Source organism: Bacillus crepusculi (assembly GCF_014764715.1).
Classification (GTDB): Bacteria; Bacillota; Bacilli; order Bacillales; family Bacillaceae; genus Bacillus.
This window is the reverse complement of sequence record NZ_JACXXE010000010.1, coordinates 1-57,671: the sequence shown is the minus strand read 5'-3', so window position 1 is coordinate 57,671 and position 57,671 is coordinate 1. Positions and strand designations below refer to the sequence as shown.

Here is a 57,671-nt window from a genome sequence, read left to right as displayed (position 1 = left end):
GACCTGTTCACTCTGACTCGCTTTGTTGCCGAGAATGTAGTTTGGACGCTTGTAACTCAAGATGTCATCATTCGCCCATTGTACTTCAAGAGAGGTCATACCGAATGGATGCTTTGTGCTGTTGACAATCGGCAGACCATCCATAAACATATTAAAGGACAGCTGCTGGTTGCTGTTGATGCCAAAGTATTGATAGTCATCGGTAAAGCTACCCGTATCGTTAAAATACTTCACGCTTCGCTTGATCAAATCCCCCGTTTGGAAGACGGTACTGGAATTGATATTGCGATGCTGATATTGGATGCGGTGGTCTTTTTGATTGGCTTCAAGACGACTTGTCCCATCTGTATACACCGTCCGGTTTAAATTAGACTCTTCCCCGACAAGACTTGGGTCGGTAAACAAAGCGTCCTTGAACTTACTTGTCTTAATCGTTTCGATAAAGAACATTTTCGATTCAAGCTGCTTTTGCTTTCTCGGCAGGAGGAAATCTCTTTTAGAATTCGCAGAGAATGTATAGAGATCATAGCGCGGCATCTCGTCTTGAGCGGCTGCGATACTGTCCATCAGATTACGATAGTTGGCGGACTCAATTGTCAGCTCAAGCACCGTTTCCTTGCTGTATGAGACCAAATAGACTTTCTTATTGGCCTTATCCTGCTGGGCAAACGGCACAATCATCCGGTCAAACGAGTTGTACTCAATGGATTTGTTCGGCCATTTAAACAGCGCCTGGAAAATATCAATTGGAATCGGGTCATTGAACACAAGATCCAATGTCTTCCCTTGTCCCCCGCGTCCATAGAAGAAATTTTTAAACCTCTGCTCGGAATATTGATCCGACACATCCTTCATCTCTTTGACATCCCAAAGGCTCACATCATTCCAAAAGTTTTGAAAGAGTTCCTTTTGATCCACTTTAAAATGCTCCCCATTTGAATGGATGAACATCTCCCGCGGCTTGACGACATCAATGAGACTTCGGGGCTCATCGCTTGAGATCTTCTTCGTTTCCACGACCGTTGTGCCGGCATCTGCCTGATCCTGCATGACGGGCTGGAACATCCAAATATTCCACGTAAACACAAGACTGATCGCAATTAGGATTGTCAATATTATGGTTTTAAAGGTCTCACGCTTCATCCCAATCATCCTCTTGTTCTTCATTGTACGGAAGGGTAAAGGTTACCGTTGTTCCTTTTCCTTCGATGCTGTCAGCCCAAATATCTCCGCCATGAGCCTGTACCATTTCTTTTGCAATCGCAAGACCTAGGCCGGTACCGCCAAGCTTTCTTGTTCTTGCTTTATCTACTCGATAAAAACGTTCAAAGATTTTATCCATATCCTTCTTCGGAATACCGATTCCTTCATCTTTGACGCTGAATAACACAAGCCCTTCATCCTCATCCAGATCGACTGTAAACGTGATATGTCCACCCTCTGGAGAATATTTCATGGCATTGGAAATGATGTTATCGAGCACCTGTGTGATTTTATCCTGATCAATTTCCACATATATTTCACGCTGCGGCAGATTGCGGATAAAATCGACATGCTGCTCCTTCGTCATTTCAAAACGATCAATGACGAGCGAGATAAACCTGATAAAGTTCGTCCACTCACGGTTGAATTGATAGTCCTTGCTGTCGAATTTGGACAGCTGGAGCAGGTCGTTGACAAGCCTGATCATACGCTCTGTTTCATTTTGCGTAACACTGAGGAACCTTGGCGCAAGCTCCTTATCGCCAATTGCACCTTCAGCTAGTGCCTCAAGATAGCTTCGCATCGTCGTCAGCGGTGTACGTAGCTCATGCGATACGTTCGCTACGAATTCACGGCGTTCAGCATCAATTTTCTCCTGCTCTGTGACGTCATAAATAACCGCAATTAAACCATCAATCTTCCCATGCTCTTTTTGAATGACTGAGAAATTTACGCGCAAAACAGACAGCTGATCTTCGCGTTCAATTTCTATCAGCATGGAGTCTTGATTTTCAACTAAATCTTCAAATGTATGGGTTTCCTCTAGGCCAAGTAACGATGTAATCGGCATCTCTAATGCTGTTTCACGTGAAACATTTAACAGCTCTAATGCCGGGCTGTTTAATAGAATAATGGCACCGTTTTGATTCGTTGCAATGACACCATCTGTCATATAGGCAATGACAGAAGAAAGCTTTTTCCGCTCACCCTCTGTCATCAGCTGAGCCTCCTCCAGCTCTCTCGTCAGATGGTTAAAGGTCGTCGCAAGCTGACCGATCTCATCGTGTCCGTACTTTCGGACCTTTCTGGAAAAGTTCCCTTTGGCGAGCTCGATCGCTTGCTTTCTCATATCCGAAATCGGATGTGTAATCGTTCTAAAGATGAAGATACCAAGTAGAGCAGTCGTCCCAAGTGCGATCAGTGTACCAGTGGCTAAAATGGTGTTGATGGTTCGCATTTGGTTAAACACACTTTCCATAGAGGAGACAACATAAATCACACCAACGGTCTCTTGGTTCTCATTCTTCACGGCTGTCGCTGAAATACGCACCCGTTTATTCGATTCAGGGTCATAGAACTTTTTCTCATAGTCTTTGCCCACCGCGAAAATACGGCTAATGATTTGATCTGTGATTTTCTTGCCGGCAATCTCTTGACTGCCATTGTTCACAGAGGCAATGACCTCTCTGCTTTCGTCAATATAGCTGACTTCAGAAATTTCATTTGATTCATCTTTGTTGTTAAAATCGTTTAATATCTTTTGAGCATCCTCTTTTAATTCTGCCTTGCTTTTCGATGAATCTTGTTCTAGGTAATACGATAACGAGTAGATTCGCTGATTCAAGGAATTATCATATGAATTAATTAAGGACTGCTCTAGCTGCTTCACAAAGTACACGCCAATGATCTGCATGGCGACAATGATCAGCAGCACATAGATTAAGGTCAATTTGAAGTGAATCGAGCGAAAAAAACCTACTTTACTCATAAGAATCTTAGTCCTGCTCTGGGTTTCTTAAATAGTAGCCGACGCCTCGTCTTGTCACGATCCAGCTCGGGTGGCTAGGGTTGTCTTCAATTTTCTCACGAAGACGGCGGACTGTAACGTCTACTGTGCGGACATCTCCGAAGTAATCGTAGCCCCATACCGTTTGCAATAAGTGCTCACGTGTCATCACTTGTCCGATATGCTTCGCTAAGTAATGCAGCAATTCGAATTCACGATGCGTTAACTCAATCGTTTCGTCACGCTTAGACACGACATACGCATCTGGGTAGATAACAAGTGAGCCAATCTCGATATCGTTTGATTCAGACTCTTCCTCTGATTGCGGAGCAGCAATCTGTCTTCTCAAATTCGCTTTCACACGTGCAAGCAGCTCGCGCGTGCTGAAAGGCTTTGTCACATAATCATCCGCGCCAAGCTCAAGACCGATGACTTTATCAATTTCAGAGTCCTTTGCTGTCAGCATGATAATCGGCATGTCATATTTCTTTCTCACTTCACGGCATACCTCAACGCCATCTTTGTTCGGCAGCATAATGTCGAGTAAGATGATGTCCGGCTTAATTTCTTCTACCATTTCAAGGGCTTCATTTCCGTCATATGCACAATGAACCTCATAGCCCTCTTTTCTTAAGTTAAATTCCAATATATCAGCAATCGGTTTTTCATCATCTACGACAAGAATCTTTTTTTCCATTATGATTTCCTCCTGCATTTTTAGCATCTATGTCATTCCATTTTGCATCTCTCATTACGCCTTTTTCATTTACGAAAAAAAGCTCACTGTCTATTATAACGTTTTACGGGGCAAAGATAAAAATAATAACGGCTTTCTTTTCTAGTAAACGTTGGATAGGAAGGACACTGCCCAAAAAATTGATGACTTTTTCCTTTTTTATTGAAACTTTTCCAATCACCAGCCGTCTATATATATGTAACGTCTTCTTCTTATGGAGCCGGGCCCTACCTAGGTCCGGCTTCTCCCTTTTTATGCCTTCTTTTCATAATAAAAACGCACCTGCGATTGCAGATGCGTTTGGAAGTGGCTCGGGACGGAATCGAACCGCCGACACACGGATTTTCAGTCCGTTGCTCTACCAACTGAGCTACCGAGCCATCATCAAAAAGATGAATATGTATAAATGGCGGTCCGGACGGGACTCGAACCCGCGACCTCCTGCGTGACAGGCAGGCATTCTAACCAACTGAACTACCGGACCTCAGTAACTTGCCCGAAAAAGCAATCGTGGTGCTCCTTCAAGCAAGTGAGGAAAAATTAGCTTAACGCTAAAGTAAATCAATGACCCGTACGGGATTCGAACCCGTGTTACCGCCGTGAAAGGGCGGTGTCTTAACCGCTTGACCAACGGGCCAATACATGGTGAGCCATGAAGGACTCGAACCTTCGACCCTCTGATTAAAAGTCAGATGCTCTACCAACTGAGCTAATGGCTCTTGGTTTGTGAAAAGTGAATCTGAAGAAGCTGTATGACGTCAAACCAATCGCTTTCAAAAAAGCTGGAATATCGCATCCTAACAAGTTTCAGAGACCTTTGCAACAACGAGATTTATAATATCATAGAGTAATTACATATGGCAATACGTTTTTCGACATTTTTTTAAAAAAAGTGTCGGATTTGATATCTTCTGTCAAACCGCCCATTTCTGCAACCGCCTTCAATTTCGACCTTTTTTTTAGTCACTGCCTATTCAAACACATAGAAACGTTTTAATCCGCTCGAAAATGGTTATACATGAAATAAGTAACATGGTGATTGAAAAAGGAGGAAGCAGTATGAGTTCATTCAAATTAGGAGATAAAATGCCCAACTTTTCACTTCCAACCGTTCAGGGCGAACATATTGATTTTCATAAACATTTAGAGGAGCATCAAAGCTGGCATCTCATCATTTTCTTTAGAGGCTCATGGTGCCCAGTATGCGTAGAAGAATTAAAAGAGCTCGAACAGCAGCAAGCTTACTTTCAAGACAAGGATATTCACTTAATGGCCATTTCAACGGATAACCCTGATGACTTGAAGGAATTTGCTGATAAAGAGGGACTTTCTTTCCCCATCATGTCTGACCAAGACCTCACATCATTAAAAGCATATGAAGTGTTCTATCACGGGGAAGATGCCCCATATGAAGATCACGGGGTACACGGAGAACCCGCCTATTTCTTATTAAATGAAAAAGGACAAGTCCTCTATCAGCAAAGACAAACAAGCCCATTTGGCAGACCGCATGCCAACGAACTGCGCAAAATCATCCAGTACATCCGCAAAAACTTAAAAGGCCAATATAAAAGCGTGAAATAAAAAAGAAACCCTCGTCATGAGGGCTTCTTTTATGAATGCCTTTTATTATATAGCCAATCTGCGACGAAAAAAACAAGAAGTCCAGCCATTAAAATGACAAAGGTGACGGGTCGTCTGTCTCCTTCGAAATACGAGTACAGCGCATGTCCCCCTAATGCCAGAACATAAAAGACAAACGCTGGTACTGCAGCTTTATGTGCATTCGCTTGTTCTTTTTTCGCCATTTTTTTAAAAAACATTGTATCTATTCCCCTTTACGATGCTTTCTTCATCGTCACTCGGTGAAGTGCCCGCGAACGAATATATTCCATCGGACCAATTCTCCAAACCTTTAGACAACATGCTGATATGGCGATTTGCAGAAGTGAAATCAGTAGCCATGCCAAGACGATGAGGGGTGCGTTGATTTGACCACCAAGACCCAACCCCCAGCTGTAAAAAAGAATGGAGCAGATGACATTTTGCAGGATATAGCAGCTGAGCGCCATTTTCCCTACATATTCAAACCAAGTCCACATGAACCATGATTCCGTACGCGCCAAAAGCTTTGCCATGACAGCTATATAGAAGATAGAGAGGAATGGTGAAAACAAATAGCGCACCACGAATTCCACTATTTCATTTGGAACGAAGACGAGTGCATTCAGCGGCAGACCAACCCACAAACCGATTCGGAATAATGTTTTCCGCAGAGATCGCCCACGTTCATTTGCATAAAATACACCGGCTCTCATCATTCGCACGCCTAATAAAAATAAAAATGTATTCATCGGAATGATAAAGATCGCTTCTTCTCGGTACATGAAAAAGTGCTGTAATCGGTCTTGAACTTGAGATATCCATGTCTCCGGCAGCTGTTCTTCGTACGCTGGTTCACTGCTCTGGTCATAGGATTCAGTTTCCATTTCAGAGAAAGAAAATACAACCAGAAAAGCCATCACTAACAAATGAATGGCACCAGAGACAAGCATGCCTTTTTTGATGCGCCGACTCCCTCCACGTACAATAAAAGCCACAAGGAGACCTGTGACGGCGTAACTCATGAGTACATCATATTCCATCACAAGCGCAAAATGGACAAAACCTTCAATAAATAAAAATAAAAGAATCCATAAATAGGTACCCGGCCAAGGTGTGTTTCTTCTTTTCGCCTGCTGATATTTCAGCTCTAGCCCCACACCAAACATGATCGTGAGCAGCGAGAGCATTTTTCCATAAACGAACATGGAAACAAGGCTTTCAAGAAAACTGCCATTTTCATATTCATCCGCAATCTGATCTGTCGCAAAAGTATCCCCTGCGTATGCAAAAAACCAGACGTTCGTTCCCAATGTGCCTAATATGGCAAAGCCTCGTAAAATATCTAATAATCGTATTCTATCTTTCACTTGAACGCTCCTTCCCTTTATACAGTTATCATATTTTGGTAATGCCGGGAAGTCCGTTCTGGTGAAATTAAGGAATATTTAAACAAAAAAAACACCAGTAAAATGTGTCATTTTACCGGTGTTTGATCAGTTTATGCTTATGGACGGTACACGCTGCGGACAATGTTCGTTTGTGAACGGTCTGGTCCGACTGAGAAGATAGACAGTGGAATACCTGTTAATTGTGAAATACGCTCTAAGTAATGACGGGCATTTGCAGGCAGTTCACTTAAATTCTTCACGCCTGTAATATCCTCTGTCCAACCTGGCATTTCTTCGTAGACAGGCTCACATTTCGCTAATTCTTTTAGGCTTGCTGGGAATTCCTCTGTGATTTCTCCGTTCAATTTATAAGCGACACAGATTTTCAATGTCTCAATCCCTGTCAGTACATCGATTGAGTTAAGAGATAAATCTGTAATCCCGCTCACACGGCGGGCATGACGGACAACGACACTGTCAAACCAGCCAACACGGCGCGGGCGCCCAGTTGTCGTACCGTATTCACGGCCAACTTCACGGATTTGATCGCCAATTTCATCATGGAGTTCAGTCGGGAATGGGCCATCTCCAACACGTGTTGTGTACGCTTTTGACACGCCAACCACATGTTGAATTTTTGTTGGTCCTACACCCGAACCAATCGTCACGCCTCCAGCCACTGGATTAGATGACGTTACAAATGGGTATGTCCCTTGATCGATATCAAGCATCACGCCCTGAGCTCCTTCAAATAGAACACGGCGGCCTTCATCTAGAGCATCGTTCAATACAACAGATGTGTCCACGACATATTTTTTTACTTGCTGACCATATTCATAATACTCGTCTAAAATATCTTCAATTTTGAAGCCTTCTGTGTCGTACATTTTCTCTAAAAGACGATTTTTCTCTTCTAGATTACGTGCAAGCTTCTCTTCAAATACTTCACGATCTAATAGATCTGCGACACGGATTCCGACGCGAGCTGCTTTGTCCATATAAGCTGGTCCGATTCCTTTTTTCGTCGTACCGATCTTATTAGCCCCTTTCCGTTCTTCTTCTACCTCATCCAATTTTAAATGGTAAGGCAGAATCACATGGGCTCTATTGCTGATTCTGAGGTTCTCTGTACTCACATTCCGTTCGTGAAGATACGCAAGCTCAGTGACCAACGCTTTAGGATCAACCACCATTCCATTACCGATGACACAAGTTTTCTCTTTATAAAAAATACCGGACGGAATGAGGTGTAGCTTGTAAGTCACTCCATCAAATTTGATCGTGTGACCTGCATTGTTTCCCCCTTGATAACGGGCAATCACCTCTGCATTTTCTGAAAGGAAATCGGTAATTTTCCCTTTTCCTTCGTCACCCCACTGCGTACCTACTACGACTACTGAAGACATATCGTGCACCTCCGTTAACCTTTCAAAACGTTATCTCTTTCAAACACATTTATTTTATCAATGCACAATGAAAAAGTCAACGTGAAATCCGAACATTAATATCTCGAAATCAAATTTTGTTCGCTTTAAATGTGAGGAAAAGCGCTTTAACCGCTTCTTCCTTGCTAAAAAAAAGAGATTTTGAGCAAAAACAACTTTTTTCGTTTCTCACCTTATTCATGATTTTCAATCAATTGAATCATTGAGCTTGCCATGAAATCAGGTGAATACGGTCTCCCTGTCCTCAGCCACCATTCAGCGGTCCCAACATAAGCAGAGATGACAAATTGCTTCTGCATGTCGAGAGGAACGTGATGCGGGTCAGGCTTTGAACATGCGACCTCCTCTAACCTCAAAGTAAAGCTTTCTTCAAAAAAAGCACTGACTGTTTGATGTATATTGAGCTCTCGTCCTCTTTTCAAGAGAATTTGATACTCCTCTTCATGTTCCTGCAAATGCTGAAAAAACCGAAAAATATACACATATGCTGTATGGTCTGCCTGCCAATCCTCTTCTTGTACAGGTGCAAAAATAGCGGCTTTCATCACATCAAACATCTCATCCATGACCTGCTGGGCAAGATCAAACTTATCTTCATAATGCTGATAAAAGGTGGTGCGATGGATACCTGCCCTTTTCGTTAAATCCTGTACGGAAATCTTCCCCCATTCCTTCTCTCTTAATAACTGAAATAACGCTTTTCTTAATTGCTGCTTTGATTCAGTTGCGCGCTTATCTCCTCTGTAGCAGTCCGCCACAAGCCGCTCCCCCTTCCCATTTTCTTCAACAGATTTCGCTTTTCTGTTGGTTGAATCCTCAAGGCTGATGAATTAACTTTAATCTAACACAACGAAAAAAAGGAATCATCTGACAACCCATAAGGAGTGATAATCATGGAAACAACCACACCAAGTGCCGTGCAAAAAGCGTTATTAAGAGGAAAAAACAAACAGGACCCATATAACCCGTTTGATTGGTATGCCAAAATGCGTCAGGAATCGCCTGTTCATTTTGATGAAACAAGCCAAACATGGAGTGTGTTCACCTATGAAGAAGCAAAGCGTGTCACAATCGATAAAGATACCTTTTCTAGTCAGCCGCCTAAAGACCAGCGGAAGCATTCTCTGATGAAAACAATGGTGATGATGGATCCGCCTAAACACACGCGAATCCGCTCCATTGTGAGCAAGGCCTTTACACCTCGAGTGATGAAATCGTGGGAGCCCCGTATTCAAGAATTGATGGATGAACTCGTGGCACAAATAGAAGGGAAGGGAGAAATTGATCTTGTTCAAGACATCTCCTATCCGCTTCCTGTCATCGTCATTGCAGAGCTTTTAGGTGTGCCTTCAGAGCGTAAACAGTCCTTTAAAGAATGGTCAGATATTCTCGTCAGTATGCCTAAAAGTGAAGATGAAAAAGATGTAGCGGAATGGCAGAAGACACGAGACCAAGGAGAGGCTGACATGATGGCATTTTTTGCAGACATCATAGAAGAGAAGCGTCAGCACCTCGGTGAAGATTTGATTTCTCTTTTGATTCAAGCGGAGGAGAATGGAGACAAGCTGTCAGCGGATGAATTAATCCCTTTCTGCAACCTTCTCCTGTTAGCAGGCAACGAAACGACCACCAATCTAATCTCCAATATGATCTTTAGCCTGTTAGAAAAGCCTGGAGCGTATGAAGCGCTCGCTCAATCACCTGAGCTCATCCCTCGTGCTGTGGAAGAGGCTGTTCGATTCCGTGCCCCTGCGCCTACGATCGTCCGTTATGTCACAGAGGACACAGAGCTTGGAGGGAAAGCGTTGAAAAAGGGGGACAATGTGATTGTCTTTCTCGCCTCTGCCAACCGGGATGAGCGTCAGTTTTCAAACGCACATGAATACGATATACACCGTCATCCTAACCCTCATATTGGCTTCGGTCACGGCATCCATTTCTGTCTAGGCGCACCACTTGCTCGCCTAGAGGCATGTACAGCCATAAAGACTTTAATGGACCGATATGAGTCGCTAGAGCTCCTCTCTTACGTTCCGATGACAAGCAGCAGTATGTATGGACTGAAAGAGCTGAAGCTGCGTGTCACGCCTCGTTCATAACAAAAAGACTCCCACTAAGCATGGGAGTCTTTTTAAACAGGTGTAATTCCTTCTGAGTTCATGAGCACAACTCGATACCCATCTGGGTCTTCAATGGTCGCTCCTCCCCGGTCCCAGTATGGATTCGTAGAGGTGACATGACGTCCGCCACATGAGATCAGTCTCTCTTTCATCTCCTGAAACTCCTGTTCATCTGGAATATAGAAAACAAGCAGCTGTTCTGGATGCGGAGCGGGCAGACTCTCTTCTTCTTCATGTTTGGTGATTTCTAAATGAACATGCTGGTGAGGAAGCCCAAGCATCACCCCATCGTACCCTTCATGCTGATCAAATGAGCCTATTCGTTTGAGCCCTAAGCCTTCTTCATAAAAGGACACAACCTCTTCCATGTTGACAGTTGGGCGTGCGATGCGTAATTGAGCGGCTTCGAACTGTTGAAATTTCATCAGTCATCACTCCTTCTCTCTCTTTAGTATACGCTCTCTCATTCTTCCTCTCCTCCTCATTTCGACCGTTTTTCAATCATTCTTTCGATGTAGATGGATCAAAAAAAGCCCAGCTTCTTGAGCTGGGCTTTAAGCACCGGGCGGAACACCCGCATCGTCAAATCTTCTTTCCAGGTTGACGAATTTGTTATATTCTTTGACGAACGCCAGTGATACTGTACCTACTGGACCGTTACGCTGTTTGGCAATAATGATTTCTATAATGTTCTTATTCTCTGATTCTTTGTCGTAGTAATCATCACGATAAAGGAATGCCACGATATCGGCATCCTGCTCAATACTTCCTGATTCACGAATATCAGACATCATTGGACGCTTGTCCTGACGCTGCTCTACCCCGCGTGAAAGCTGTGATAAAGCAATGACCGGAACTTCAAGTTCTCTTGCTAGTGACTTTAAAGCCCTAGAAATTTCAGATACCTCTTGCTGACGGTTATCGCTTGATCGTCCGCTCCCTTGGATAAGCTGTAAGTAGTCGATCAAGATCATGCCAAGACCGTTTTCTTGCTTCAACCGGCGGCATTTCGAGCGAATTTCACTCACTCTGATCCCAGGTGTATCGTCAATGAAAATTCCACTGTTTGACAGCGAGCCCATCGCCATTGTCAGCTTGCCCCAGTCTTCTTCTGTCAGATTACCGGTTCTTAGGTTCTGTGCATTGATATTTCCCTCTGCACAAAGCATACGCATGACTAATTGCTCAGCGCCCATCTCTAAACTAAAGATGGCGACACTTTCGTCCGTTTTGGTCGCGACATTTTGTGCGATGTTCAATGCGAAGGCTGTTTTCCCTACTGATGGACGTGCCGCTACAATAATTAAGTCATTTCGCTGGAATCCAGCTGTCATCCGGTCAAGCTCAGAGAAACCTGTTGGAATCCCTGTAATATCGCCTTTGCGGTTATGAAGCTGTTCAATATTATCATATGTCTGAACAAGAACGTCTTTAATGTTTTGGAAAGCTCCTGAGTTTTTACGCTGCGCCACTTCCATAATGGTCTTTTCAGCATCACTCAACAGATCCTCTACCTCATCCTCACGCGTGTACCCATCCTGTGCAATGGATGTCGCAGTGCGGATCAGACGTCTTAAAATGGATTTTTCTTCTACAATTTTTGCATAGTATTCAATGTTTGCGGCAGTTGGGACAGAGTTCGCAATATCGGTTAAATACGAAATCCCGCCTACCTCTTCAAGTAAATCTGTATTGGCAAGTTCAGATGTCACCGTGACAAGATCGACCGGTTCCCCTCTATCACCAAGTACAAGCATCGCATTGTAAATCTTTTGATGCGACATTCTATAGAAATCCTCTGGAATTAATACCTCAGAAGCGAGCGTTAGCGCAGATGGTTCTAAAAAAACAGCACCTAATACGGCCTGCTCGGCTTCTATATTTTGCGGCGGCAGCCGGTCATCGAGAAGTTCCGTCATGCCAAGCACCGTCCTTTCATAAAAAAATACGCTACTCATCATTTTAACATTTTCATCAATAAAAAAGTGAAAAACATCGACTATAGTCAAAATTACCATGCCGATGTTTCATTGAAAAGTGTATTTTTTTTAAAAAGAAGAGGTGTCAGTGGTGGTTTTGCTGGAGGGCGTGATGAAGGAGGAGAACGGTGATCATATCAGTGGCCCGCTGGTACAAATCCCATTCCTCATAGGCCGCAAATGTCATCCGTATTTCATGTAGCGCTTGTTTCATTTCGCTTAATTCCTCGACCGTAAAGGTCTTCTTCAAGTTCAATTGATATTCGTACAGTTTTCGTTTTAGCTTGCCAATTGGTGTATGCATGGCGATTGTCTCTCCCTATAACCTGACCTTTTGAGATAGTGATTACCCCCTCATTATAAAGGATGTACCCATTTTCTTCTTCATCATTTGTCATATTTTATCACGGTCTTTTCTGCTCATATTTCCATCGTCCCATTTGACTTCTCATGTAAATCAAGATACCATTTATTCGATAATGATAATCATTTTCATTTAGAGAGGAGCCCTTAGTTGAATGATCCCTTCTCTTTTTTACGAAAGCCAGTCATTTATGCTCGCTGGGACGCAGCAATTGGATGTAAAGGATCGGCCCTATCGACTATTCATCTATCAACCAGATGGACCCATACCTTCAGAAGGTTTCCCTGTAATATATGTACTTGACGGGAATGCGATTTTTGCCACCATGGTAGAAGCACTTCGTCTCCAATCAAGCATCCCTGAAAAAACAGGGGTGACACCTGCTGTCATTGTTGGCATTGGATACAAGACGGATCAACCCCATCACCCACAACGACATGAGGATTTTACTCACCAACCGCCAGATCAATGGATACAGACACTTAAAAAAGGAGCTTCCACACACTCCTATGGGGGTGCCCCTGCTTTTTTTACCTTTTTGGAAGAACAGGTCAAACCGATGATTGAAGCACGGTACTCAATCAATCGAGGTCGTCAAACCCTATTTGGCCACTCTCTTGGCGGTCTTTTTACGTTAAGTACACTATTCGAACATCCTGAAGCATTTCAAACATATATTGCCGGAAGTCCATCTATTCATTGGTATCCGTCGTTCCTGTTACAGCAAGAACAGTCGTTTCAAAAACGATTAAAACAACAGATGCATCAAAAACGATTATTGATTGGTGTGGGTGAGCTTGAACAAGACCATATCTGCCAGATGAACCATCACGCACAGGCGATGAAGGAACGGCTGTCTGTCTATTCACCTAATGGAGTACACGTACATTTTATGGAATTTTCAAGAGAAGGACATTCCTCTGTTCTGCCAGTCTTGATGAATGAGGCCTTGCGTTTTGCTCTCTATCCTTCCGAATCAAAAAAGATAAAGGAGGGAGACCGATGAATAACCCTTTCTTGCATAAAGATGGTTTATTTCTTGTGCTGATGAACGAAAAAAGACATCATTCTCTTTGGCCATCCTTTGAACCGGTTCCTCAAGGATGGGAGACTGTATATGGAGAAGACACTCGGGATGCTTGTATTGACTACATTCAGGCAAACTGGCAAGATCTCTGTTGCCATGGTGTCACAGAAGACACCCAGCCATCTGCATCATATAAACTCATGATCACCCTGTGAAAAAGACAGGGTGTTTTTCAATTCGTTGTAAAAAGAAAAGTAGAGGTGACTGTTCATGAAGACTCATTCCCAGCATGTGCTGACTGAGGCCGGTCATTTTATGTACCGTCTGATCAGTGTCGAAAAAATCCGTCACACCGCATTACCACATGTAGAACAACAGCTTTCCAATACATATTGTCTTCTTTTTAGTCTCAACAGCAGCGGCTCTCTCTTCATCAATGATCAAAAATGGCGCTTGAAAGCTGAAACTCTTTATACGATGCTGCCAGACGAAACGTTTATGCTGGACACTGTGCCCAATCAAAAGCATGAGCTTTATTTAGTGCGCTTTCACATCTATGTGCCGGGTCACGATGGGATAGAAACCATTTCAAAAGAGAAAGCAAAACCTCTACTCAATGCCTGGCAATTCGTCCATACAGATGCCTTTGAGCAGATCCATTATTCATTAACACAGATGACACACCTTGGTCAGCAGCCGGAATCCAATCATTTCTTTCAAAGCCAGCTCATGTTTCAAAAGCTGATTTTTAAGTTGCTGACACTTCACCAGCACATGATATGTGACACGGCACAGGCGCTTTTTAAAACGAAGCAATACATCGATGATCATTCAGATGAACCTATTCGCTTAACCATACTTTCTGACATGGCTGGTGTCAGCCCCAATCATTATAGTGAACAATTTAAGAAACAATTCGGTCTAAGCGTCACAGACTATTTGACGAAAAAAAGGCTGACTCGTGCTAAGCAGCTGATGGCGCAAGGAAATGACAAACTCAAGAATATTGCCCAGGAAATCGGCTATCACGATCCTTACTACTTCAGTCGAATGTTCAAGAAAAAAACGGGTGTGTCCCCTTCTCAGTATATGAAAAGCAGACAGCGTAAAATCATTGCCTATGGCCCTTCTATCCTTGGACAGCTGACGCCGCTTCATGTACTTCCATACGCTGCACCCATACATCCAAAATGGACGGCCTATGATTTTGAGCACTATGGGGACGACATCCCGATTCATTTAAACGCACATCGTATCAATGAATATAGCGAAATGAACATACAGCAGGTGCAAAAAGCACAGCCAGAACTCATCATTGCAAACGATCAAATCACAAATGAAGAGAAATCTGCCCTTCTATCAATTTGCCCTGTACATTTTGTCCCTTTCCATCAATTAGATTGGCGGTCTCAGTTTCAAGAGACTGCCGCTATACTGGGCGAAGACAAGGAAGCACAGGAGTGGCTGACACAATACGATGAACTAGTCGAGCAGGCGAAGAAAATTTGCTCACGCAGCAGAAAAACGATTCTCCCTATTAGGGTATATCAAGATCAACTCTACTTGTCCGTCAACCGCACTTTGTCAGAGGTCATATTAGACGATATCGGTCTGCCTCCCGCCTTTCATCAAGCGAACAGCATGATGGAGCAGAAAATTGATGTAGATTTCATCCAGCAGTGTGATCCTGATTGCATCCTTTTACTTTTGCATAAAGAACCGAGCACCCTCGCTTTCTATCATCAATTAACGCAGCAGGAAGCTTGGCAAAACTTAAGAGCGGTTGCGCGGCAATCAGTCTATTCGCTCTCTTCAGATCCTTGGAGAGAGTATACGGCTGCCAGCCACCTGCGGGTCATTCATGATCTATTATCCTTTTATCCGTAAAATGTCCATCAAATGCCGGAGGAAAATCTATGGATCAATGATAAAAAGAATCCTATAATTTTTAATTGAGAATAATTATCATTTAAAGGAGAAAACATATGAAAAAATGGGCAGCTTTGCTTATCATTTGTATCGTGATGGTCATCACTTCAGCTTGCGGTAGTGTAAATCAAAACACAACGGCTACAACAAAGAAAACAACTTCCACACAAGCATCAGCTAAGGCTGAAATAGAATACTTAGGTCAGATATATGAAGTCAAAACACCCGCGAAACGCCTTGTTATTGCTGGAAGTTTGGAATCAATGGAAGATGCAAAACTGCTCGGTATTAAGCCGATTGGGGCATCAACTGTAGGCGGAACATTCCCTTCATTGTTTGAGGATATCACCTCTAAAACAGAAGGCATTGGCGAAAAAACAGAGCCAAACGTAGAGAAAATCCTAAAGCTCAATCCTGATGTGATATTAGGATCAACAAAGTTCCCGCCAGCGACCATTCAAAAGCTGGAGAAGGTGCAAACGACCATCCCAGTGTCCCATATCTCTTCGGATTGGAAAGACAATCTCTTACTGCTCGGACAACTGACTGGGAAAGAAACCGAAGCAAAAACGATCATTGCAAACTATCAAAAAGACTTAGAAAAAGCGAAAAAGACACTAAAAGAAACAAGTAAAAACAAAACAGCCATCATCCTCCGCATTCGACAAGGAGATTTGTATGTCTATCCTGAGGATGTGTACTTCAACTCTACATTGTATGGAGACCTTGGATTTACAGCGCCAAACGAAGTAAAAAAGGCGAAAGCACAAGCCTTACTTTCAATGGAACGCCTCGGGGAATTGAACCCTGATTATATTTTCGTTCAATTTTCTGAAGAAGAGAACGCATCTAACCCGAATGCCCTCAAGGATTTAGAATCCAACCACATTTGGAAAAGCCTTCAGGCTGTGAAACATGGACATGTGAGTGAAAATATCGTCGATCCGTTGCTTCAAGGCGGGACGGCTTTAAGCAAAATCACATTTCTCGATCAATCAGTCAATTGGTTATCATCGCAAAAAACAGATTGAGCGCCGTCATGGCGCTCTTCTTCATGATAGAAGGAGGAACTCGTGAATGAAAGGTATTTTTTTATATGACGAATTGAACGGTCGGCAGCTGGATATTTATCTCCCGTCTCATCCAAACCACACCCTGCCAGCTGTGATTGTGCAGGATGGTTCCTCCCTGTTTCACCGGCACATCCTCTCTTTAGAAGATATGATGGAACACGGCACCATCACACCCGTAGCCCTCATTGGTGTTCATCCATTCAACCGGCTCGATGAATACACACCTTGGAACGCCCCTGCGCTTCATTCATCCTTTCCGGCCTTCAACGGCGATGCTGACACGTATCTTACTTTTTTAACTGATCAACTGATGCCTTATCTTTTTCAGCACTATCCGATTCAATCTGAGCATGGACAGCATGGACTCATTGGTGCCTCTTTAGGCGGGCTTGTGTCTATGTATACGCTATGGAAAAAGCCATCTTTTTTTCATCACATCGGCTCTCTATCCGGTTCCTTTTGGTACCCTCACTTCATGCCGTACATACGTCAGCAAAACCCTAAGGCGATACCCCAGCGGATCTACCTATCGGTTGGCAGTGAAGAGGGAAAGGGCAGATCCTCAGCTCAGCAATTTATGGTGCCATTTACAAAAGAGCTCTATCACCTCCTTCACCATTGCGGCATCTCAGAACAGCAACTCCGTCTTCATATTGAGCAAGGAGAAGGACACCACCTCGGCCAATTTCAGCGGAACTTTGTCGCTGCCATCAAGTGGTTGTATCAGCGTTAAATAGAGCCTGCCTTTTCAGTGGGAATTTTTTAGGCCGCGCTATAAGCAGATATGATATATTGGAACGTATAGATTGAAAAAGGAGGGATTTGCGCATGAGACCCTTACAAATCTCTGCCGATACGGCACAAAAACTTGCTGCATCAATCAATGTACCCATTGAACAAATCATGCATATGCCGCAGCATGTCTTATTAGCTAAATTAGCGGAGCTTGAACAGAAGAAGAAAGATCGTTCTTCTTAAAGAAATAAAGGAGTTTACATTTATGGAACAACAACTAGAACAATCAAACAGACATCCTCGCAGTACAGGGCAAACCATCCTGCTGATAGCTGGGATTTTACTCATTGCCTTTAACCTGAGACCTGCCATTACGTCCGTTGGTCCTGTGATTGGCGCCATTCGTGCCGATTTACAGCTTTCAAATGGACTTGCTGGTTTTCTCACGACATTACCGCTACTTTCATTCGCATTGCTTTCTCCAGTTGCACCTAAAATTGGCAAACGCCTTGGCAATGAACGAACGCTTTGGCTTGGACTGGCTGTTCTTTTATTTGGGATTGTCATTCGCTCGTTAGGCTCCATCACCTTCTTAATGATCGGAACGGCGCTCGTCGGCGTCGGGATTGCGATTTGTAATGTACTCTTACCTGGACTCGTGAAGCATAAATTTCCTGCACATGCTGGACTGATGACAAGCGTATATACGACCTCGATGTCCGTCTTTGCTGCACTTGCATCTGGTGTCAGTGTTCCGCTTAGTCATACCATGCCTGGAGGATGGAATACGTCATTTCTTGTATGGGGTGGACTTGCGCTTATTGCCATGATGGTCTGGGCACCGCAGCTTCTTCATCAGAACACAGTGGCGGTCAAAAGCATTTCACTCACAGAGCAGCCAATATGGCGTTCACGTGTCGCATGGCAGGTGACCTTTTTTATGGGCTTGCAGTCATTTCTTTTCTACAGCAGTATCGCATGGTTTCCTGATATTTTGACAGCTCATGGGATGAACCTATCGACAGCTGGATGGATGCTGTCTATTATGCAGTTCGCTGGTCTTCCATCCACCTTTTTAACTCCCGTTTTTGCAGAAAAATTGAAAACACAAAGGCCGCTTGTCTTCGGACTTGTTCTTGTGTATTTACTTGGTATGATCGGTCTTCTTCTCGGAGGGTCTACGCCTATTCTTGTCATCTCTGTTTTATTGATCGGCATTGGACAAGGGGCGAGCATCAGTCTTGCTCTTACATTTATCGGATTGCGGACAGCCAATATGGAACAAGCAGCTGCCCTTTCTGGTATGGCGCAGTCTCTCGGTTATTTATTAGCTGCTGTTGGTCCGTTCATGATTGGTATTCTCTTTGATCTCACTCATTCATGGACGCCATCCATTATCATCTTTATCGTCATTTTATTCTTTATGTTTTTATCAGGCATGCGTGCTGGGCGAAATGTCTATATATCAGATCCTTCTTAAAAAGAAAGAACCCGCCTCCTCATGAGACGGGTTCTTTTCTATTTATGCTTGTTCTGTCACGTGCACTTTCAATGTTGCTTGTACTTCTGGGTGAAGCTTCACCGGTACATTTGTATACCCTAATGCACGGATGGCGTCATTCAGCTCGATTTTGCGCTTATCGAGTTTGATTTGATGATCTTTTTGTAATTTATCAGCGATTTGTTTGCTTGTAATCGAACCAAACAGACGACCGCCTTCACCTGATTTTGCCGTGAGTTCCACTGTTAACGCCTCAAGAGTTTCTTTTAGTTGTTTCGCTTGTTCAAGCTCTTGGATGGCATTCTTTTTCTCTTTGTTTTTCTGCCCTTCCAATGCACTTAGGTTCGTTGGGGTTGCTTCAACAGCTAACCCTTGTTTGATGAGGAAGTTGTGAGCGTATCCGTCAGCTACATTCTTGACTTCGCCTTTTTTCCCTTTGCCTTTTACGTCTTTTAGAAAGATCACTTTCATCTTTGAACCCCTCCTTCAAAATATTCGTCTATGGCAGCTTTTAACTGCGCTACCGCTTCTTCAATGGTTATACCATACATTTGGGTTGCAGCGTTAGTCAAATGACCACCGCCGTCTAACGCTTCCATGATAATTTGGACATTGATATCCCCTAACGATCTTGCACTAATGCAGACGGTGTTGTCATCTCGTCTAGCAACAGCAAAGGACGCTTCCACCTCACTCATCGACAGCAGTGAATCAGCCGTCTGTGCAATCGTAATTTGATCATAATACTCCGAGCTGTCAGACGGCAATGAAGCGATCGCCACCTGGCTTTGATACAGCTCTGTATGCTGAATGAGTTTTGCCCGTTTGATGTAATGATCGACTGTCTCTTTTAAGAACTTTTGCACAAGGACAGGATCTGCCCCCTTTGCACGAAGGTAAGAGGCCGCATCGAACGTTCTTGATCCCGTTCTCAGCGAGAAGCTCTTCGTATCAACGATGATGCCGGCAAGAAGCGCAGTAGCCTCAATCATGTTAATTCTTAATTTCTTCGGCTGGTACTCTAATAGCTCTGTCACAAGTTCCGCTGTGGATGAAGCATACGGCTCCATATAGACAAGTAAAGGATCTCGGATAAATTCCTCGCCTCGTCTATGATGGTCAATCACAACGACGTTTTCAATTTTATTCAGCAGTCGTTCTTCCATGACGAGAGACGGTTTATGTGTATCGACGACCACAAGCAATGTGTCATCCTTTGCAAGCTCCATTGCTTCCTCTGGCGTGATAAAACGTGACCAAAGCTCTTCATGATTCTTAATTTCACTAATCAACCGTTGAACACTGTCCCCAATTTGGTTGGCATCAATGACAATATAGCCTTCTTTCCCATTGGCCTGAGCAACTTTCAAAATACCGATTGATGCACCGATTGAGTCCATGTCTGGAAACTTGTGACCCATGATCATCACATTACCGCTTTCAGACACAATTTCTTTTAAGGCATGAGAAATGACTCGTGCGCGCACGCGTGTCCGTTTTTCCATTGGATTCGTTTTCCCGCCGTAGAATTTCACTTTTCCATTCGGCTGTTTAATGGCTACCTGATCCCCGCCTCGTCCGAGGGCAAGGTCAAGACTCGATTGCGCAAGTGCGCCAAGCTCTTTTAAAGAAGGAACAGACGCACCGATCCCGATACTCAGGGTAAGCGTTGCGCTATGTGCCCCTGTTTTTTCACGAACCTCGTCTAAAATGGAGAACTTCGAGGCTTCAAGCTCTGCTAAAATGCTCTCATTTAATACCGCCATAAATCGTTCAGACGAAATTCTCTTTAGGAAAATCCCATATTCCTGTGCCCAATTGTTTAACAGGGACGTCACTTCACTATTAATAGTGCTGCGCACCTGATCATCAAGGCCCTGCGTGACATCGTCATAATTGTCTAAAAAGATATAAGATAACACCGTTCGTTCATTTTCATACTGCCTTTCAATTTGCACCTGTTCCGTGACATCAAAGAAATATAAAAGGCGCTCTGACCGCTTAATAATGACTTTAAATTTCCTGTCATTCAGCGTCACATTTTCTGTCTCGACCTCCTGTTTAATAAGAGGGACAACCGACTCGAATGTATCGTACAAGGATCTGCCGACAAGTGTACTTTCATGAAAGCACGAAGCGAGAAATGGATTTGTCCATTCGATATAATACTGGTCATTAAACAGCATAATACCAATTGGCATCTCCATTAATGCTTCTTCTCCAACCTTTTTGACTCGATAGGATAATGTTGAAATATATGAATCAATCTCTTTTTGTACTTGCGTATCTGCCCACTTTAAGAAGTAGAGCACACCTGCAAGGACTAAAAGACCAACCGCTCCTATGATCCAATTAAAATAAAGGTTGAGGAGGACTGTGATCGTCGCGAGAACAATTAACGCGATGATCGGATACTTGATGACAGGTTTTCTATAGAAGCTTGGCACTGATATCAACTCCTCAACATTCAGAGTGAATTATTTGTTTTTTACTTTATCTCTTAAATCAAAACCTATGTCAGCAATTCCTATAATACGCACAATCACACCGATTGGCGAATAGAGAACCGACAACACAATAGCGAAAATAGGTACCACTTTTGAGATGTTTTTTTCGTGGCAATAATAGAAGATAAAAGATAAGCCCTGAATCAGCATCAGTATAAATAAAATTTGAAACGCACTCGTTTGCACGAGCCATAGAAAGCTGCCTTTTTCCGACTGAATCAGCATCAAAAGCAGTGTGAGTAAATAATACCATACCATGCTTTTTGGCAACCGCATATCCTTAAATTTCTTAAGTGCCGGCATGTCTTTGACAAACCGTTTGATCAGAGGCTGCACGAACCAGTGATTCACGAAAGCCATCAGCGTGACCAAAATCAATAACGCTACAGGTAAAGCACTCAATGCGGTATTCTGCAACTCTGTGAACTGCTTCAGCTGCTTCGCAATGTCCTGTTCAGAAGCGCCGGATTGCTTTAAGGCACTCTCCACCATCGGAATGATTTGCTCAATCGACTCTTTTGCGATTCCCATAATATCGATCTCGAAAAGCTGAACACTGACAACAAAGGAGATGAGAAAACTGAATAAATAGATCAGCGCACCTGTAATGATGGCATTCCCAGGCTGCCTTCTGCTGTAGAAAACACCCATACCTATTCCCACAGCAATCAGCATAGGTGCACTGAGCAGCCCGTTAATAGACCCAATTAAAAAGCTGATCACTATGCCAATAGCGCCAGCAGCAATTCCTTTTTTCAAGCCATGCCTGATTGTATAGAGAATGATCGGAATCGGAGCAGCTAGGAAGAAAATAATGGATAATAGCGGCACATACAAATAAAACAGCGTCATGACCGAAAAAATACTGATCATAATTGCGCCCTCTACTAACGCTTTTGTTTGTTTCACACCTTCACCTCTATCCAATCCTTTTTCTATATCTTGCTCAATGTGTACTTCTATGTATACGTGCGATGTTAGCTCCAACATGCCTTGCCCCAAACGTTATTTTACCATAGCGGCAAATCTCAAGTAAAATGCAGGCTATCCTGGAAACGTTTCACGTGGAACAACCATATGGGATCGTACATGCAAGTTTTCAAACAGCATGTTACAATTTTTTAGATTATTCTTAGCTATAAACCCTGAATTCAAGGTCAAAAGCTGTTAGAATAGAAACATCATCAATAAATGTAAGAAGGAGAATTCACATGGGAAAAACACTCGTATTCGGACACAAAAACCCTGACACAGACACGATTTGCTCTGCTATCGCTTACGCTGATCTAAAAAACAAAATCGGCGTTCAGGCAGAAGCGGTCAGACTTGGAGAAATTAATGGAGAAACACAATACGCATTAGATTTCTTTCAACAAGAAGCACCTCGTTTCATTGAAACAGCTGCAAACGAAACAAAGCAAGTCATTCTTGTCGATCATAACGAATTCCAGCAAAGTGTAAGCGATATTGATCAAGTACAAGTGACTGAGGTCATTGACCATCACCGTATTGCCAACTTTGAAACAAGTGAACCTCTTTACTATCGTGCTGAACCAGTTGGCTGTACAGCAACGATCTTAAACAAAATGTACAAAGAGAACCAAGTGACGATTGAAAAAGAAATCGCTGGTTTGCTTTTATCTGCGATCATTTCTGATTCCTTACTATTCAAATCTCCAACATGCACACAGCAAGACATTGATGCTGCGCATGAGCTCGCAAAAATCGCAGGGGTAGACCCAGAAGTTTACGGCCTAGATATGCTGAAAGCAGGCGCTGACCTAAGCCAAAAAACGGTTCAAGAATTAATTACACTGGATGCAAAAGAATTTGCACTAGGCAAAAGCAAAGTAGAAATTGCGCAGGTCAATACAGTAGATATCGCGGAAGTGACAGCAAGACAGGCTGACATTGAAGCAAAAATCAATGAAGTCATCGCAGCGAAAGGTCTTGATCTATTCGTTCTAGTGATCACAGACATTTTAGAAAATGACTCCCTTGCTCTTGCACTCGGTGCCGAAGCAGCAAAAGTAGAAAAAGCATTTAACATTACACTTGAAAACAACACAGCTTTACTAAAAGGTGTTGTATCCAGAAAGAAACAAGTGGTACCTGCACTAACGGACGCTCTTTCTTAATCAACACGACAAGACTGCTGACTATGTTCAGCAGTCTTGTTTGTCTGTCTTCAGTTTAATGAATGTACATATCACTGACAAGAATATCCTTTAGCACACTTGTTGGGATCGTAAATTCAACTACACCCATGTAACCAGGCGCCACATCGTATTCATTAAAGGAAATCACAAGTTTGCCTTTTGAATTGATATAGAAGCTTTGATCTGGCTGAATCTTCTTAAACGGATCAACCGTATCTTTCTTGGTAATCCAGTAAATCTTATTTGAATCCTCCTTCATCTGTTTCTTCATTTGTTCTTTAATATTTTCACTAATCACATCAATATAACGGTTATCTTTAAACAAGCTTGGCAGTGTGATCAGTACATGATTTTTCTTATCCACCGTATCATATGTCATTTCCTCTGCCGCAGAAGCCTGAGTGGTTACCTTGTATCGACCTAGTGAGAGAATTTGATCATTGTTCGTTCTCACTTCATATCCGCTCTCCACACTTAAATGACCATTTTTATAGCCCTTTGTTTCCTTTTCAAAATTCTGATACAGCTTTTTATTTTCAGCTAAATATTTTTGATTCAGGCTGTCTTCTAATTTTCCGTCACCAAGCCCCGATACGTGTGGTGTTTTAAGGTCAATATTTGTTCCCTGATCGCTCTTTTTAAATTCTGTGAACGTCACGACTTTCACCAGCTCACCAATGACAGGCACCTCTGAAATTGCTCTTGCTGCCTGTGGACTTACGTTAACAGTCGTGACAAAAAGAGCAGCCGCAGCAACAAGTCCGATGGTCCATTGCTGAAAATGAGGTTTTTTATTTTTTCGTTTCAACGTCCGTTCAACCATAGTATCATATTCCGGGGGAATAGGGATTTCTAAATATTCCTCTTTTAACTGTTCCAAATGCTTATCCATTTATATTTCCTCCTGCAATAATTCTACTTTTAAAAGCCGCAACGCCTTATATAATCTTGTTTTAATGGTGTTTTCGTTTTCTTCGAGAATATGAGCGATGTCCTCTAGTTTTAAATCTTCAAAGAATCTCAAGATAATGATGACCCGATACATCTCAGGCAAATCCTCTATAGCCCGTCTCACATCTTGATCCTCATAGATATCTGATTCACCCTTTGATAAAAATTCAAGTGTGTCATCATCTGTCACCTGCATCCGCTTCTTCTTTCGTAAAAAGTCTAGGGCAGCGTTCATCACGATTTTATAAAACCAGCTATGCATTTTGCTCGCATCCTCTAGTCGGTGAACAGATTTGAGTGCTTTATGAATCGCCTCTTGAACGACATCCATCGCATCTTCCGGGTTTTTGACATAACTATAGGACAATCGATAAAAACTATGTTTATGCTCCATTACGTAATCCGCAAATTGATCATCAATCTTTCGTTTCTTCATTTTACAAAGAGCTCCTTTATCTTAAATGCGCATCTGTTATTTCGTACATTGGATAGACGCGCACCTTTTAGAAATAGTTTGCGCTCGATTATTTTTTTAACATGTCATCCCATTTACGTTTCTATACAAAAAGAGCGAACCTGACGGGTTCACTCTTTTAAAGCAGTTATTTTTTGATGAACAAATTGTTTTAGTGGTGAAAGCGGATGAACGATAGGGACACCTGTCTCCTTTTCTATCTGCTGTGCCGCATGAACCATGGATAACTGCATCACACAAATGTCTCCTCTTTTTTGCTTCATACACCTTCTGAGCTGCTCTTTGATTCGCTCCTCATAAGCCTGCATATCACCGTTTAGACAAAGGTGAAAGATATCCTCCATCACTATAGCTTCTGCATCAATCTGTTTGCCTCGCTCTTTTGCATATGACTCAAGCCGCTCCATCGTCCCTTCCACTGTAGCGGGGTTTGAAAATACAAGCTGAAGAGGTCCTTTTTTCTGACAAATCAGCTCCAATAATGGTTCATCTATCGGAACAATCGGTTGTCTGAAAAGGAGCTGCTGATCACCCAAAGCGGCAATGTATTGTGTACATGTGATCAGAATGAGATCGGCTTCCCTTTCTTGCATCAGTCTGTTGATGGCATAGGCTTGCTGCTTGTGATGATCAAAAGCAGGATCTTGTGTGACACGTTCTATAAATGATGAATCGACTGTATGATGAAGCTCAAATGCTGTATCACGAAAAACGTCTTCTATATAAGACATATTGGATGGATGGGCGTGAAGGCAGTGTAATCGAATCATCAAGTCCGCTCCTCAAGAAAGTTTTCAATCATTATATCAATCCTTGTATGAAATAGGGAGTAAGATGACCATATTGTTAGGGAGATATTGAAGGAGGGATTCTAATTGAAAGAAGATCAACAGCCTAAACCATCCTCAGAGTCAGAAGACACTTTAACGAATCGACAAGGCCATCCTGTAACAGATAATCAAAACATGAGAACCGTTGGAAATAGAGGACCAACTACGCTTGAAAACTACGATTTCCTAGAGAAAATCAGTCATTTTGATCGTGAGCGTATTCCTGAACGAGTCGTTCACGCACGCGGCGCTGGGGCACACGGTTATTTTGAAGCCTATGGTACATTCGGTGATGAACCCATTTCCACCTATACAAGAGCCAAATTATTTCAGGAGAAAGGGAAAAAGACCCCTGTCTTCGTTCGTTTTTCTTCTGTGATTCACGGCGGTCATTCGCCAGAAACATTGCGCGATCCTAGAGGGTTTGCAATCAAATTTTATACAGAAGAAGGCAACTGGGATCTCGTCGGGAACAACTTGAAAATTTTCTTTATCCGAGATGCTTTGAAGTTCCCTGATTTGGTTCATGCCTTTAAGCCTGATCCTGTCACCAATCGTCAGGACGGCGAGCGCATTTTTGATTTTGTCTCACAATCACCTGAAGCGACGCATATGGTGACATTTCTCTTTTCACCATGGGGCATCCCAGCAACATATCGGCACATGCAAGGCTCAGGTGTCCATGCGTACAAATGGGTGAACCATGAAGGAAAAGCGGTACTAGTCAAATATCATTTTGAACCGAAACAAGGCATTCGCAACCTGACCCAGGAACAAGCGCAAGCGATTCAGGGAGAAAACTTTAATCATGCCACACAGGATTTATATGAAGCCATTGAACAAGGAGATCATCCTGAATGGGAGGTATATGCGCAGATCATGGAGGATGATGCCCACCCTCATCTTGACTTTGACCCGCTTGATCCGACAAAGCTTTGGTACAAGGATGACTATCCATGGAAACCAATCGGACGAATGGTCTTAAACAAAAATCCAGACAATTATTTTGCAGAAGTCGAGCAGGTTGCCTTTGGGACTGGGGTTCTCGTAGACGGTCTCGATTTTTCAGATGATAAATTACTGCAAGGGCGCACCTTCTCCTACTCTGATACCCAGCGATATCGTGTGGGGCCAAACTATTTACAGTTGCCAATCAATGCACCGAAAAAGCATGTCGCCACCAATCAGAGAGACGGGCAAATGGAATACCATGTCGACCAAGGCAAAGGACAAAATCCCCATGTGAATTATGAACCATCGATCCTCGGCGGATTAAAAGAAGCCAAGCAGGATGGAAAGGATCATACGCCTTTTGTAGAGGGTGACGTCAAACGAGAGGCCATTGACCGCCCGAATAACTTTGGACAAGCCGGAGAAACGTATCGCCGCTTCAATGATTGGGAACGTGAGGAACTGATTAAGAACTTAGTCAATACACTTGCGACCTGTCAAAAGGACATTCAAGACCAAATGATCGAAAACTTTACAAAAGCTGATCCTGACTATGGAAAGCGTGTAGCCGATGGCTTAAAAGCCTTCAAACAAGAGGAGCCAAGCGGACCAATTGGATCAACAGGAGCCGCACAAGCTGTGAACGATGCCATCAACAACAGCACACCATCAGATCCTTATTAAATAAAAAAGAATGCAGCATCGATGCTGCATTCTTTTTATATACATGATTAAGCGTTTTGACCTTTTTTGATCCATTCTGCCACATTGACTGTACGTTTTGCCTGATGCTTCGCAGCTGCTTCTGCATCCTCTTGGATCTTTCCGTTTTGGTCAACAGTGACACTCACGCCGTAAGGGTTGCCTCCTGCGCCGTATAATGAGTCATCTGTGTATCCAGGAGCGGCAATAATCGCTCCCCAGTGGAACATTGTTGTGTAAAGGCTAAGAATGGTCTGCTCCTGTCCGCCATTTGGGTTTTGTGCAGAAGTCATCGCACTCACTGCTTTGTTTGCCAATTTCCCTTGGAACCACAAGCCGCCTGTTGTATCTAAAAATTGCTTCATTTGAGCCGGTAGGTTACCGAAACGTGTCGGCATGCTAAAGATGATCGCATCCGCCCACTCTAAATCACCCAATTGAACCTCTGGGACATCCTTTGTTTCGTCTAAATGTGCTTTCCATGCTGGATTTGATGCCACAACTGATTCTGGTGCCAATTCAGCAACCTTTAATACTTTGACTTCAGCGCCAGCTTCTTTCGCTCCTGCCTCAGCCCATTTCGCCATCTGATAGTTTGTACCTGTTGAACTATAATAAATAATCGCTAATTTTACGTTTTCCATTTGTTCCATCTCCTTTTGTTTGTTTTGCCCAAAAAGCTTCTGTAAAAATCCCACCTGTATTCCCCACCTTAATTAAAATTGACGACGATACCATAATGCCGCAGCATCGACTTCTTCTTTCGTTAACTGATGTCCACGATTTTCCCAATGAAGCGTTACGGATGCTCCCGCCTCTTGAAGCAATTGCTCTAGTTCCTGTGATTCCTCTGGACGACACATTGGGTCATTTTCACCAGCTGCTATAAAGACTTGTTTCCCCGCTAATGAAGGCAATGAAACCCCGCGTCTAGGGACCATCGGGTGATGCAGGATAGCTCCTTTTAAGGCATCCCCATAATGGAATAACAAGCTTCCAGCAATGTTCGCCCCATTGGAATAGCCGATGGCTACCACGTTGTGACGATCAAACCCATGTTCATCTGCTGCTTCCCCGATGAATGTATATAGTTCCTTTGTACGCTCAATTAAATCTTGTTCATCAAATATACCCTCTGCCAAGCGCCTGAAAAAACGAGGCATGCCGTTCTCTAACACACTTCCTCTCACACTAAGAACAGATGCATCAGGATCTACCACCTCTGCAAGCGGCAATAAGTCATGTTCCGTCCCGCCAGTTCCATGCAGTAATAACAGAACAGGCCTTTGTTCATTCTTTCCTTTTCGAAAAAGATGCTTCATCACGAATCTCCTTTCCCTTTGATTTCTCTCACCTCTATTGGCAGCACAATTTGTTCAATCTGACTGCGCTGCGCCTCATATTGCGGTGGCAGTTTCAAAGCTTCACCCATTGTTTCCACTGATTCGTCGTGTGCAAACCCTGGAGGATCGGTCGCAATCTCAAATAATATGCCGCCAAGCTCTCTAAAATAAATGGCATTGAAGTAATTTCGGTCTTGCACAGGCGTCACTTGATACCCGCTTTGCGCAATATGTCTTTGCCAATCTAATTGATCCTGATCATCTGTTGCTCTCCATGCAATATGGTGCACAACCCCAACACCCATACGTCCATTTGCCACAGGTGTCACTTTCACATCAATCACATTGCCAATTTCCCCGAACGAACGGAATCTCACATAATCCTCTTCTGCTCCGACTCGTTCAAGTCCCATCGTTTGCTCTAGCAGCTGCATCGTTTGCTCCGGCTGTGATGTTAATAAAACAGCTCCGCCAAACCCCTTAATCGCTACATTTGGTGTCACACCGTTAAATGTCCACTCATTTTGCTTTCCTTCCTCACGCTCTACAAGCTCAATCAACAAGCCATGTGGATCTTCAAATGAGAGAAAAGCTTCACCAAAGCGTTCAACCATTTCATAAGAAATATCAAACTGCTCAAGACGTTCCTTCCAGAAAGAGAAAGCGCCTGTCGGTACGACATATGTCGTCACGCCCACTTGACCTGCGCCAATTTGTCCCTTTTGCGCACCCGGCCAAGGGAAAAACGTAATAATGGTACCTGGAGACCCTCCTTCATTCCCAAAATATAAATGGTATGTGCCCGGATCATCAAAATTGACGGTCTTTTTCACAAGACGAAGACCTAATACGCCTGCATAAAAATCAACGTTCTCCTGAGGATGACCCACAATTGCTGTAATATGGTGAATTCCTTCTGTTTTCTTCACTTCTCATGTCCTCCTCATCATGAAGTAACAAGCCTCTACTTATTATGTCTTTGTTCATGACTTTATATTATCTCGAATTCGAGATATTAAACCAAAAAAATATATTTATCTCGAATTAAGGATATAATGATTTTAAATAAATGTCAACGATTTTTGTTTTTTCTTCTTAAAAAAGCCCCTGCTTAGCAAATGGCACGCCTGCTGTGACTTGATTATTGCAGCCATTTTTTCTTTTTAAATAGGCTTTCGCTACCTGAAATGCATCCTTTCCCTTCACATTGACTTCATAATTTCATTTCCCTCATCTCTTGTTAATAATGATTCAATTATTGTTTATTCCTTTTTAATGTTTTACTGGTAAAATTCTTATAGAGGAAAATTTTTTGGGGGAGATATTATGGCTAATACCTGTCCATACTGTGGCACAAATCTAAAGATGGAGAAGGAATTCTTTTTTTGTCATTTTTGCGATATGAATTTAAAAATAGAGCAAATTCAGAAAGATGGAGAGAGAATCCAGGTAAAAAACAGAGAAATCACTTCTGCTTATCTTCATATGACCACTCCAGAATTGATGACATTTTCAACATGGGAACTGATACTTCTTTTAAGAGAAGCTAGAAAAATAAGAACATCCCTTTACAAGAGAAATTTCGAGTCTAAAATTCACAAGGAGACACAAAAAGGAGATGAATTACTACAGTCATATAAATTATCCACAAAAAAGATGTATGTAATAGAAAATATACTTAAGGTCCGGCTAGGTTATATCCCTTCGAACTTAAGCGAATCATTCCTAAACAAATATCAGAAAAATATAGAAAAACCTAAAAATACATCTCGAATGCAAATATGAGAAAATTTAAATCTTATCCTGTGTGTTACTGTTAATATAAATTTGATGTTATTCAAAAAAAAGCGAAGAGCTCAAGGCTCCTCGCTTTTAAGTCAACGACTTACTCACCAGTAACGTATGGAAGTAATGCCATTTGACGTGATTTTTTAATCGCTAAAGTCAATTTACGTTGATACTTAGCGCTAGTTCCTGTTACACGACGAGGTAAAATTTTACCACGCTCAGAAACAAACTTTCTAAGAAGATCAACATCTTTGTAATCGATGTGCGTGATACCGTTAGAAGTAAAGAAACATACCTTACGACGTTTCGCACGACCGCCTCTGCGTCCACCTGCCATTTGTTTTCACACCTTTCCTTTTGTCATTTTTTCAGATCAATTAGAATGGCAAATCATCATCGGAGATGTCAATCGGTTTACCATCATTCGCAAATGGGTCATCATTGAAGCTATTTCCCTGATTACGATTTTGGTTGTTTTGATTGCCATATGGATTTTGATTTGGTTCATTTCCGAATGGATTCTGATCGTTTTGGCTTCCGCCATAATACTGGCCTCCGCTATTGCCACCGCCGCTGTATCCACCTGAACCAGCACCGCCGCTCTTAGGCTCAAGAAATTGAACACTTTCAGCTTGAACCTCTGTCACGAAGACACGTTGTCCTTGCTGATTTTCATAGTTTCTTGTCTGCAAACGACCGTCTACACCGGCAAGACTTCCTTTTTTCAAGAAATTAGCCACGTTCTCGGCTTGTCTTCTCCAAGTAACACAGTTAATGAAATCGGCTTCACGCTCTCCAGATTGATTCGTAAACGTACGATTCACAGCTAGAGTAAACGTGGCTACAGCCGCACCATTAGGCGTGTAGCGAAGCTCAGGGTCTTTTGTTAGTCTTCCGACCAATACAACACGGTTTAGCATATTGAAAGACCACCTTTAAAAATATATTTCAATGATTTATTCTTCTTCTTTAACAACAATGTGGCGAATGATATCGTCACTGATCTTAGCTAAGCGGTCAAATTCTTGAACTGCTGCAGCGTCAGATTGAACGTTTACGATTTGGTAGAAGCCTTCACGGAAATCGTTGATTTCGTATGCAAGACGACGTTTACCCCAATCCTTTGTTCCAGTGATCTCCGCACCGTTAGAAGTTAACACGTTATTGAAACGCTCGATAACTGCTTTTTTAGCCTCATCGTCAACTGTTGGGCGGATGATGTACATAACTTCGTACTTTCTCATCTGATTGCACCTCCTTTTGGTCTAAGCGGCCCTATACGGGCAAGGAGCAATAAATTATATTACTCACAATTGTATATTATAACAAATCACTTGGCCTATGACAAGAACCTATACATTAAAACGGAAATGAATGACGTCTCCATCTTTCACGACATATTCTTTACCCTCTAAACGAACTTTTCCTGCCTCTTTCGCAGCAGACATACTTCCGCCAGCTAGTAAATCCTCATAAGCCACCGTTTCGGCACGAATAAATCCACGTTCAAAGTCAGTATGAATGATCCCGGCACATTCTGGCGCCTTCATTCCTTTTTTAAATGTCCATGCGCGTACCTCTTGCTCACCTGCTGTGAAATACGTAGCTAAGCCAAGAAGAGAATAAGCTGCTCTGATCAACTGATCTAGCCCTGATTCTTTAATGCCAAGCTCTTCAAGAAACATTTGCTTCTCTTCTCCTTCAAGCTCAGCAATTTCAGACTCGATCTTCGCACAAATGGTGATGACTTCAGCGTTTTCACCAGATGCGAACTCACGAATTTGCTGTACATATTCATTGCCATCCTGATCCGCTACTTCATCCTCACTCACATTTGCTACATAAAGAACGGGTTTAGATGTGAGTAAATGAAGCTGTTTCACAAGCTTTTGCTGCTCATCAGTAAATTCTACAGACCTTGCCGATTTCCCAGCTTCAAATGCGTGCATTAGCTTCGACAAAATATCAAATTCAGCTACCGCTTCCTTATCCTTTTGTTTCGCAAGCTTACTCACACGAGCCAAACGCTTTTCAACTGTTTCTAAATCAGCCAAAATCAATTCTAAATTAATGGTTTCGATATCTGACACAGGGTCAACCTTACCTGATACGTGTGTAATGTTATCATCAGCAAAGGCTCTCACCACATGACAGATCGCATCTACTTGACGAATGTGAGAAAGGAATTTATTCCCTAAACCTTCACCCTTAGATGCACCTTTGACAATACCCGCAATATCAGTGAATTCAAAAGCAGTTGGAACTGTCTTTTTCGGTTGCACTAATTCTGTCAGTTTTTGTAAACGCTCGTCTGGAACTTCTACAATTCCGACGTTTGGATCAATGGTACAGAACGGATAGTTAGCAGACTCCGCCCCAGCCTGTGTTATTGCATTAAATAGCGTTGACTTCCCGACGTTAGGTAAGCCAACAATACCAGCTGTTAAAGCCATTCTTTCATCTCCTCTATATCAAACGTGCTCGTTATACTGCGTAATATGAACCTAGAGCAATTATAAGTAGGTTTACATGAAAAGACAAGCTAACCATCATGCATTTTCAATAGAAGAAACAGCAACAAAAAGAGTAAATCAATGCTTTAAAACAGATAATTGCTTCTGGATCTTCTGTAGAAAAGACAATTTTAATGAAAAAAGCATGAGGCCTACTTAAGCAGTTGGCTCCTCATGCTTGACAAGAATTTTCTTCATTTTTCGTTCAAAATCTCTTCTTGGAATCATCACGCTGTGCCCGCAACCTTCACATTTAATGCGAATATCCATGCCCAAACGAATAACCTTCCACCGATTGGCACCACATGGATGGGGCTTTTTCATTTCAACGACATCATGTAACCCAAACGCTTTGTCTGCCATCAGCCTTCACCTCACTTGCTCACTTCATTGAATCTATTGTACAAAAAAACGATGATGAAGGGCAATGCACAAAACAAAGTGCCTCATTCAATCGTTCAGCCTATTCTTTTTTATAGAAAAAACCCTCCTTTTAGATCATTTTATTTGTGACCAATAGTTACTTAAACTCCGCTTTTTTTCAATATTGTCACAAACACTGTAGGTCAAAAGGTTTTTATTGGTAGAACGCTGTGGTTTTTCCATATTTTTTGATTTATGATATCTGCATAAATGTTATGTGAGGGAGCAGGTACGATGGTCAATCGAAAGGATAGATTAACTGATAAAGAATATAAAATCATATCCGATCATGCTGGAAACATAGATAATTACCAGCCGCACCATACGATAGATGTAGGTCAGCAAACACTCACTGTCCACGATTTTCTAAAGATCGATCATAAATTATATGGTTTAACAATGCAGCCGGAACAATCAGACGAGTTCATCGTGGCTTTTCATTGTCCGCTTCCAAACCCAATGAAGGTCGCATCTTCACAAGATGTGCAAACCGCGGCACAATCATTACTCAAAACGGATTATGCCTATCCCATTGAAAGAAAGTCCCTAGACAGCAATCAAGATCATGTCTTTTTTAAAGGGAAGGAATACATAGAGCAAATCAGTCAGAAGCATCCAAATGCAGGCATCTATCTCACTGGACAAGCCCTTGCTGGTGCTGTTTGTGCTTATATTGCAACAGAACAGCCAGCTGTCAAAAAAGCCGTTACCTTTGATAGCCCAAATATATGGAGCAGCCTGTCGCCTGCAATTCAGCAAAAGGCGCAGCAAGGTCAATATACACATATATTGACTGAATATATTCAGCCTAGTCATTACGTAGGTTTACTCAATCGTCACGATCATGGGGTTGGACAAGTCAAGTACACTGTACCACCTCGGCAGCAAGGGACAGTCCAAGAATCCAGTAAATACAAACAAAGAGAAATCGACACCTTTTTAAAATCAGCCTTTGCATCTATGAATATAGAATGGAACGAATCATTTGATACGAATGCATTTTTAGCTCTTGTTTCAGGAGAATTCAAAATAAATGGATATAAATTCCACTCTGATGGAACCGCCCGTATTTTAGATGAACAGCTTGATCATAATACAAGCTTTACCGCCATGCTTTTACAAGAAATTCATTCAGGTCGTGCATATGCACAAAGCGGTCTTGAAATTATCATAAAATCCCATTTACTAAAAAATTCATCCTATGATCTACAAAGCATTATTGAACATGAAGTACAAACCATCTTTGAGAAAATCGATGGAATCGATGAATGTGTAAAAGAAGCCGTCCACCATGTAAAACAAGAGCTCAAAGGGCTTGTCGGCTTTGGCCACTATGATTTATTAAGTCATACTGATGTGGAAGCACTGTTAGAGGAAGTAAGGATGGAGCAGCCTCATTCATCCTTTTATTCACATGAAAAACAACTGAATGCCTTATACACCCTTAGAGATTATGAACAAGAGCTTTCCACCCTTTCAAGACATCTCTACACAATGGGTGATGACTATGCCAAGGCAGATAGACGCCTTGCGATGCAAATGGGTATTCATTAAGAAAGGAGTCACCAAATGATCAATCAAAATAAACCTCCTAGTGACGCCCAGCGTTTCTTGCAAAATGTGAGCGCCCGCCGCTCCATGTCGGTATTCGAAAATCAATCTGCACCTCAAGCACAATCGCAATCTCCCGAAGAAATCGCCGCCATTCAGGCTATACGGAGAGAGGGACAGCGAAAGGATCTAAAACGACTGCTGAAGATGAGGCTTCATGACGAATTAGCAAACACTCGCATGCACTTGGAGTATCAACTGTCCAAAACAGAAGACATGTTGAACCAGACAACCATTGTCAAACAGCATCTATCCCAGCATTTAAAAGGGCAAGCCATCTCAGAATTAGAGGAACGCATTCAGCGTCTCCAGCAAATGCCTGTATATGACGATATCAAAGACGTCATCGATTCAATTCGAATAAAGTAAGCACCTCTCTTTGTAAGAGAAGTGCTTATTTTGTTTTATCAATATAATTTTTAGACCGAAAAAATATCTTTTTACTTAAAATCGGATATAGCATTAAACAGACGAGTAAATAAAGGTTGAGCAAGCTATAAATGGGATACAAGAAAGCAATCAAATCGGCAAATCCAAGGGATGTTAAAGGCGCCATCAAAAGAAGCATGACAAACACAATTAACCAGCGAGGCATTCGTACAACAGAGAGCATTCGGCTGGATAAACCAAATAAACCTGCGGCTGTCGTCGTATAAATCGCTAAACAAAGGACGATCGTCATAAACACAAACAATGACGTCGGCGCCCCCTCTAATACTGTAAACAAAGGAATTCCCTCTGCTGAAAGACTTCCAGAAATATCAACCAGTATTTCGTTATACACATAAGAGATCACACCAAAAATCAGACCACTTAATATACTCGCAATCTTTGCTTCTCCGAGTCCCTTCATTTCTTTCCCAACCGAAGACAGCACCGCCACAACAGATAATATATTTAAAGAAGCAAAGACAATACTGGCTGGCCAATTGTACTGCTGCCCAAAATCAATTCTCCACATGTGATCATGATTCATATAATAAAAAACAAACGCATAGATGAGCCCCACCACCAAAATTGGTATAATGAAAGCATTCACAGATAAGAGCCCTTTCACATCCCAGAAAAAAATCATAAATGAAAAAAAGCAAAACGCACCGATGCCAATCCAAAATGGCACATGATACATCTCAAGTGTAACCCCGCCACCGGCAATCATAACCGTCGTTGTCGTGAATAAATAAAGAACAATTAAAATATCATACACCTTAGCCAGCCATGGTCCTACAAGCCGCTCTAATACTGGCACAAAGTGATCGGCACGCACCTCATAACTGATTTTCAACACCACATAGGTAGACAGCATAAACATTAATGTAAACAGTAGGATAGCTAGTCCACTATCAATGCCAAAAAACTGCCAAATTTCTTGACCGGAAGCATATCCCGCTCCTATTAAGCTTCCTAAAATTAAAAGCGTCCACCTTGAACCAGCCTTCCACACAATTATCACCTCATAGGTATAGAATCAAGCTTGTTTCCGTATACTGTTACTAACTACTATGACAAGGAAGTGAGACCTATGAATAGCAAGAACGGTCTTTTTTTAAGAAATAGGGTGAAAGAATACGTGTCCCATACGGATACAAATGCCATTCAACAGCTGAAAAGTATTTTATTCTCGCATCTTCAGAAAGCAGGAAAAAGACCTGTTGCCATCGTCTGCATAGGAACAGACCGCTCAACCGGTGATTCTCTAGGTCCGCTTGTTGGAACAAAGCTTTCAGGTTTGGATTTGAAAAAGCTTCATGTATACGGAACCCTCTCTGATCCTGTGCATGCGGTCAACTTAAAAGAAAAGCTTGCTGAAATTGAACAAGCTCATAAGCAGCCGTTTATTGTAGCTGTTGATGCCTGTTTAGGAAGAGTAAAAAGTGTAGGATCGTTCCAAATTGGAGAAGGACCGTTAAAGCCCGGGGCAGGTGTGCAAAAGGAGCTGCCAGAGGTAGGAGATATTCATATTAATGGAATCGTCAACGTGAGCGGCTTTATGGAATACTTCGTTCTCCAAAATACGCGTCTTCACCTTGTCATGTCTATGGCCAATACACTTTCTGAATGTCTTTCTCACATTGATCAAATGGATTGGACGAGAGAAAAAAGCCGATCTCTCTTCACCCCTATTCAAAATATAACGGGGAGAATATAAAAAAGACCATCTCGTATCAAGATGGTCACTCTGAGGATTCCCTCGTAGAAAGCAATTCAAGAATTCTTTCTAAATCTTCGTTTGAGAGAAATTCAATCTCAATTTTCCCTTTTTTCTTCTGTTTCTTGATCGTAACTGGAGTACCAAAGTAATTTTGTAAGAAAGACTCTCTTTCTTTCAACATTCGATCCTTTGGTGCTTCTTTTTTCTTTGTTTCACGTGGAACATTTTCGTTTAATTGCTGAACAAGTGTCTCAACCTGACGTACATTTAACCCTTCATCCACGATTTTCTTTACCAATGGCGCCAGCTTCTTCTTGTTTTTCAAGCTAAGCAAAGTTCGTCCATGTCCCATTGATAACGTTCCATCTGCAATCAGCTTTTGTACTTCATCCGGTAATGTCAAAAGACGGAGATGGTTCGCAATATGTGGTCTGCTCTTACCTAATCGCTTCGCCAATTCCTCTTGAGTCACACTTAAGTGATCTAGCAAGGATGCATAGGCTTCCGCTTCCTCTAATGGAGATAAATCCTCGCGCTGTAAGTTTTCTAAAAGAGCAATTTCTCTCATCAGCGTTTCTGAGAATTCTCTAACGATCGCAGGAATCGTTGTCAGACCAGCTTGTTTTGCTGCTCGGAATCGGCGCTCACCTGCTACAATGTCATATCCTTTAATCGATTTTCGGACAATGATCGGCTGTAAGACACCGTGCTGCTGAATTGACTCTTTGAGATCAGACAATGCATCATCATCGAACGTTTTTCTTGGCTGATATGGGTTCGGACGCAAATCCTTCAGTTTGATTTCTTCGACAGTTTCTTCATTTGAGTCTACATTGTTAAATAGTGCATTAATACCCTTCCCAAGACCTTTAGCCATTCGCATCCACTTCCTTTGCTAAGTCTAGATAGACATCTGCACCTCTTGAACGTGGATCATACAAGATAATAGGCTTCCCATGACTAGGCGCTTCGCTGAGTCTCACATTCCTTGGAATCACAGTCTGATAGACTTTATCTCTAAAGTATTTCTTCACTTCTTCGATGACCTGAATTCCAAGATTTGTTCGCGCATCAAGCATTGTCAGTAAGACACCTTCAATGGCAAGATCGGTATTTAAATGTTTCTGCACGAGACGAACTGTGTTTAACAATTGACTCAATCCTTCAAGCGCATAATATTCACACTGAACCGGTATTAAAACGGAATCGGATGCAGTTAACGCATTAATCGTCAGTAATCCAAGTGATGGCGGACAGTCAATAATCATGTAATCGTAATTTTGTTTCACAGATTCAAGTGCTCTCTTCAGCCTCACTTCACGTGAAATCGTAGGCACAAGCTCAATTTCCGCCCCTGCAAGCTGTATCGTCGCAGGAATGACATCAAGATTTTCGACCTCTGTTGTCTTAATCACATCAAGTACATCTGCATCGTCAACTAATATATCGTACACACACTTCTCTACATCGGCCTTCTCAATCCCAATACCACTCGTGGCATTGCCCTGCGGATCAATATCAACTAACAACACTCGTTTTCCTATGTATGCTAAACACGCACCCAAATTAACAGAAGTTGTCGTCTTCCCGACGCCACCCTTCTGGTTGGTAATCGCTATGATTTTTCCCACGATGTCACCCACTTTCAACTTAACAAGTTTCTCATTCATTCATACTTTCTATTCTATCAAAAAAAGTATGAAACGTTTGCTTTTTTTGTTCCTCTATTATAAATTTGTCGATGAAAGTCTATTTTCGTACATGGATAGATGCATAAAAATACGCATAAAAGATATATCAATATATCATTTTAACGAAAATGAGTAGACATGAAAAATCCCCCACTTTCATTAAAAGTGAGGGAGATACGATCAAAAATTTAAACCACCAATTTTACGGCCTTCGCTCACAATGACCTTAGGGGTCACTGTTTTATAGCTTTTCTTTTTCAAAAATCCATAGGGTGCCTTAATGGTAAATGTCGCATGTCCAACAGCGTCACCTGTTTTGGCATAGGCCTGCCACACAATCTTTGAACAGTATGTGGGGTCCAATGATTGAATTGACATTGTGATGGAGTATCGAGCCTTTGGATGGTCTTTCACATAATTCTGTGCCCATTCCCCTGCTAGATTTGCCTTTTCCTCGTGATTGATCCGAATCACCTTTGTATTGGCACTATAGCGAAACCAGCTATAAATGGAATCAATATTTGGATGCTGCCGGAACCCTGGAATGGATGCATAGCTTTTTTCGTTAATGACGATACCTGCATGACCAATTAAACCATTCAAAGCACCAGTGCTTGTCACCAATATATCCCCTTTTTTAGGCATAATATCGGTACCAGGATACGGCTTTCCTAAAAGGTGACGAATGGTATGCGGCTTTTCATCAGTCACTACCTCATCCTGTTTGTTTTGTCGTAAGCCATAGTCTTTCAAGTCATCATCAGCTGTGATCAAGTCAATCGCATCGTCCTGAGACTCATGCTCTTGATTTAATTGTTGAACAGTTACCTCTTTAGAAACCACGCCTTGTTTCTTTAGGACGTTCAGTTCTTCCTTCGTAATCGTTTGTTCTTCATCATGAACCTCTTGGCTCGGTGGCGTATTCACAGCAAAAATTGTTGTTTCATTTGAAACAAAAGAAAAAGAGAATAGTAAATAACAAATAATAGCAAAAATAGTCTTTTTCATTTTCATCGAGTAGTTGTCACCTCCCTTCTACTATGAAAATCATATTTTACCAATTAATGAATAATAAGTAAATATGATAAACCTTAGTGAAAGGCATACAAAAAAAGCTGACGAGTGGAGCTCATCAGCTTTTTTCTATTTAGGAATTCGAATCGTTAATTGGATATATTCCTCAAATTCTTCTTCCTCGGTATTTATTTTAAGTCCGCTGTCTTCTACCATATGGAGAGACTGACGAATGGTATTCATCGCAATACGTGTATCTCGACTAAACGCCTTACGTTTTGGCTTCGGTTTGCGATCTGTTTTTTGTTCAAGCATTTTCACTACACGCTCTTCAGTCTGTTTCACATTCAACTGCTTTTCGATGATTTCCTGCAATAGCGCAATTTGTAATTCTGGAAGCTTTAGGGGTACAAGTGAACGTGCATGCCTCTCAGAGATTTTTTTCTCCAAAATGGCCTGTTGTACCTCTTCAGGCAACTTTAAAAGTCTTAATTTGTTGGCAACAGTTGATTGTCCCTTTCCTAAACGCTGAGCAAGCGCCTCTTGCGTTAAATCATGGAGCTCTAAAAGACGTGCATAAGCATGAGCCTCTTCAATAGCAGACAGCTCTTCTCTTTGCAAATTTTCAATCAATGCCACAGATGCCGTTTCCGTATCAGTAAAATCTTTTATAATAGCGGGGATCTTCTCCCATTGAAGAGTTTGTACCGCTCTCCAACGTCTTTCGCCGGCGATCAGTTCATATTTTCCTTCTTCTTCTGTTGGTCTGACAACAATCGGTTGGATAATGCCGTGGGTATGAATCGTCGTGGCCAGCTCTTGTATCTTTTCTTCTGAAAAAATGGTGCGTGGCTGAAAACGGTTAGGCATAATTGTGTCAACCGGGAGCTCCTGTATCTCTTCCTTTAATGTTTCATGCTCAGCAATCTCTGCCTCTATTTCGGTTTCACGCTCAGGATGTTCTTTGTCACCAAGCCCGAAGAAGCGTGAGAGTGAATGCTTCATGAACCTACACCACCTTTAAAAACTACCTTTTTATAATTCTATTTTCTCATGTTTTTTCCTTCTGTAAAATCATAAATATTGAAGAAAAACCGACCTTTTACATGATCAACCTTCTATTGGTGATTTATTAGGTGTTCCTGGTTTTCTAGGATATTTTTTTGGTGTTTGCTTTTTCTTTTCAATGACAATGATATTCCGTTCGCTTTCTTCTAAAGGAAGAACAAAGGAATGCTTTTCAACAACCTCTCCTCCGAGGACAGTGACAGCTTTTTTGCCTGCTTGCATCTCTTCATCAGCTGCAGATGCCTTTAATGCAACAAACAATCCTTCCTTTTTCACAAGAGGCAGACATAGTTCGCTCAAAACGGATAAACGCGCAACTGCTCTAGCAGTGACAAGATCATAGCTTTCACGCTGTTCCTTACGTTGGCCAAAAGTCTCCGCACGATCATGATAAAAAGTAGTATCTTGTAAGTTTAACCCTTTTGCTAACTCATTGAGAAACGTAATTCGTTTCTGAAGAGAATCAACAATGGTCACATGTAGATGAGGGAAACAAATTTTAAGAGGAATGCTTGGAAAACCAGCACCAGCTCCAATATCACAAATCGTTGTTACATTGTGAAAATCAATAAAAAACGCTGCTGATATCGAATCATAAAAATGCTTTAAATAGACTTCTTCCTTTTCTGTAATGGACGTTAAATTCATCTTCTCGTTCCATTCGACAAGCATACGGAAGTAAGTTTCAAATTGTTCAAGCTGCACAGGAGAAAGAGTAATCCCTTTCTCCTCTAGTGCCGCTTTAAATTGATCAATGTTCATGCCGACATCCTTTCTACTCTGCTATCTTCGCAATACGTCCCTGCTCCAAATACACTAAAAGGATAGAAATATCAGCAGGGTTAACGCCAGAAATACGAGAAGCCTGTGCAACAGAAAGCGGTCGGACTTCTTTCAGCTTTTGTTTCGCTTCAGTTGCAATCCCTTTGATGGCATCATAATCGATTCGATCTGGAATCTTTTTGTTCTCCATCTTTTTCAGCTTTTCAACTTGTTGGAGCGACTTTTCAATATAACCTTCGTATTTAATTTGAATCTCTACCTGCTCACACACATCGGAAGGAAGCGGTGTTTCAGCAGGGGCTAATTGCACAACAGATTCATAGTTCATTTCTGGACGCTTCATCAAATCACTTGCACGAATGCCGTCCTTGAGCTCACTTCCACCAAGTGAACGAATAAATTCCTGTGTCTCTGCTGTAGGTTTAATGATGACAGAGTATAATCGTTTTTTCTCCGCTTCAATGGCTTCTCTTTTCAGCTGGAAGGCTTGGAATCTCTCTTCAGAAATTAATCCAATGTCATATCCTAGTTCAGTTAATCTTAAATCAGCATTGTCATGACGTAGAAGTAGACGATACTCCGCACGGGATGTCAGGAGACGATAAGGTTCATTTGTTCCCTTTGTGACAAGGTCATCGATGAGAACACCGATATATGCATCAGATCGGCTTAAAATGACTTCTTCTTTACCCAATGCTTTTCTTCCTGCATTAATACCTGCCATGATTCCTTGACCTGCTGCTTCCTCATAACCAGACGTACCATTAATTTGGCCGGCTGTATATAATCCGGAAATTTTCTTCGTCTCAAGTGTAGGCCACAACTGAGTAGGCACAATCGCATCATACTCGATGGCATAACCCGCTCTCATCATTTGTACATTTTCGAGTCCTGGGATGGTTGAAAGCATGCGCTGCTGTACATCCTCAGGAAGACTTGTAGACAAACCTTGAACATAAACTTCCTGTGTATTACGACCTTCTGGCTCTAAGAAAATTTGATGTCTCGGTTTGTCATTGAAACGTACCACTTTATCTTCAATGGAAGGGCAGTATCTAGGACCAGTTCCTTTAATCATACCTGAATACATTGGAGAACGGTGAAGATTCTCATCAATAATTTGATGTGTCTCTAAACTTGTGTATGTTAACCAGCATGGCAGTTGGTCTGTAATATATTCAACCGTTTCATAGGAGAACGCCCGCGGTACATCGTCACCTGGTTGAATTTCTGTCTTACTATAATCAATCGAGTGGCTGTTCACTCGAGGGGGTGTCCCTGTTTTAAAACGAACCAAATCGAATCCTAATTCTGCTAGATGATCTGATAATTTAATTGAAGGCTGCTGGTTATTAGGCCCGCTTGAATAAGAAAGATCCCCTAAAATAATGCGGCCTTTTAAGAAAGTACCAGTCGTTAAGACAACAGATTTCGCACGATAATTCGCCCCTGTTTGTGTAACGACACCTTTACATTCGTCATCTTCTACAATTAAATGATCCACCATACCTTGCAGCATTGTCAGGTTTGGTTCATTTTCCATTGTTTTTTTCATTTCATGCTGATATTGGAATTTATCTGCTTGCGCTCTTAATGCACGGACAGCAGGTCCTTTCCCAGTATTCAGCATGCGCATTTGAATATGCGTCTTATCTATATTTCTTGCCATTTCTCCGCCTAGTGCATCAATTTCTCTGACGACAATCCCTTTTGCGGGACCGCCCACGGACGGATTACATGGCATAAAAGCAACCATATCGAGGTTGATGGTCAATACAAGTGTTTTGGCGCCCTGTCTTGCAGAAGCAAGAGCAGCCTCAACACCAGCATGACCGGCACCGACGACGATGACGTCATATTGGCCAGCTTCATAACCCATTTCTTATTTTCCTCCCTTTACTTTCCTAAACAAAATTGAGAGAACAACTGATCAATTAAGCTTTCATGAACAGCATCCCCAATAATTTCACCTAGCTGCTCCCAGCAGCGTGTTAAATCTATTTGAACAATATCAATCGGTACGTCCATTTCAATTCCTTCAAGAGCATCTTCAATTGATTGTTTTGCTGCCTGAAGGAGCGCAATATGCCTTGTGTTACTTACATACGTTAAATCTCCACTTTCAATTGAACCTGCGAAGAATAGTGATTGAATTGCTATTTCAAGCTCATCAATCCCCTTTTCTTGTAATAATGATGTTGTGACCACTGGGCGATCTTTCGCTAGCTGCTTGACCTTTTCTACATCAAGCTTAGGCTCAAGATCTGTCTTATTCACGATCACGATGATATCCATGCCTGAGACAGCCTCAAAAAGCTTGATATCCTCTTCAGATAATTCCTCACTATAATTGAGCACAAGTAAAATCAGGTCAGCTTCTTTTAAGACCTGTCTAGATCGTTCAACCCCTATACGCTCAACAATGTCCTCAGTCTCACGTATACCTGCAGTATCGACTAGACGAAGAGGTACGCCTCTTACATTTACATACTCTTCAATGACATCTCTCGTTGTTCCAGGAATATCTGTCACAATTGCCTTTGTCTCCTGTACAAGACTATTCAACAAGGATGACTTCCCAACATTCGGCCTTCCAATAATCACAGTGGATAAGCCCTCACGAAGAATTTTCCCCTGCTGAGAGGTCGTTAGCAGCGATTCAATTTCCTTTTTCACAGATGTCGCTTTTTCAACTAAGACTCGATGTGTCATTTCTTCGACATCGTCATACTCTGGGTAGTCAATATTTACTTCAATATGAGCCAGTGTCTCTAAAATCTCACCGCGAAGTCGTTTAATCAGACCAGAGAGACGTCCCTCCATTTGAGTGATCGCTACATTCATCGCACGATCTGTCTTTGCACGAATCAAGTCCATTACGGCTTCTGCTTGCGAAAGATCAATTCTTCCATTTAAGAAAGCACGTTTTGTAAACTCACCTGGCTCCGCTAATCTTGCTCCTTCTCTTAAAGCAAGCTGTAATACTTTATTGACCGTCACAATTCCGCCATGGCAGTTGATCTCAATAACGTCTTCTCTCGTAAATGTTTTTGGCGCTCTTAATACCGACACCATGACCTCTTCTATTACTTGCTCAGTACTAGCATCAACGATATGACCATAATGAATGGTATGGGAATCCACCGATACAAGTTTTTTCCCCTTAGGTCCCTTATACATCCGATCAGCAATCTGTACCGCATCAGGCCCACTTAAACGAATAATCGCAATTGCCCCTTCACCCATTGGTGTAGAAATTGCTGCAATTGTATCCACCGCTCATTCACCTCTTTCTCTACTTAATAGACAGTCTTTTATCTATTAAATGGACATTGTCCAACTCTATATCAAAAACGCTTAATCCAAAATTTAAAGATACCACAAATGAAAGCGAAGCGAAAGTATCCCATATCTAATTATCCACAGCTTTGCACCTTGTCTATTTTAACACTTAACTTATCCACATGTGAATAACGACGTTCTCAACTTATCTTCACATCTTACACCTAAATCCAATAAATTTAAACGCCCCGATCCCTTAACATCATTGTAAAAATAGCGTTTTTCAGCCAAATACACACTAACTTTTTAGAAATAAAGGGGGAATCTTCTATAGAAAGACAATTTTTTCAATAAAAAAAGACTAAAATCCAGCTTTGCTGAATCTTAGCCTTTTTGCTATTTTTTATACAGCACCACAACATGACGTTTGCTGCCAGTATCTTCCGATGCCGTTGCAAGTTCTTTAGAAAATGCGGCAATCGTATCATGAACGATTTTTCGTTCATTCGAAGGCATCGGTTCTAAATGAACCTTTCTCTTCGTTTTTAAAACACGGTTTGCCGTTTTGATGGCGTATTGTTCAAGTGCTTCTTGGCGTTTCTTCCTATAATCTCCAATATCAATTGTAATATGATGATACTGATCGGAATAACGATTAAACACTAACTGTACCAATGTTTCTAAAGAGTACAAAGTTTGTCCTCTTTTTCCAATCATTAATGACGTTTTATCTCCATCAATGTGAAAAGAAATCTTTTTCGTTTCCTTCTCGGAAACAATTTTTGCTTTAGGATCAATTGATTTAACAATTTTATCTAAATACTGTGTAGCTAATTTGAGAGCATCTCTCTTTTCTACTAACTTAACAACAGCTTGTCTTTTACCAAATAATCCTAAAAAACCTTTATTTCCTTCATCTACTATCGTGATATCTACTTCTTCTTTTAGTAGCTGAATTTGTTTAAGTCCGGAATCTACTGCTTCTTCGATTGTGCGACCGACAGCAGTTATTTCCTTCATTTTTTATTCCCGCCAGCTTTTTCTTTTGTATCAACTTTTACTTGAGGTGTTTTAATCACCAATGTTTGAATGATCATGAAAATGTTACCTACAACCCAGTACAATGAAAGTGCTGCTGGGAAACTAATTGCAAATACAACGATCATAATCGGCATCACCCATAGCATGATGGCCATTTGAGGGTTGTCCGAAGGATTTCCAGCCATCATTAGCTTCTGCTGAATGAAAGTAGCTACACCCGCAATAATCGGTAATAGGAACAATGGATCTGGGCTGCCTAAGTCAAACCATAAGAATGTATGCTTTTTAATTTCTGCTGTTCTCATAATTGCATGATAGAAACCAATGAGGATTGGCATCTGAATTAAAATCGGGAAACATCCTGCTAATGGATTGACACCATTTTTTTGAAAAAGGGCCATTGTTTCCTGTTGAAGCTGCTGCTGTGTTTTTTGATCTTTAGAGCTATATTTTTCACGTAGCTTTTTCAATTCAGGCTGCAATGCTTGCATCGCTTTTGTACTTCTTAACTGCTTAATCATTAATGGTAAAATGAGCAGGCGAATTAACAGTGTCACAATAATAATCGCTACACCATAGTTTTCACCAGTTATGTTTGCCATGTACGTGATTAATTGAGATAGCGGGTAAACAATATAAGAATTCCAGAATCCCTTACTATCTGATGTAATTGGTTCATTGATTTGTGTACACCCTGCCAATAGAACCAACACGCCAATCAAGCTAAATATTAGTAATAATCGCCTTTTCAACAAGATTCCTCCCATTACTTCAAACTTTATTTAAGCTGGAATTGATTACGAAAGTGACTCACCTAATCAGTATGGTAACATTTTTTCATTACAAAGTGGTGGTTTCATTTTAATTCACTAAATGAAGGAAGCGCTTTTAAAAATTGATTCAACGAAAGTTTCTATTACGAAGACTTTTTCGGTTGTTGTTGATAAACAGCGGATTTTCTAAATAAATGTTGGAGAGACTTCTTTGTTTCTTCAAAGGTCAATTCACTTGCTGGTTTTCGTGCAATGACAATATAATCTTTTTCTTGCTTTAACTTATGACCTTCCTCTAAAAACACCTGGCGGATCAGTCTTTTAATTCGATTTCTTATCACTGCATTACCAATCTTCTTACTGACAGACAATCCTAACCGCAGTTCATCTTGATTCGGCTGATCCATCTGGTAAATAACGAATTGGCGATTAGCCATTGATTGACCTTTTTTGAACACTTGTTGAAACTCTTCATTTTTTTTTAGCCTGTTTCGCTTCTTCATGTTTTCTTCCACTCCGATAAAAACTGACAGTTCATTTTACGATTTTATGTAAAAAAGACCACTGACATTATTCAGTGGCCTAAGCTGATAATTTTTTTCTACCTTTGCTGCGGCGTCGCTTTAAAACTAGACGTCCGTTTTTAGAACTCATACGGCTGCGGAAGCCATGAACTTTACTACGCTTACGGTTATTTGGTTGAAACGTTCTTTTCATTTATGACACCTCCCTGAGGAATAGCTGTTTAAGACAGTCTAACTCATTATATTTGTGTAACCCATCGATTGTCAATATCAATGATAAAACTCTTATTATCAACCTTATAAGCATAACACAAGTTATCAAGTGAAGAAACCTTCTTTTTCAGTTTCCAGCATTTTATTCTTTTTTTCCTCCTAAAAAGACCTCCAAAACAAGGGTGTGGATATTTTTCCGGCATATTTAGACTATCCACATCCATTATCGACATTTTTTTCACACAAATAACTGATGTGGATAATTATTTTTCAACAGGTTGTAAAGTTTGTGGATAAGTTTGTGACACCCATTGCACCATCTCGTTTATTTTGATATTATATTTGTGTTTTAACTCTTAATTACTTATCTGACCCATTTACATTATCCACAATCTGTGGATAACCTGTGGAAAGTTATTACACAGCCTGTTGAATTATTTATCCACAGATTGTGTAATTTGTCGAAAAGACGTTTTTCTACTATATTAATTGTTTTCAACAAAGTATGTGCACGAATGGTCATGACCATTTGCTCTTTTTCGTGTTCTATAACAGTTTGATACTGGTCATTTTAAAAAGAAAGGGAGGGGGGAGAAGCCTTATGGAAAATATTTTGGATCTGTGGAATAAAGCACTTCAAAAAATAGAGACAAAATTGAGCAAACCCAGTTTTGAAACTTGGATGAAGTCGACTAAAGCCCATTCTCTTCAAGGAGATACGCTCACAATTACTGCACCTAATGAATTTGCTAGAGACTGGCTGGAATCGAGATATCTTCATTTAATTGCAGATACCATCTATGAACTGACAGGTGAAGAGCTCAGCATCAAATTTATTATTCCTCAAAATCAGGACGAAGAGGAAGCCGTGCCAAAGTCTCCAATTAAAAAAATGTCTAAAGAAGAGCCTGTTGAAATTCCACAAAATATGCTGAATCCAAAATATACATTTGATACTTTTGTTATTGGTTCAGGCAACCGTTTTGCTCATGCCGCTTCACTTGCAGTCGCAGAAGCACCAGCAAAAGCATATAACCCGCTCTTTATTTATGGGGGCGTTGGTTTAGGAAAGACCCACTTGATGCATGCGATTGGTCATTACGTCATAGACCATAATCCATCAGCCAAAGTGGTCTATCTATCATCTGAAAAATTTACAAATGAATTTATCAACTCAATCCGAGACAACAAAGCTGTCGACTTCCGGAATCGCTATCGGAATGTAGATGTGCTTTTGATAGATGATATTCAATTTTTAGCAGGAAAAGAACAAACACAAGAAGAGTTTTTCCATACATTCAACACACTTCACGAAGAAAGTAAGCAAATCGTCATTTCTAGTGACCGGCCGCCGAAGGAAATTCCGACACTAGAAGACAGATTACGCTCCCGGTTCGAATGGGGTCTTATTACAGACATTACCCCGCCAGACTTAGAAACGCGTATTGCGATCTTGCGAAAAAAAGCAAAGGCAGAAGGGTTAGACATACCGAATGAAGTCATGCTCTATATTGCCAATCAAATTGACAGCAACATTCGTGAGTTGGAGGGTGCTTTGATTCGTGTCGTTGCTTACTCTTCTTTAATTAATAAAGACATCAATGCTGATCTAGCAGCTGAAGCCCTAAAGGACATCATTCCTTCATCGAAGCCAAGAATCATTACGATTAAAGATATTCAAAGAATTGTAGGACAACAATTTAATATCCGATTAGAAGATTTCAAGGCGAAGAAACGGACGAAATCAGTTGCTTATCCAAGACAAATTGCTATGTACCTCTCTAGAGAAATGACCGATTCCTCTCTACCTAAAATAGGAGAAGAATTTGGCGGACGTGATCATACAACAGTCATTCATGCTCACGAGAAAATCTCGAAATTAATCGTTGAAGATGAACAGCTTCAGCAGCATGTCAAAGAGATCAAAGAACAATTAAAATAAACAAGCTGATATAATTAGTATGGGAAAATGTGAATAACTTCAGCATGGTCATACACAGTCTGTCCACATGTGGATAGGCTGTCTTTCCTTTCTTTCTACCTACTTATCCACATATTCACAAGCCCTACTAGTACTTCTACGATTTTTATTAAATAAATATATATACATGTCATTAAGAAAATTTAGGAGGACCACTATGAAATTCACGATTCAAAAAGATCGTCTTGTTGAAGGTGTCCAAGATGTATTAAAGGCCGTATCCTCTAGAACAACGATTCCTATTTTGACAGGGATTAAAATTGTTGCATCTGATGAAGGGGTTTCTCTAACAGGAAGCGACTCTGATATCTCAATTGAATCCTTTATTCCTAAAAGAGATGGGGATTTAGAAGTCATTACAATTGATCGTCCGGGAAGTATTGTGCTGCAGGCCCGCTTCTTTAGCGAAATCGTTAAGAAACTGCCGATGTCTACAGTCGAAATTGAAGTAGAACAAAACCATTTGACCATCATCCGTTCTGGTTCAGCAGAATTTAATCTAAACGGCTTAGATGCTGAAGAATATCCGCATCTACCACAAATTGAAGAGCACCATGCTTTTCAAATTCCAACAGATCTACTTAAAAACTTAATTCGTCAAACCGTTTTCGCAGTGTCCACCTCAGAAACACGACCTATCTTGACAGGTGTAAACTGGAAGGTGGAAAAAGGTGAATTAATATGCACGGCAACGGATAGTCACCGTCTTGCTTTAAGAAAGGCGAAGTTAGATATTAACGAGGAAAGCTCGTACAATGTGGTCATTCCAGGGAAGAGTTTAACAGAGCTAAGCAAAATTCTAGATGATGGACAAGACCTTGTAAGTATCGTGATTACTGAAACGCAAGTTCTCTTTAAAGCACAAAACGTGCTTTTCTTCTCAAGATTGCTGGACGGTAATTATCCAGATACAGCTCGCCTGATTCCGCAAGAAAGTAAAACGGATGTTGTGGTGAACACGAAAGAATTCCTTCAAGCGATTGATCGTGCCTCACTTTTAGCAAGAGAGGGACGTAATAACGTTGTGAAACTATCTGCTGATCCTGAGCAAAGTCTTGAAATCTCTTCTAATTCGCCTGAAATCGGTAAAGTGGTTGAAACGGTTCAAGCGGATGACATTAAGGGGGAGGATTTAAAGATTTCCTTCAGTCCAAAATATATGCTGGATGCTTTAAAAGTATTAGAGGGAACTGATATTCATGTAAGCTTCACTGGTGCGATGAGACCATTCCTATTACGCACGCCGAATGATGATTCCATCTTGCAATTGATTCTTCCAGTGAGAACGTATTAAGTTAATCTAAAATGGCTGCTGTGTGAGTGCACAGCAGCTTTTCTTCTCGTTTACCATGCTTTCTTTCATCCCAGTTCGCTTTCCCCCTTTCCTTCTTGTCTTGTTTTTTAGTACAATTAGATATTAGTGATATTGAAAGAGGTCGATACAATGCCTAATCCTATAACCATTGAAACAGAAATGATTACATTAGGGCAGTTTTTGAAATTAGCCGAAGTCATCCAATCTGGCGGAATGGCGAAATGGTTTCTAAGTGAACATGAGGTGTTCATTAATCAAGAGCCAGATAATAGACGGGGACGTAAATTATACCCAGGAGATGTTGTCGAGATTGAAGGCTATGGCGCATTTCAAGTTGTGAATTAGAAACGGGTGACAATACATGTACATTCAAAGTCTGGCGTTAACCTCATACCGAAACTATGAACACACCGAACTCCAATTCGACAATAAGGTCAATGTCATGATCGGTGAGAACGCCCAAGGTAAAACGAACTTGATGGAAGCGATCTATGTATTGTCGATGGCAAAATCTCATCGTACATCAAATGATAAAGAACTTATCCGATGGGACGAAGACTATGCTAAAATAGAAGGTAGAGTCATTAAAAAAAACGGTCCACTCCCAATGCAGCTCGTGATTTCAAAAAAAGGAAAAAAAGGCAAGGTCAATCATATTGAACAACAGAAGCTCAGTCATTATGTTGGTGCTTTAAATACCATCATGTTTGCACCAGAGGACTTAAGTCTTGTGAAGGGCAGCCCGCAAATCCGCAGAAGATTCCTCGACATGGAGATTGGACAAGTTTCTGCTGTCTACTTGCATGATTTATCGCTCTATCAAAAAATCCTCTCTCAGCGAAATCATTACTTGAAACAATTGCAAACAAGAAAGCAAACGGATCAAGCGATGCTGGAGGTTTTAACAGAGCAATTGATTGATGCGGCAGCGAAAGTTGTCAAAAGAAGACTTACTTTTACAAAGCAGCTCGAAAAATGGGCGCAGCCGTTGCATTTTGGGATTTCTAGAGAGCTAGAAACACTCACGCTCCAATACCAGACGGCGATAGAGGTATCAGAAGCGTCAGACTTGTCGAAAATAAAGAATAGCTATGAAGAATCGTTTCAGAAACTAAGAGACAGAGAAATAGACCGAGGTGTGACACTGTGGGGACCTCACAGAGATGACCTTCTTTTCTTTGTGAATGGTCGGGATGTTCAGACATATGGCTCTCAAGGGCAGCAAAGAACAACAGCTCTTTCACTAAAGCTTGCAGAAATTGATCTGATACATGAAGAAATCGGCGAATACCCCATTCTTCTACTCGATGATGTTTTATCTGAACTTGATGATTACAGACAGTCTCATTTGCTCCATACCATTCAGGGGCGTGTACAGACCTTCGTCACGACAACAAGTGTTGAAGGCATTGATCATGCCACCCTGAAAGAAGCGGAAATTTTCAGAGTAGCCAGTGGAAAAGTAATTGACTGATAAATGAGGTGTGGGTCTTGTATATTCATTTAGGTGATGATTGTGTTGTTTCTACACGAGAGATTGTCGCAATTGTTGATTACAAAATGAGGTCATCTTCTGTTGTAGAAGAGTTTCTCCAAAAGCAAGGGGAACAAATCATTTCGTTATCACAAGGGACACCCAAATCCATCGTCGTCACAACTGAATCTGTTTATTACTCTCCTCTTTCCTCAAGCACGCTCAAAAAACGTGCTTCATTTGTGATTGAAATTGAAGTCTAAAAGCTCAATTCATATAAATATATCGTTTAAGAAAAGTGTAGGTGAATGTACGTGGCAATGGAACAGCAACATAATAGTTATGATGAAAATCAGATACAGGTGCTCGAAGGACTAGAAGCTGTTAGAAAACGTCCAGGAATGTACATTGGGTCAACCAGTGCAAAAGGACTTCACCATCTTGTATGGGAAATTGTCGACAACAGTATTGACGAGGCATTAGCTGGTTATTGTACAGACATTACAGTGCAAATCGAAAAAGATAATAGCATTACAGTAAAAGATAATGGCCGAGGTATTCCTGTTGGGATTCATGAAAAAATGGGACGACCTGCAGTAGAAGTCATTATGACTGTTCTTCACGCTGGCGGTAAGTTTGACGGCAGCGGTTATAAAGTATCTGGCGGTCTGCATGGTGTAGGGGCGTCTGTTGTAAATGCTTTATCTACCACCTTAGACGTGACAGTATACCGTGATGGGAAAATTCATTATCAGCAATTCAAACGCGGAGTTCCAGTTGGTGATTTAAAGGTCATTGGTGAAACAGACGTAACTGGTACAACTACTCATTTCGTACCAGATCCAGAAATTTTCACTGAAACCATTGAATTTGATTACGACACACTTGCCAATCGTGTACGTGAGTTAGCCTTCTTAACAAAAGGGGTTAACATCATTATTGAGGATTTACGCGAAGGCAAAGAGCGGAGAAATGAATACTGCTACGAAGGCGGTATCAAAAGCTATGTAGAACATTTAAATCGCTCGAAAGAAGTGGTTCATGAAGAGCCAGTTTACATCGAGGGTGAAAAAGACGGAATCACGGTTGAAGTAGCATTACAATACAACGATTCCTATACAAGCAACATCTATTCCTTCGCCAACAATATCAACACGTATGAAGGCGGAACACACGAAGCTGGATTTAAAACAGGTCTGACGCGTGTCATCAATGATTATGCTCGTAAAAATGGCGTATTCAAAGATGGAGACTCGAATTTGAGCGGAGAAGATGTGCGAGAAGGCTTAACGGCTATTATCTCCATCAAACATCCAGATCCTCAATTCGAAGGACAAACGAAGACGAAGCTTGGGAACTCAGAAGCGAGAACCATTACAGACTCCCTCTTCTCTGAAGCACTTGAGAAATTCCTATTAGAGAATCCTGATGCTGCGAAGAAAATTGTGGAGAAAGGCGTGATGGCAGCTCGTGCAAGAATGGCAGCCAAAAAGGCACGTGAGCTGACAAGACGTAAAAGCGCACTGGAAGTCTCCAGCCTTCCTGGGAAATTGGCAGACTGTTCTTCTAAAGACCCTTCCATCTCTGAGCTCTATATCGTAGAGGGAGATTCTGCAGGCGGATCTGCTAAGCAGGGGCGTGATCGTCACTTCCAAGCCATTTTACCGCTAAGAGGAAAGATTCTAAACGTTGAAAAAGCACGACTGGATAAAATTTTATCTAACAACGAAGTTCGTTCTATGATTACAGCGTTAGGAACTGGAATCGGTGAAGACTTCACTTTAGAGAAAGCTCGCTATCACAAAGTTGTGATCATGACGGATGCGGATGTCGACGGCGCTCATATTCGCACGCTGCTTTTAACATTCTTCTATCGCTACATGCGTGAAATCATTGAAAACGGTTATGTGTATATTGCACAGCCACCTTTATATAAAGTGCAGCAAGGTAAACGGGTTGAGTATGTGTATAACGATAAACAGCTAGATGAGCTGCTCAAGACATTGCCTCAAACACCAAAACCTGGACTTCAGCGCTATAAAGGTCTTGGAGAGATGAACGCAACTCAGCTGTGGGAAACAACAATGGATCCTGATGCGAGAACACTTCTACAAGTGACGCTTGAGGATGCGATTGATGCTGATGAGACATTTGAAATGCTGATGGGAGATAAAGTAGAACCGAGACGAAACTTTATCGAAGAAAATGCACAATACGTGAAAAATCTCGATATTTAGATAGGTCCCCCCTTGAGAACAACCTTATTTCTTGTTTGGAATAAGGTTGTTTTTCAAGATTCAGGCCTGTGAAACGAATGTCCTGGTTTTCTATGTTTCGTTGATTTTCTAGTAAATTAATGTGTATAAAGCAGAGATTATTGATATAATGAAGAATAGTCTTGTGAAGATAAATACATATTTTACTCCCACATAATTTATTTCATGTGATACGTAAAGGGAGGTTCTTATAGTGAGTGAACAACATACACCAAATGTACGCGAAGTGAATATCAGTCAAGAAATGCGTACGTCCTTTTTAGATTATGCAATGAGTGTTATTGTTTCGCGTGCATTACCAGATGTACGAGATGGATTGAAGCCTGTGCATCGAAGAATTTTGTATGCGATGAATGACCTAGGGATGACAAGCGATAAACCATTTAAGAAATCTGCACGTATCGTTGGGGAAGTTATCGGTAAGTACCACCCTCACGGTGATAGCGCTGTATACGAAGCAATGGTTCGGATGGCGCAAGATTTCAACTATCGTTATATGTTAGTTGATGGTCATGGAAACTTTGGTTCAGTCGATGGAGACGGAGCAGCGGCGATGCGTTATACCGAGGCGCGTCTATCTAAGATTTCTATGGAAATCCTCCGTGATATCACAAAGGATACCATTGATTATCAAGATAACTATGACGGCAGTGAAAGAGAGCCAATGGTCATGCCTGCAAGATTCCCGAACTTATTGGTCAACGGAGCGACAGGAATTGCTGTAGGAATGGCGACCAATATTCCGCCGCACCAATTAGGTGAAGTCATTGATGGGGTATTGGCCATTAGTCAAAACCCGGAAATGACCACACAGGAGCTTATGGATATCATCCCAGGTCCAGATTTCCCAACAGCGGGACAAATCATTGGCCGAAGTGGTATTCGGAAGGCGTATGAAACAGGGCGTGGCTCTATTACATTACGAGCAAAATCGGATATTGAGGAAACATCTAGCGGTAAACAGCGCATTGTGATCAATGAGATCCCTTATCAGGTTAACAAAGCCCGTTTGATTGAAAAAATCGCTGATCTTGTACGTGATAAAAAGATTGATGGCATTACAGATTTGCGTGATGAATCAGATCGTAATGGTATGCGTATTGTCATTGAGCTAAGAAGAGATGCGAATGTCCATGTTCTATTAAACAATCTTTATAAACAAACGACACTTCAAACCTCATTTGGTATCAATTTGCTGGCGCTTGTTGATGGACAGCCAAAGGTTTTATCACTGAAACAATGTCTTGAATACTATCTTGAGCATCAGAAAGTCATCATTCGCAGAAGAACGGCGTATGAGCTACGTAAAGCTGAAGCAAGAGCACATATTTTAGAAGGCTTGAGAATTGCACTTGATCACTTAGATGAAGTTATTGCTTTAATTAGAGGCTCTCAAACCGCTGAAATTGCGAGAAATGGCTTAATGGAGAACTACAGCTTGTCTGAAAAACAGGCACAGGCCATTCTTGATATGCGACTCCAGCGCTTGACTGGTTTAGAACGAGAAAAGATAGAAGATGAATATAAAGGACTTGTTGATTTGATTGCTGAATTGAAAGCCATCCTAGCAGACAATGAGAAAGTTCTTGAGATCATCAGAGAAGAATTAATAGAAATCAAAGAACGCTTCAATGATACGCGTAGAACTGAGATCGTGACAGCAGGTATTGAAACGATTGAAGATGAAGATCTGATTCCTGTTGAGAACATCGTGATTACGCTGACTCATAATGGCTATATTAAGCGTCTGCCTGCATCCACATATCGCAGTCAAAAAAGAGGCGGTAAAGGTGTCCAAGGAATGGGGACCAACGAGGATGATTTCGTTGAACAACTGATCTCAACATCGACCCACGATACGATCCTCTTCTTCTCTAATAAAGGGAAGGTCTATCGTGCGAAGGGGTATGAGATTCCTGAATTCGGACGGACAGCGAAAGGGATTCCGATCATTAACCTTCTTGAAGTCGAGAAGGGAGAGTGGATTAACGCCATTATCCCAGTAAGCGAATTTGATGAAGATTCGTACCTCTTCTTTACAACAAGACACGGTGTATCAAAACGAACATCGTTGTCTCAGTTTGCCAACATTCGAAACAATGGCCTTATTGCACTGAGCCTGCGTGACGAAGATGAACTGATGGCTGTTCGTTTAACCAATGGAGAAAAACAAATCATCATTGGGACGAAAAAGGGTATGCTAATTCGTTTCCACGAGACGGATGTTCGTGAAATGGGACGTACGGCAGCTGGGGTCAAAGGAATCACACTTTCTCAGGATGACATCGTCGTTGGAATGGAAATCCTTGAGCCAGATGCAAACGTATTGATCGTAACTGAAAGAGGTTATGGCAAATTAACACCTGAAAAAGAATATCGTGTTCAAACTCGAGGCGGTAAGGGTCTTAAAACATGCAAGATCACTGACAACAATGGTCCACTTGTCGCAGTGAAGGCAACCAATGCTGAAGCAGAAGAAGACTTAATGATTATTACAGGGAGCGGTGTCATCATTCGAATGGCCGTTTCAGACATTTCGACAACAGGCCGTGTCACTCAAGGTGTCCGCCTCATTCGTCTAGGCGATGATGAACATGTCGCTACAGTGGCATTAGTTGAACAATCTCCAGAAGACGATGAAGAGAATAGCGAAGAAAGTGTAGAAAACGTAGATTCAGATCAAGAACAATCTGAGTAAAAGTAAAGTCGGTTTTTCACCGGCTTTATTTTTTTTCAAAAAAACATGTTTTTTTGAAATTTATAATGCTTTTTTCATAGATATGTGTTAATCTTTCAAAGGAGCAAAAATAGGCTCTATTTTTTATCTCTTTCACAGTAAAACTTCTTAAAAAAACAAAATGTTTTTTAAGAAAAACATTGACTGTTGATAGAGATATATGATATATTCAAGTGGTCGCTTTGAGAGAGTGACAAACAAGT

The 57,671-nt window shown here is 41.5% G+C and carries 58 protein-coding genes and 4 tRNA genes (1 of these 62 running past the window's edge); 22 read left to right on the top strand and 40 right to left on the bottom strand.

The window, feature by feature from the left end; genetic code table 11:
- The 7 genes from yycH to IEE86_RS15565 form a co-directional block, all read right to left on the bottom strand.
- Positions 1–1,143: the 5' portion of a two-component system activity regulator YycH gene (gene yycH, locus IEE86_RS15595; protein ID WP_191098036.1), read on the bottom strand. The gene continues 237 nt to the left of window position 1, outside the view; the window shows 1,143 of its 1,380 coding nt (coding positions 1–1,143); it begins with the start codon at positions 1,141–1,143; the stop codon falls past the left edge of the window.
- The gene (gene walK / locus IEE86_RS15590) at positions 1,133–2,971 is read right to left on the bottom strand and encodes a cell wall metabolism sensor histidine kinase WalK (RefSeq protein ID WP_191098035.1); all 1,839 of its coding nucleotides are present in this window, start codon (positions 2,969–2,971) and stop codon (positions 1,133–1,135) included. The genes yycH and walK overlap by 11 nt, the downstream gene beginning before the upstream one ends.
- 7 nt (positions 2,972–2,978) lie before the next feature.
- A complete protein-coding gene (yycF, locus tag IEE86_RS15585; RefSeq protein ID WP_191098034.1) occupies positions 2,979–3,686 on the bottom strand; it encodes a response regulator YycF in 708 nt (235 codons plus the stop codon).
- A gap of 346 nt (positions 3,687–4,032) precedes the next feature.
- A tRNA-Phe gene (locus tag IEE86_RS15580) sits at positions 4,033–4,105 on the bottom strand.
- Between the two features lie 27 nt (positions 4,106–4,132).
- Positions 4,133–4,209 (bottom strand) — tRNA-Asp (locus tag IEE86_RS15575).
- An 81-nt stretch (positions 4,210–4,290) separates the two neighbouring features.
- Positions 4,291–4,362: transfer RNA gene (locus tag IEE86_RS15570), tRNA-Glu, on the bottom strand.
- Between the two features lie 6 nt (positions 4,363–4,368).
- Positions 4,369–4,444 (bottom strand) — tRNA-Lys (locus IEE86_RS15565).
- A 340-nt stretch (positions 4,445–4,784) separates the two neighbouring features.
- Between IEE86_RS15565 and IEE86_RS15560 the strand changes: the two genes are divergently transcribed.
- Complete coding sequence (locus IEE86_RS15560) at positions 4,785–5,309, top strand: peroxiredoxin family protein (RefSeq protein ID WP_191098033.1); 525 nt, start codon at positions 4,785–4,787, stop codon at positions 5,307–5,309.
- A 29-nt stretch (positions 5,310–5,338) separates the two neighbouring features.
- Here IEE86_RS15560 and IEE86_RS15555 read toward each other — a convergent pair whose 3' ends face one another.
- From IEE86_RS15555 to IEE86_RS19625, 4 genes are all read right to left on the bottom strand, one after another.
- The gene (locus tag IEE86_RS15555) at positions 5,339–5,548 is read right to left on the bottom strand and encodes a hypothetical protein (RefSeq protein WP_191098032.1); all 210 of its coding nucleotides are present in this window, start codon (positions 5,546–5,548) and stop codon (positions 5,339–5,341) included.
- 15 nt (positions 5,549–5,563) lie between these two features.
- Positions 5,564–6,697 (bottom strand): DUF418 domain-containing protein, encoded by a 1,134-nt coding sequence (locus IEE86_RS15550; protein WP_191098031.1) that lies wholly within the window; start codon positions 6,695–6,697, stop codon positions 5,564–5,566.
- A 137-nt stretch (positions 6,698–6,834) separates the two neighbouring features.
- The gene (locus tag IEE86_RS15545) at positions 6,835–8,124 is read right to left on the bottom strand and encodes an adenylosuccinate synthase (protein WP_191098030.1); all 1,290 of its coding nucleotides are present in this window, start codon (positions 8,122–8,124) and stop codon (positions 6,835–6,837) included.
- 212 nt (positions 8,125–8,336) lie between these two features.
- On the bottom strand, positions 8,337–8,921 hold the full coding sequence (locus IEE86_RS19625; protein WP_191098029.1) for a TetR/AcrR family transcriptional regulator: 585 nt from the start codon (positions 8,919–8,921) through the stop codon (positions 8,337–8,339).
- A 135-nt stretch (positions 8,922–9,056) separates the two neighbouring features.
- On the opposite strand from IEE86_RS19625, the gene IEE86_RS15535 reads away from it, so the two are divergent.
- Positions 9,057–10,262 (top strand): cytochrome P450, encoded by a 1,206-nt coding sequence (locus tag IEE86_RS15535; protein ID WP_191098028.1) that lies wholly within the window; start codon positions 9,057–9,059, stop codon positions 10,260–10,262.
- A 32-nt stretch (positions 10,263–10,294) separates the two neighbouring features.
- On the opposite strand, the gene IEE86_RS15530 is transcribed toward IEE86_RS15535, so the two are convergent.
- From IEE86_RS15530 to IEE86_RS15520, 3 genes are all read right to left on the bottom strand, one after another.
- Positions 10,295–10,708 carry a VOC family protein gene (locus IEE86_RS15530; RefSeq protein WP_191098027.1) on the bottom strand — a complete coding sequence of 138 codons (414 nt, stop codon included), beginning with the start codon at positions 10,706–10,708 and terminating at the stop codon, positions 10,295–10,297.
- Positions 10,709–10,837: 129 nt separating this feature from the next.
- Positions 10,838–12,202, bottom strand: a complete 1,365-nt coding sequence (dnaB, locus tag IEE86_RS15525; RefSeq protein ID WP_191098026.1) for a replicative DNA helicase — start codon at positions 12,200–12,202, stop codon at positions 10,838–10,840.
- Positions 12,203–12,347: 145 nt separating this feature from the next.
- The gene (locus IEE86_RS15520; RefSeq protein ID WP_191098025.1) at positions 12,348–12,566 is read right to left on the bottom strand and encodes a hypothetical protein; all 219 of its coding nucleotides are present in this window, start codon (positions 12,564–12,566) and stop codon (positions 12,348–12,350) included.
- A gap of 214 nt (positions 12,567–12,780) precedes the next feature.
- On the opposite strand from IEE86_RS15520, the gene IEE86_RS15515 reads away from it, so the two are divergent.
- The 7 genes from IEE86_RS15515 (at position 12,781) to IEE86_RS15485 (ending at position 18,870) form a co-directional block, all read left to right on the top strand.
- Positions 12,781–13,632: an alpha/beta hydrolase gene (locus IEE86_RS15515; RefSeq protein ID WP_191098024.1), complete on the top strand. Its 852-nt coding sequence runs from the start codon at positions 12,781–12,783 to the stop codon at positions 13,630–13,632.
- On the top strand, positions 13,629–13,868 hold the full coding sequence (locus IEE86_RS15510) for an MbtH family protein (RefSeq protein WP_191098023.1): 240 nt from the start codon (positions 13,629–13,631) through the stop codon (positions 13,866–13,868). The genes IEE86_RS15515 and IEE86_RS15510 overlap by 4 nt, the downstream gene beginning before the upstream one ends.
- A 55-nt stretch (positions 13,869–13,923) precedes the next feature.
- Positions 13,924–15,540, top strand: coding sequence for an ABC transporter substrate-binding protein (locus tag IEE86_RS15505; RefSeq protein ID WP_191098022.1), 1,617 nt, complete (start codon positions 13,924–13,926; stop codon positions 15,538–15,540).
- Positions 15,541–15,638: 98 nt separating this feature from the next.
- Positions 15,639–16,613, top strand: a complete 975-nt coding sequence (locus tag IEE86_RS15500) for an iron-hydroxamate ABC transporter substrate-binding protein (protein ID WP_191098021.1) — start codon at positions 15,639–15,641, stop codon at positions 16,611–16,613.
- 46 nt (positions 16,614–16,659) lie between these two features.
- Complete coding sequence (locus tag IEE86_RS15495; RefSeq protein WP_191098020.1) at positions 16,660–17,388, top strand: alpha/beta hydrolase; 729 nt, start codon at positions 16,660–16,662, stop codon at positions 17,386–17,388.
- 95 nt (positions 17,389–17,483) lie between these two features.
- Entirely contained in the window at positions 17,484–17,633 is a 150-nt protein-coding gene (locus tag IEE86_RS15490) for a YycC family protein (RefSeq protein WP_191098019.1), read from the top strand.
- A gap of 22 nt (positions 17,634–17,655) precedes the next feature.
- The gene (locus IEE86_RS15485) at positions 17,656–18,870 is read left to right on the top strand and encodes a CynX/NimT family MFS transporter (RefSeq protein ID WP_191098018.1); all 1,215 of its coding nucleotides are present in this window, start codon (positions 17,656–17,658) and stop codon (positions 18,868–18,870) included.
- Between the two features lie 42 nt (positions 18,871–18,912).
- Here the strand turns inward: IEE86_RS15485 and rplI are convergent, their stop codons facing one another.
- The 3 genes from rplI to IEE86_RS15470 are packed head-to-tail and all read right to left on the bottom strand — an operon-like array spanning position 18,913 to position 22,388.
- Complete coding sequence (gene rplI / locus IEE86_RS15480; protein WP_008359128.1) at positions 18,913–19,362, bottom strand: 50S ribosomal protein L9; 450 nt, start codon at positions 19,360–19,362, stop codon at positions 18,913–18,915.
- Positions 19,359–21,338: a DHH family phosphoesterase gene (locus tag IEE86_RS15475; RefSeq protein ID WP_191098017.1), complete on the bottom strand. Its 1,980-nt coding sequence runs from the start codon at positions 21,336–21,338 to the stop codon at positions 19,359–19,361. Before IEE86_RS15475 ends, rplI begins: the two co-directional genes overlap by 4 nt.
- A gap of 30 nt (positions 21,339–21,368) precedes the next feature.
- The gene (locus tag IEE86_RS15470; protein ID WP_224741033.1) at positions 21,369–22,388 is read right to left on the bottom strand and encodes a YybS family protein; all 1,020 of its coding nucleotides are present in this window, start codon (positions 22,386–22,388) and stop codon (positions 21,369–21,371) included.
- 221 nt (positions 22,389–22,609) lie between these two features.
- Between IEE86_RS15470 and IEE86_RS15465 the strand changes: the two genes are divergently transcribed.
- On the top strand, positions 22,610–23,536 hold the full coding sequence (locus tag IEE86_RS15465) for a manganese-dependent inorganic pyrophosphatase (RefSeq protein ID WP_191098016.1): 927 nt from the start codon (positions 22,610–22,612) through the stop codon (positions 23,534–23,536).
- Positions 23,537–23,591: 55 nt separating this feature from the next.
- On the opposite strand, the gene rsiV is transcribed toward IEE86_RS15465, so the two are convergent.
- The 3 genes from rsiV to IEE86_RS15450 form a co-directional block, all read right to left on the bottom strand.
- Entirely contained in the window at positions 23,592–24,449 is an 858-nt protein-coding gene (gene rsiV / locus IEE86_RS15460) for an anti-sigma-V factor RsiV (protein WP_191098015.1), read from the bottom strand.
- Positions 24,450–24,944 (bottom strand): RNA polymerase sigma factor, encoded by a 495-nt coding sequence (locus tag IEE86_RS15455; RefSeq protein WP_191098014.1) that lies wholly within the window; start codon positions 24,942–24,944, stop codon positions 24,450–24,452. It abuts the gene before it with no gap.
- A gap of 149 nt (positions 24,945–25,093) precedes the next feature.
- Positions 25,094–25,753 (bottom strand): aspartate/glutamate racemase family protein, encoded by a 660-nt coding sequence (locus tag IEE86_RS15450; protein ID WP_191098013.1) that lies wholly within the window; start codon positions 25,751–25,753, stop codon positions 25,094–25,096.
- A 105-nt stretch (positions 25,754–25,858) separates the two neighbouring features.
- Here IEE86_RS15450 and katX point away from each other — a divergent pair, with 105 nt between their 5' ends.
- Positions 25,859–27,448, top strand: a complete 1,590-nt coding sequence (gene katX, locus IEE86_RS15445) for a catalase KatX (RefSeq protein ID WP_191098012.1) — start codon at positions 25,859–25,861, stop codon at positions 27,446–27,448.
- 47 nt (positions 27,449–27,495) lie between these two features.
- On the opposite strand, the gene wrbA is transcribed toward katX, so the two are convergent.
- From wrbA to IEE86_RS15430, 3 genes are all read right to left on the bottom strand, one after another.
- A complete protein-coding gene (gene wrbA / locus IEE86_RS15440; protein ID WP_191098011.1) occupies positions 27,496–28,110 on the bottom strand; it encodes an NAD(P)H:quinone oxidoreductase in 615 nt (204 codons plus the stop codon).
- Positions 28,111–28,182: 72 nt separating this feature from the next.
- Entirely contained in the window at positions 28,183–28,791 is a 609-nt protein-coding gene (locus IEE86_RS15435; RefSeq protein WP_191098010.1) for an alpha/beta hydrolase, read from the bottom strand.
- Positions 28,788–29,738, bottom strand: a complete 951-nt coding sequence (locus IEE86_RS15430) for a ring-cleaving dioxygenase (protein WP_191098009.1) — start codon at positions 29,736–29,738, stop codon at positions 28,788–28,790. Before IEE86_RS15430 ends, IEE86_RS15435 begins: the two co-directional genes overlap by 4 nt.
- Before the next feature lie 397 nt (positions 29,739–30,135).
- Between IEE86_RS15430 and IEE86_RS15425 the strand changes: the two genes are divergently transcribed.
- On the top strand, positions 30,136–30,594 hold the full coding sequence (locus IEE86_RS15425; RefSeq protein WP_191098008.1) for a hypothetical protein: 459 nt from the start codon (positions 30,136–30,138) through the stop codon (positions 30,592–30,594).
- 100 nt (positions 30,595–30,694) lie between these two features.
- On the opposite strand, the gene rpsR is transcribed toward IEE86_RS15425, so the two are convergent.
- From rpsR to IEE86_RS15400, 5 genes are all read right to left on the bottom strand, one after another.
- Positions 30,695–30,934, bottom strand: coding sequence for a 30S ribosomal protein S18 (gene rpsR, locus IEE86_RS15420; RefSeq protein ID WP_008347556.1), 240 nt, complete (start codon positions 30,932–30,934; stop codon positions 30,695–30,697).
- A gap of 40 nt (positions 30,935–30,974) precedes the next feature.
- On the bottom strand, positions 30,975–31,517 hold the full coding sequence (gene ssbA / locus IEE86_RS15415) for a single-stranded DNA-binding protein SsbA (RefSeq protein ID WP_099682525.1): 543 nt from the start codon (positions 31,515–31,517) through the stop codon (positions 30,975–30,977).
- Between the two features lie 36 nt (positions 31,518–31,553).
- Positions 31,554–31,841, bottom strand: a complete 288-nt coding sequence (rpsF, locus tag IEE86_RS15410; protein ID WP_191098007.1) for a 30S ribosomal protein S6 — start codon at positions 31,839–31,841, stop codon at positions 31,554–31,556.
- Between the two features lie 108 nt (positions 31,842–31,949).
- Positions 31,950–33,050, bottom strand: a complete 1,101-nt coding sequence (gene ychF / locus IEE86_RS15405; RefSeq protein ID WP_191098006.1) for a redox-regulated ATPase YchF — start codon at positions 33,048–33,050, stop codon at positions 31,950–31,952.
- Positions 33,051–33,266: 216 nt separating this feature from the next.
- Positions 33,267–33,473, bottom strand: coding sequence for a DUF951 domain-containing protein (locus IEE86_RS15400; RefSeq protein WP_008347561.1), 207 nt, complete (start codon positions 33,471–33,473; stop codon positions 33,267–33,269).
- A gap of 294 nt (positions 33,474–33,767) precedes the next feature.
- On the opposite strand from IEE86_RS15400, the gene IEE86_RS15395 reads away from it, so the two are divergent.
- Both IEE86_RS15395 and IEE86_RS15390 read left to right on the top strand, forming a co-directional pair.
- Positions 33,768–35,087, top strand: a complete 1,320-nt coding sequence (locus tag IEE86_RS15395; protein ID WP_191098005.1) for a hydrolase — start codon at positions 33,768–33,770, stop codon at positions 35,085–35,087.
- 15 nt (positions 35,088–35,102) lie between these two features.
- A complete protein-coding gene (locus IEE86_RS15390) occupies positions 35,103–35,513 on the top strand; it encodes a hypothetical protein (protein ID WP_191098004.1) in 411 nt (136 codons plus the stop codon).
- A gap of 25 nt (positions 35,514–35,538) precedes the next feature.
- Here the strand turns inward: IEE86_RS15390 and IEE86_RS15385 are convergent, their stop codons facing one another.
- Entirely contained in the window at positions 35,539–36,588 is a 1,050-nt protein-coding gene (locus tag IEE86_RS15385; RefSeq protein WP_191098003.1) for a YkvI family membrane protein, read from the bottom strand.
- A gap of 78 nt (positions 36,589–36,666) precedes the next feature.
- On the opposite strand from IEE86_RS15385, the gene yyaC reads away from it, so the two are divergent.
- A complete protein-coding gene (yyaC, locus tag IEE86_RS15380) occupies positions 36,667–37,293 on the top strand; it encodes a spore protease YyaC (protein WP_191098002.1) in 627 nt (208 codons plus the stop codon).
- Between the two features lie 25 nt (positions 37,294–37,318).
- Here the strand turns inward: yyaC and IEE86_RS15375 are convergent, their stop codons facing one another.
- The 11 genes from IEE86_RS15375 to rpmH all read right to left on the bottom strand — a co-directional run bounded on the left by IEE86_RS15375 (position 37,319) and on the right by rpmH (position 47,665).
- Positions 37,319–38,173 (bottom strand): ParB/RepB/Spo0J family partition protein, encoded by an 855-nt coding sequence (locus tag IEE86_RS15375; RefSeq protein ID WP_191098001.1) that lies wholly within the window; start codon positions 38,171–38,173, stop codon positions 37,319–37,321.
- Complete coding sequence (soj, locus tag IEE86_RS15370) at positions 38,166–38,927, bottom strand: sporulation initiation inhibitor protein Soj (RefSeq protein ID WP_008360890.1); 762 nt, start codon at positions 38,925–38,927, stop codon at positions 38,166–38,168. Before soj ends, IEE86_RS15375 begins: the two co-directional genes overlap by 8 nt.
- A 240-nt stretch (positions 38,928–39,167) precedes the next feature.
- The gene (locus IEE86_RS15365; RefSeq protein WP_191098000.1) at positions 39,168–40,001 is read right to left on the bottom strand and encodes an orthopoxovirus pf05708 family protein; all 834 of its coding nucleotides are present in this window, start codon (positions 39,999–40,001) and stop codon (positions 39,168–39,170) included.
- 129 nt (positions 40,002–40,130) lie between these two features.
- Positions 40,131–41,006 (bottom strand): nucleoid occlusion protein, encoded by an 876-nt coding sequence (gene noc, locus IEE86_RS15360; RefSeq protein WP_191097999.1) that lies wholly within the window; start codon positions 41,004–41,006, stop codon positions 40,131–40,133.
- Positions 41,007–41,111: 105 nt separating this feature from the next.
- On the bottom strand, positions 41,112–41,831 hold the full coding sequence (gene rsmG, locus IEE86_RS15355) for a 16S rRNA (guanine(527)-N(7))-methyltransferase RsmG (RefSeq protein WP_191097998.1): 720 nt from the start codon (positions 41,829–41,831) through the stop codon (positions 41,112–41,114).
- 13 nt (positions 41,832–41,844) lie between these two features.
- Entirely contained in the window at positions 41,845–43,731 is a 1,887-nt protein-coding gene (mnmG, locus tag IEE86_RS15350) for a tRNA uridine-5-carboxymethylaminomethyl(34) synthesis enzyme MnmG (protein ID WP_191097997.1), read from the bottom strand.
- Positions 43,732–43,748: 17 nt separating this feature from the next.
- Positions 43,749–45,128 carry a tRNA uridine-5-carboxymethylaminomethyl(34) synthesis GTPase MnmE gene (gene mnmE, locus IEE86_RS15345; protein WP_191097996.1) on the bottom strand — a complete coding sequence of 460 codons (1,380 nt, stop codon included), beginning with the start codon at positions 45,126–45,128 and terminating at the stop codon, positions 43,749–43,751.
- Between the two features lie 402 nt (positions 45,129–45,530).
- Positions 45,531–46,154, bottom strand: a complete 624-nt coding sequence (gene jag, locus IEE86_RS15340; protein ID WP_191097995.1) for an RNA-binding cell elongation regulator Jag/EloR — start codon at positions 46,152–46,154, stop codon at positions 45,531–45,533.
- Complete coding sequence (gene spoIIIJ / locus IEE86_RS15335) at positions 46,151–46,927, bottom strand: YidC family membrane integrase SpoIIIJ (protein WP_191097994.1); 777 nt, start codon at positions 46,925–46,927, stop codon at positions 46,151–46,153. The genes jag and spoIIIJ overlap by 4 nt, the downstream gene beginning before the upstream one ends.
- 164 nt (positions 46,928–47,091) lie before the next feature.
- Positions 47,092–47,451 (bottom strand): ribonuclease P protein component, encoded by a 360-nt coding sequence (gene rnpA, locus IEE86_RS15330; RefSeq protein WP_191097993.1) that lies wholly within the window; start codon positions 47,449–47,451, stop codon positions 47,092–47,094.
- Between the two features lie 79 nt (positions 47,452–47,530).
- Positions 47,531–47,665, bottom strand: coding sequence for a 50S ribosomal protein L34 (gene rpmH / locus IEE86_RS15325; protein ID WP_008360908.1), 135 nt, complete (start codon positions 47,663–47,665; stop codon positions 47,531–47,533).
- Between the two features lie 621 nt (positions 47,666–48,286).
- Between rpmH and dnaA the strand changes: the two genes are divergently transcribed.
- The 7 genes from dnaA to gyrA all read left to right on the top strand — a co-directional run bounded on the left by dnaA (position 48,287) and on the right by gyrA (position 57,429).
- On the top strand, positions 48,287–49,627 hold the full coding sequence (gene dnaA / locus IEE86_RS15320; RefSeq protein WP_191097992.1) for a chromosomal replication initiator protein DnaA: 1,341 nt from the start codon (positions 48,287–48,289) through the stop codon (positions 49,625–49,627).
- 196 nt (positions 49,628–49,823) lie between these two features.
- Entirely contained in the window at positions 49,824–50,960 is a 1,137-nt protein-coding gene (gene dnaN / locus IEE86_RS15315) for a DNA polymerase III subunit beta (protein WP_191097991.1), read from the top strand.
- Positions 50,961–51,110: 150 nt separating this feature from the next.
- Positions 51,111–51,326, top strand: a complete 216-nt coding sequence (gene yaaA / locus IEE86_RS15310) for a S4 domain-containing protein YaaA (RefSeq protein ID WP_191097990.1) — start codon at positions 51,111–51,113, stop codon at positions 51,324–51,326.
- A gap of 16 nt (positions 51,327–51,342) precedes the next feature.
- Positions 51,343–52,455 (top strand): DNA replication/repair protein RecF, encoded by a 1,113-nt coding sequence (gene recF, locus IEE86_RS15305; protein ID WP_024718424.1) that lies wholly within the window; start codon positions 51,343–51,345, stop codon positions 52,453–52,455.
- Positions 52,456–52,472: 17 nt separating this feature from the next.
- Positions 52,473–52,718, top strand: a complete 246-nt coding sequence (gene remB / locus IEE86_RS15300) for an extracellular matrix regulator RemB (protein WP_191097989.1) — start codon at positions 52,473–52,475, stop codon at positions 52,716–52,718.
- A 57-nt stretch (positions 52,719–52,775) separates the two neighbouring features.
- Positions 52,776–54,692, top strand: coding sequence for a DNA topoisomerase (ATP-hydrolyzing) subunit B (gyrB, locus tag IEE86_RS15295; RefSeq protein WP_191098055.1), 1,917 nt, complete (start codon positions 52,776–52,778; stop codon positions 54,690–54,692).
- Positions 54,693–54,924: 232 nt separating this feature from the next.
- Complete coding sequence (gyrA, locus tag IEE86_RS15290; protein ID WP_191097988.1) at positions 54,925–57,429, top strand: DNA gyrase subunit A; 2,505 nt, start codon at positions 54,925–54,927, stop codon at positions 57,427–57,429.
- The last annotated feature ends 242 nt before the right edge of the window (positions 57,430–57,671 follow it).

What these genes read in the sequence shown, in the direction of transcription:
- IEE86_RS15545 (WP_191098030.1), bottom strand. Translation starts at nt 8,124, where the DNA reads ATGTCTTCAGTAGTCGTAGTAGGTACGCAGTGGGGTGACGAAGGAAAA.
- IEE86_RS15485 (WP_191098018.1), top strand. Translation starts at nt 17,656, where the DNA reads ATGGAACAACAACTAGAACAATCAAACAGACATCCTCGCAGTACAGGG.
- rsiV (WP_191098015.1), bottom strand. Translation starts at nt 24,449, where the DNA reads ATGGATAAGCATTTGGAACAGTTAAAAGAGGAATATTTAGAAATCCCT.
- IEE86_RS15560 (WP_191098033.1), top strand. Translation starts at nt 4,785, where the DNA reads ATGAGTTCATTCAAATTAGGAGATAAAATGCCCAACTTTTCACTTCCA.
- dnaN (WP_191097991.1), top strand. Translation starts at nt 49,824, where the DNA reads ATGAAATTCACGATTCAAAAAGATCGTCTTGTTGAAGGTGTCCAAGAT.
- IEE86_RS15555 (WP_191098032.1), bottom strand. Translation starts at nt 5,548, where the DNA reads ATGTTTTTTAAAAAAATGGCGAAAAAAGAACAAGCGAATGCACATAAA.
- IEE86_RS15375 (WP_191098001.1), bottom strand. Translation starts at nt 38,173, where the DNA reads ATGGCTAAAGGTCTTGGGAAGGGTATTAATGCACTATTTAACAATGTA.
- IEE86_RS15490 (WP_191098019.1), top strand. Translation starts at nt 17,484, where the DNA reads ATGAGACCCTTACAAATCTCTGCCGATACGGCACAAAAACTTGCTGCA.
- IEE86_RS15470 (WP_224741033.1), bottom strand. Translation starts at nt 22,388, where the DNA reads ATGTTGGAGCTAACATCGCACGTATACATAGAAGTACACATTGAGCAA.
- IEE86_RS15520 (WP_191098025.1), bottom strand. Translation starts at nt 12,566, where the DNA reads ATGCATACACCAATTGGCAAGCTAAAACGAAAACTGTACGAATATCAA.
- IEE86_RS15500 (WP_191098021.1), top strand. Translation starts at nt 15,639, where the DNA reads ATGAAAAAATGGGCAGCTTTGCTTATCATTTGTATCGTGATGGTCATC.
- mnmG (WP_191097997.1), bottom strand. Translation starts at nt 43,731, where the DNA reads ATGGGTTATGAAGCTGGCCAATATGACGTCATCGTCGTCGGTGCCGGT.
- noc (WP_191097999.1), bottom strand. Translation starts at nt 41,006, where the DNA reads ATGAAGCATTCACTCTCACGCTTCTTCGGGCTTGGTGACAAAGAACAT.
- yaaA (WP_191097990.1), top strand. Translation starts at nt 51,111, where the DNA reads ATGCCTAATCCTATAACCATTGAAACAGAAATGATTACATTAGGGCAG.
- IEE86_RS15425 (WP_191098008.1), top strand. Translation starts at nt 30,136, where the DNA reads ATGGCTAATACCTGTCCATACTGTGGCACAAATCTAAAGATGGAGAAG.
- IEE86_RS15365 (WP_191098000.1), bottom strand. Translation starts at nt 40,001, where the DNA reads ATGAAAATGAAAAAGACTATTTTTGCTATTATTTGTTATTTACTATTC.
- rsmG (WP_191097998.1), bottom strand. Translation starts at nt 41,831, where the DNA reads ATGAACATTGATCAATTTAAAGCGGCACTAGAGGAGAAAGGGATTACT.
- rplI (WP_008359128.1), bottom strand. Translation starts at nt 19,362, where the DNA reads ATGAAAGTGATCTTTCTAAAAGACGTAAAAGGCAAAGGGAAAAAAGGC.
- yycF (WP_191098034.1), bottom strand. Translation starts at nt 3,686, where the DNA reads ATGGAAAAAAAGATTCTTGTCGTAGATGATGAAAAACCGATTGCTGAT.
- rnpA (WP_191097993.1), bottom strand. Translation starts at nt 47,451, where the DNA reads ATGAAGAAGCGAAACAGGCTAAAAAAAAATGAAGAGTTTCAACAAGTG.
- IEE86_RS15465 (WP_191098016.1), top strand. Translation starts at nt 22,610, where the DNA reads ATGGGAAAAACACTCGTATTCGGACACAAAAACCCTGACACAGACACG.
- IEE86_RS15400 (WP_008347561.1), bottom strand. Translation starts at nt 33,473, where the DNA reads ATGGCAGACAAAGCGTTTGGGTTACATGATGTCGTTGAAATGAAAAAG.
- IEE86_RS15535 (WP_191098028.1), top strand. Translation starts at nt 9,057, where the DNA reads ATGGAAACAACCACACCAAGTGCCGTGCAAAAAGCGTTATTAAGAGGA.
- dnaA (WP_191097992.1), top strand. Translation starts at nt 48,287, where the DNA reads ATGGAAAATATTTTGGATCTGTGGAATAAAGCACTTCAAAAAATAGAG.
- rpsF (WP_191098007.1), bottom strand. Translation starts at nt 31,841, where the DNA reads ATGAGAAAGTACGAAGTTATGTACATCATCCGCCCAACAGTTGACGAT.
- IEE86_RS15505 (WP_191098022.1), top strand. Translation starts at nt 13,924, where the DNA reads ATGAAGACTCATTCCCAGCATGTGCTGACTGAGGCCGGTCATTTTATG.
- yyaC (WP_191098002.1), top strand. Translation starts at nt 36,667, where the DNA reads ATGAATAGCAAGAACGGTCTTTTTTTAAGAAATAGGGTGAAAGAATAC.
- recF (WP_024718424.1), top strand. Translation starts at nt 51,343, where the DNA reads ATGTACATTCAAAGTCTGGCGTTAACCTCATACCGAAACTATGAACAC.
- rpsR (WP_008347556.1), bottom strand. Translation starts at nt 30,934, where the DNA reads ATGGCAGGTGGACGCAGAGGCGGTCGTGCGAAACGTCGTAAGGTATGT.
- IEE86_RS15515 (WP_191098024.1), top strand. Translation starts at nt 12,781, where the DNA reads ATGATCCCTTCTCTTTTTTACGAAAGCCAGTCATTTATGCTCGCTGGG.
- IEE86_RS15510 (WP_191098023.1), top strand. Translation starts at nt 13,629, where the DNA reads ATGAATAACCCTTTCTTGCATAAAGATGGTTTATTTCTTGTGCTGATG.
- jag (WP_191097995.1), bottom strand. Translation starts at nt 46,154, where the DNA reads ATGAAGGAAATAACTGCTGTCGGTCGCACAATCGAAGAAGCAGTAGAT.
- IEE86_RS15450 (WP_191098013.1), bottom strand. Translation starts at nt 25,753, where the DNA reads ATGATTCGATTACACTGCCTTCACGCCCATCCATCCAATATGTCTTAT.
- gyrB (WP_191098055.1), top strand. Translation starts at nt 52,776, where the DNA reads ATGGAACAGCAACATAATAGTTATGATGAAAATCAGATACAGGTGCTC.
- IEE86_RS15390 (WP_191098004.1), top strand. Translation starts at nt 35,103, where the DNA reads ATGATCAATCAAAATAAACCTCCTAGTGACGCCCAGCGTTTCTTGCAA.
- IEE86_RS15495 (WP_191098020.1), top strand. Translation starts at nt 16,660, where the DNA reads ATGAAAGGTATTTTTTTATATGACGAATTGAACGGTCGGCAGCTGGAT.
- IEE86_RS15395 (WP_191098005.1), top strand. Translation starts at nt 33,768, where the DNA reads ATGGTCAATCGAAAGGATAGATTAACTGATAAAGAATATAAAATCATA.
- dnaB (WP_191098026.1), bottom strand. Translation starts at nt 12,202, where the DNA reads ATGACGGAACTTCTCGATGACCGGCTGCCGCCGCAAAATATAGAAGCC.
- rpmH (WP_008360908.1), bottom strand. Translation starts at nt 47,665, where the DNA reads ATGAAAAGAACGTTTCAACCAAATAACCGTAAGCGTAGTAAAGTTCAT.
- walK (WP_191098035.1), bottom strand. Translation starts at nt 2,971, where the DNA reads ATGAGTAAAGTAGGTTTTTTTCGCTCGATTCACTTCAAATTGACCTTA.
- ychF (WP_191098006.1), bottom strand. Translation starts at nt 33,050, where the DNA reads ATGGCTTTAACAGCTGGTATTGTTGGCTTACCTAACGTCGGGAAGTCA.
- wrbA (WP_191098011.1), bottom strand. Translation starts at nt 28,110, where the DNA reads ATGGAAAACGTAAAATTAGCGATTATTTATTATAGTTCAACAGGTACA.
- ssbA (WP_099682525.1), bottom strand. Translation starts at nt 31,517, where the DNA reads ATGCTAAACCGTGTTGTATTGGTCGGAAGACTAACAAAAGACCCTGAG.
- IEE86_RS15530 (WP_191098027.1), bottom strand. Translation starts at nt 10,708, where the DNA reads ATGAAATTTCAACAGTTCGAAGCCGCTCAATTACGCATCGCACGCCCA.
- IEE86_RS15455 (WP_191098014.1), bottom strand. Translation starts at nt 24,944, where the DNA reads ATGAAGAAACGAAAGATTGATGATCAATTTGCGGATTACGTAATGGAG.